38 protein-coding genes and 4 pseudogenes (1 of these 42 running past the window's edge) are annotated in these 57,671 nt (G+C 72.4%); 24 read left to right on the top strand and 18 right to left on the bottom strand.

The annotated features are described in order from the left end of the window. Positions 1-135: 135 nt before the first annotated feature. Positions 136-636 (top strand): annotated as a pseudogene (locus ACIQAK_RS17670) (ATP-binding cassette domain-containing protein); the annotation flags it as partial. Here ACIQAK_RS17670 and ACIQAK_RS17665 read toward each other — a convergent pair. The 7 genes from ACIQAK_RS17665 to ACIQAK_RS17635 form a co-directional block, all read right to left on the bottom strand. Then, positions 597-1,109 (bottom strand): NUDIX domain-containing protein, encoded by a 513-nt coding sequence (locus ACIQAK_RS17665; protein WP_366389454.1) that lies wholly within the window; start codon positions 1,107-1,109, stop codon positions 597-599. The pseudogene ACIQAK_RS17670 and the gene ACIQAK_RS17665 sit on opposite strands and share 40 nt — an antisense overlap. Before the next feature lie 110 nt (positions 1,110-1,219). Further along, positions 1,220-1,630 carry a PTS fructose transporter subunit IIA gene (locus tag ACIQAK_RS17660; protein WP_366389455.1) on the bottom strand — a complete coding sequence of 137 codons (411 nt, stop codon included), beginning with the start codon at positions 1,628-1,630 and terminating at the stop codon, positions 1,220-1,222. Next, positions 1,627-2,283, bottom strand: a complete 657-nt coding sequence (gene dhaL / locus ACIQAK_RS17655; RefSeq protein WP_366389456.1) for a dihydroxyacetone kinase subunit DhaL — start codon at positions 2,281-2,283, stop codon at positions 1,627-1,629. Before dhaL ends, ACIQAK_RS17660 begins: the two co-directional genes overlap by 4 nt. Before the next feature lie 61 nt (positions 2,284-2,344). Further along, positions 2,345-3,337, bottom strand: a complete 993-nt coding sequence (gene dhaK / locus ACIQAK_RS17650) for a dihydroxyacetone kinase subunit DhaK (RefSeq protein ID WP_366389457.1) — start codon at positions 3,335-3,337, stop codon at positions 2,345-2,347. Positions 3,338-3,449: 112 nt separating this feature from the next. Continuing rightward, positions 3,450-5,159: a nickel transporter gene (locus ACIQAK_RS17645; protein ID WP_366389458.1), complete on the bottom strand. Its 1,710-nt coding sequence runs from the start codon at positions 5,157-5,159 to the stop codon at positions 3,450-3,452. After that, positions 5,156-6,514 (bottom strand): tetratricopeptide repeat protein, encoded by a 1,359-nt coding sequence (locus ACIQAK_RS17640; protein ID WP_366389459.1) that lies wholly within the window; start codon positions 6,512-6,514, stop codon positions 5,156-5,158. The genes ACIQAK_RS17645 and ACIQAK_RS17640 overlap by 4 nt, the downstream gene beginning before the upstream one ends. Before the next feature lie 118 nt (positions 6,515-6,632). Beyond that, positions 6,633-8,243, bottom strand: coding sequence for a DUF4331 domain-containing protein (locus tag ACIQAK_RS17635; protein ID WP_366389460.1), 1,611 nt, complete (start codon positions 8,241-8,243; stop codon positions 6,633-6,635). Between the two features lie 588 nt (positions 8,244-8,831). Between ACIQAK_RS17635 and ACIQAK_RS17630 the strand changes: the two genes are divergently transcribed. Together ACIQAK_RS17630 and ACIQAK_RS17625 are read left to right on the top strand one after the other, a co-directional pair. Further along, positions 8,832-9,656: a hypothetical protein gene (locus ACIQAK_RS17630; RefSeq protein WP_366389461.1), complete on the top strand. Its 825-nt coding sequence runs from the start codon at positions 8,832-8,834 to the stop codon at positions 9,654-9,656. Positions 9,657-9,714: 58 nt separating this feature from the next. Beyond that, positions 9,715-10,404: a class F sortase gene (locus tag ACIQAK_RS17625; RefSeq protein ID WP_366389462.1), complete on the top strand. Its 690-nt coding sequence runs from the start codon at positions 9,715-9,717 to the stop codon at positions 10,402-10,404. A 149-nt stretch (positions 10,405-10,553) separates the two neighbouring features. Here ACIQAK_RS17625 and ACIQAK_RS17620 read toward each other — a convergent pair whose 3' ends face one another. Then, positions 10,554-12,113 carry a glycerol-3-phosphate dehydrogenase/oxidase gene (locus ACIQAK_RS17620; RefSeq protein WP_366389463.1) on the bottom strand — a complete coding sequence of 520 codons (1,560 nt, stop codon included), beginning with the start codon at positions 12,111-12,113 and terminating at the stop codon, positions 10,554-10,556. Continuing rightward, complete coding sequence (locus ACIQAK_RS17615; RefSeq protein WP_366389464.1) at positions 12,110-12,748, bottom strand: TetR/AcrR family transcriptional regulator; 639 nt, start codon at positions 12,746-12,748, stop codon at positions 12,110-12,112. Before ACIQAK_RS17615 ends, ACIQAK_RS17620 begins: the two co-directional genes overlap by 4 nt. A gap of 74 nt (positions 12,749-12,822) precedes the next feature. Between ACIQAK_RS17615 and ACIQAK_RS17610 the strand changes: the two genes are divergently transcribed. The 4 genes and pseudogenes from ACIQAK_RS17610 to ACIQAK_RS17595 all read left to right on the top strand — a co-directional run bounded on the left by ACIQAK_RS17610 (position 12,823) and on the right by ACIQAK_RS17595 (position 16,316). Further along, complete coding sequence (locus ACIQAK_RS17610; RefSeq protein ID WP_366389465.1) at positions 12,823-14,418, top strand: FAD-binding oxidoreductase; 1,596 nt, start codon at positions 12,823-12,825, stop codon at positions 14,416-14,418. Between the two features lie 107 nt (positions 14,419-14,525). After that, positions 14,526-15,416 (top strand): diacylglycerol kinase family protein, encoded by an 891-nt coding sequence (locus ACIQAK_RS17605; RefSeq protein ID WP_366389466.1) that lies wholly within the window; start codon positions 14,526-14,528, stop codon positions 15,414-15,416. Between the two features lie 164 nt (positions 15,417-15,580). Then, positions 15,581-15,739: pseudogene (locus tag ACIQAK_RS17600) on the top strand (GntR family transcriptional regulator); the annotation flags it as partial. 244 nt (positions 15,740-15,983) lie between these two features. After that, positions 15,984-16,316 carry a hypothetical protein gene (locus ACIQAK_RS17595; RefSeq protein WP_366389638.1) on the top strand — a complete coding sequence of 111 codons (333 nt, stop codon included), beginning with the start codon at positions 15,984-15,986 and terminating at the stop codon, positions 16,314-16,316. Between the two features lie 43 nt (positions 16,317-16,359). On the opposite strand, the gene ACIQAK_RS17590 is transcribed toward ACIQAK_RS17595, so the two are convergent. Both ACIQAK_RS17590 and ACIQAK_RS17585 read right to left on the bottom strand, forming a co-directional pair. Next, positions 16,360-16,842 (bottom strand): molybdopterin-dependent oxidoreductase, encoded by a 483-nt coding sequence (locus ACIQAK_RS17590; RefSeq protein ID WP_366389467.1) that lies wholly within the window; start codon positions 16,840-16,842, stop codon positions 16,360-16,362. 174 nt (positions 16,843-17,016) lie between these two features. Continuing rightward, a complete protein-coding gene (locus ACIQAK_RS17585; RefSeq protein ID WP_401848370.1) occupies positions 17,017-17,343 on the bottom strand; it encodes a molybdopterin-binding protein in 327 nt (108 codons plus the stop codon). A 123-nt stretch (positions 17,344-17,466) separates the two neighbouring features. On the opposite strand from ACIQAK_RS17585, the gene ACIQAK_RS17580 reads away from it, so the two are divergent. From ACIQAK_RS17580 to ACIQAK_RS17545, 8 genes are all read left to right on the top strand, one after another. Next, the gene (locus ACIQAK_RS17580) at positions 17,467-18,840 is read left to right on the top strand and encodes a SidA/IucD/PvdA family monooxygenase (protein WP_366389468.1); all 1,374 of its coding nucleotides are present in this window, start codon (positions 17,467-17,469) and stop codon (positions 18,838-18,840) included. 114 nt (positions 18,841-18,954) lie between these two features. Further along, complete coding sequence (locus ACIQAK_RS17575; RefSeq protein WP_366389469.1) at positions 18,955-20,013, top strand: iron ABC transporter permease; 1,059 nt, start codon at positions 18,955-18,957, stop codon at positions 20,011-20,013. Then, entirely contained in the window at positions 20,010-21,092 is a 1,083-nt protein-coding gene (locus ACIQAK_RS17570; RefSeq protein WP_366389470.1) for an iron chelate uptake ABC transporter family permease subunit, read from the top strand. Before ACIQAK_RS17575 ends, ACIQAK_RS17570 begins: the two co-directional genes overlap by 4 nt. Before the next feature lie 55 nt (positions 21,093-21,147). Further along, positions 21,148-22,011, top strand: coding sequence for an ABC transporter ATP-binding protein (locus tag ACIQAK_RS17565; RefSeq protein ID WP_366389471.1), 864 nt, complete (start codon positions 21,148-21,150; stop codon positions 22,009-22,011). Positions 22,012-22,162: 151 nt separating this feature from the next. Then, entirely contained in the window at positions 22,163-23,212 is a 1,050-nt protein-coding gene (locus ACIQAK_RS17560) for an iron-siderophore ABC transporter substrate-binding protein (RefSeq protein ID WP_366389472.1), read from the top strand. A 46-nt stretch (positions 23,213-23,258) separates the two neighbouring features. Further along, entirely contained in the window at positions 23,259-25,046 is a 1,788-nt protein-coding gene (locus ACIQAK_RS17555; protein WP_366389473.1) for an ABC transporter ATP-binding protein, read from the top strand. Between the two features lie 56 nt (positions 25,047-25,102). Next, positions 25,103-36,049: an amino acid adenylation domain-containing protein gene (locus ACIQAK_RS17550; protein WP_366389474.1), complete on the top strand. Its 10,947-nt coding sequence runs from the start codon at positions 25,103-25,105 to the stop codon at positions 36,047-36,049. Positions 36,050-36,057: 8 nt separating this feature from the next. Continuing rightward, a complete protein-coding gene (locus ACIQAK_RS17545) occupies positions 36,058-37,758 on the top strand; it encodes an ABC transporter ATP-binding protein (RefSeq protein WP_366389475.1) in 1,701 nt (566 codons plus the stop codon). Between the two features lie 42 nt (positions 37,759-37,800). On the opposite strand, the gene ACIQAK_RS17540 is transcribed toward ACIQAK_RS17545, so the two are convergent. Then, the gene (locus ACIQAK_RS17540; protein ID WP_366389476.1) at positions 37,801-38,910 is read right to left on the bottom strand and encodes an alpha/beta hydrolase-fold protein; all 1,110 of its coding nucleotides are present in this window, start codon (positions 38,908-38,910) and stop codon (positions 37,801-37,803) included. 314 nt (positions 38,911-39,224) lie between these two features. Between ACIQAK_RS17540 and ACIQAK_RS17535 the strand changes: the two genes are divergently transcribed. The 7 genes from ACIQAK_RS17535 (at position 39,225) to ACIQAK_RS17505 (ending at position 46,811) form a co-directional block, all read left to right on the top strand. Continuing rightward, positions 39,225-39,902, top strand: coding sequence for a pyridoxamine 5'-phosphate oxidase family protein (locus ACIQAK_RS17535; RefSeq protein ID WP_366389477.1), 678 nt, complete (start codon positions 39,225-39,227; stop codon positions 39,900-39,902). Positions 39,903-40,036: 134 nt separating this feature from the next. Then, entirely contained in the window at positions 40,037-41,374 is a 1,338-nt protein-coding gene (locus ACIQAK_RS17530; protein WP_366389478.1) for a radical SAM protein, read from the top strand. Between the two features lie 272 nt (positions 41,375-41,646). Then, positions 41,647-42,408, top strand: coding sequence for a DeoR/GlpR family DNA-binding transcription regulator (locus ACIQAK_RS17525; RefSeq protein ID WP_366389479.1), 762 nt, complete (start codon positions 41,647-41,649; stop codon positions 42,406-42,408). A 197-nt stretch (positions 42,409-42,605) separates the two neighbouring features. Continuing rightward, positions 42,606-43,976: a sugar ABC transporter substrate-binding protein gene (locus ACIQAK_RS17520; protein WP_366389480.1), complete on the top strand. Its 1,371-nt coding sequence runs from the start codon at positions 42,606-42,608 to the stop codon at positions 43,974-43,976. Then, positions 43,973-44,938, top strand: a complete 966-nt coding sequence (locus ACIQAK_RS17515; protein WP_366389481.1) for a sugar ABC transporter permease — start codon at positions 43,973-43,975, stop codon at positions 44,936-44,938. The genes ACIQAK_RS17520 and ACIQAK_RS17515 overlap by 4 nt, the downstream gene beginning before the upstream one ends. After that, positions 44,935-45,825 (top strand): carbohydrate ABC transporter permease, encoded by an 891-nt coding sequence (locus ACIQAK_RS17510; RefSeq protein WP_366389482.1) that lies wholly within the window; start codon positions 44,935-44,937, stop codon positions 45,823-45,825. Before ACIQAK_RS17515 ends, ACIQAK_RS17510 begins: the two co-directional genes overlap by 4 nt. Beyond that, positions 45,822-46,811, top strand: coding sequence for a zinc-dependent alcohol dehydrogenase family protein (locus tag ACIQAK_RS17505; protein WP_366389483.1), 990 nt, complete (start codon positions 45,822-45,824; stop codon positions 46,809-46,811). Before ACIQAK_RS17510 ends, ACIQAK_RS17505 begins: the two co-directional genes overlap by 4 nt. Positions 46,812-46,953: 142 nt before the next feature. Here the strand turns inward: ACIQAK_RS17505 and ACIQAK_RS17500 are convergent, their stop codons facing one another. Both ACIQAK_RS17500 and ACIQAK_RS17495 read right to left on the bottom strand, forming a co-directional pair. Then, complete coding sequence (locus tag ACIQAK_RS17500; RefSeq protein ID WP_366389484.1) at positions 46,954-49,146, bottom strand: discoidin domain-containing protein; 2,193 nt, start codon at positions 49,144-49,146, stop codon at positions 46,954-46,956. Between the two features lie 449 nt (positions 49,147-49,595). Further along, a complete protein-coding gene (locus ACIQAK_RS17495; protein WP_366389485.1) occupies positions 49,596-50,540 on the bottom strand; it encodes a DUF3048 domain-containing protein in 945 nt (314 codons plus the stop codon). 277 nt (positions 50,541-50,817) lie between these two features. On the opposite strand from ACIQAK_RS17495, the gene ACIQAK_RS17490 reads away from it, so the two are divergent. Then, positions 50,818-51,273: a hypothetical protein gene (locus tag ACIQAK_RS17490; protein WP_366389486.1), complete on the top strand. Its 456-nt coding sequence runs from the start codon at positions 50,818-50,820 to the stop codon at positions 51,271-51,273. Further along, positions 51,270-53,453, top strand: coding sequence for a tetratricopeptide repeat protein (locus tag ACIQAK_RS17485; protein ID WP_366389487.1), 2,184 nt, complete (start codon positions 51,270-51,272; stop codon positions 53,451-53,453). The genes ACIQAK_RS17490 and ACIQAK_RS17485 overlap by 4 nt, the downstream gene beginning before the upstream one ends. A gap of 19 nt (positions 53,454-53,472) precedes the next feature. Here ACIQAK_RS17485 and ACIQAK_RS17480 read toward each other — a convergent pair whose 3' ends face one another. The 4 genes and pseudogenes from ACIQAK_RS17480 to ACIQAK_RS17465 all read right to left on the bottom strand — a co-directional run. Continuing rightward, positions 53,473-55,194, bottom strand: a complete 1,722-nt coding sequence (locus ACIQAK_RS17480) for a hypothetical protein (protein ID WP_366389628.1) — start codon at positions 55,192-55,194, stop codon at positions 53,473-53,475. A gap of 203 nt (positions 55,195-55,397) precedes the next feature. Then, entirely contained in the window at positions 55,398-56,261 is an 864-nt protein-coding gene (locus ACIQAK_RS17475) for an ECF transporter S component (RefSeq protein ID WP_366389488.1), read from the bottom strand. Continuing rightward, positions 56,258-57,250, bottom strand: a pseudogene (locus ACIQAK_RS17470) (ATP-binding cassette domain-containing protein); the annotation flags it as partial. The pseudogene ACIQAK_RS17470 and the gene ACIQAK_RS17475, both read right to left, overlap by 4 nt. Next, positions 57,233-57,671: pseudogene (locus ACIQAK_RS17465) on the bottom strand (hypothetical protein) (its annotated part continues 467 nt past the right edge of the window); the annotation flags it as partial. The pseudogenes ACIQAK_RS17470 and ACIQAK_RS17465, both read right to left, overlap by 18 nt.

Here is a 57,671-nt window from a genome sequence, read left to right as displayed (position 1 = left end):
CCCGACGTCACCGGTTGACGCTCACCGGCCGACCGCCGAGCACCGCCCGCGACCTCACCGGGCGGGGCCCCGCCGTATCCGGCCCCGATGTGCCGCTGTCCCTCCGCCGTCCGGTATCCACGCCCCGCCCCGCGCGTGCGGGTCCTCGCCGGGGACCTGGCCCCCGACAGCGGGACGGTCCGCCGCCGGGCCCGGGTCGGCTACCTCCCGCAGGAGCTGCCCGCCCGGCCGACCCGGCGCACGCTCCTCGCCACCTTCGCCGCGAGCCGCCCCGGCTTCCCCGACGAGTACGCCGACGAGCTGCTGGGGCTGGGCCTGTTCCGCCCAGGGGGCCTCGGCGTGCCCGTCGCGGCCCTCTCCATCGGCCAGCAGCGCAGGCTCGCCCTGGCCCGCCTGGTGACGCGACCGGCCGATCTGCTGGTGCTGGACGAGCCGACGAACCACCTCGCGCTGAGCCTGGTCGAGGAGGTGGAAACGGCCCTCGCGCAGTACCCGGGGGCCGTCGTGGTCGTGTCGCACGACCGCAGCTTCCGCGCTCGCTTCACCGGCGACGTACTGGAGTTGCGGGGCGGCCGCCCGGCGATGACGGCACCCGCCTACGCGTCCGGGGAGGCGGCGGCCTCCCCGAGCACCTGAGCGCGCAGCCGCTTCACGAACACGCGCTGGCCCGCGATCAGCCGCTCGGCGGCCAGCTCCGGCGTGCACCAGGCGAACCGGTCCATCTCCGGGAACTCCTGCTGCACACCGGAGCCGCGCGGCCACTCCATCGTGAACGTCCCCGGCACCACGGACGCCACATCGAGATCCGCCTCCACCGCCCACACGGTCACCGTCTTGCCGCTGCGCTGGCGAGCCTCGCCGAGCGACAGCCAGTCCCCGTCCGGCACCGGCAGCCCCAGCTCCTCCTCGAACTCCCGCCGCGCGGCCGCCGCCGGGTCCTCGTCGGGGCCGTACTCACCCTTCGGCACCGACCAGGCGGCCGCCTCCCGCCCGGTCCAGAACGGCCCACCCATGTGCCCGATCAGCACCTCGACATCGCGCTCACCTCCGTTGCCGGTGCCCGTGACCCGGAAGAGAAGAAGCCCCGCACTGCGCTTGCCTGACGACATGTCGCCAAGTCTGCAAACTCCGTGTGCGGCACGCCAACCGACGGGCCGCACACGCGGCAGGGGACGGAGTCCCATGGGACTCCGTCCCCTGCCGCGTGTGGCGCGGCTCCCTACGTCTTGCGGTAGCCGTACGCCTCCGAGGCCGCCGCCTCCACCGCGCCGATGTCCCCGCCGGACGACGCGGTCACCACGGCGGCGACCGCGCCCTCGACGAACGGCGCGTCGACCAGCCGCGTGTTCTCCGGCAGTTCGTCGCCCTCGGCCAGCATCGCCTTCACCGTGAGGACCGCGCTGCCCAGATCCACGAGGACCGCGACCCCGGCACCCCGGTCCACCGACGCGGCGGCCTGCCCGATCAGCTCCGCGCTGGTGCCGAGCCCGCCGTTCGGCAGCCCGCCCGCCGCCGCGACGGGGGCCGTCACGCCCCCGGCGGCGAGGCCCCGGGCCAGCTCGGCCACCGATTCCGCCACCGGCCCGCTGTGCGAGACCAGCACGATGCCCACCTGCGGTGCGTCGCTCATACCGCCGCACCTCCGTCCCCGTTGCCGGCCCCCTCCACGTCGCCGTCCCCGCCCTCGTCCCCGGCGGTCCGTGCCAGTGCCTCGACCAGCAGGGCCGCCGATGTCGCGCCCGGGTCCTGGTGCCCGATGCTGCGCTCGCCGAGATAGCTGGCCCGCCCCTTGCGCGCCCGCAGCGGCACCGTGGCCTCGGCGCCCGCGCGGGCCGCGTCCGCGGCTCCCCGGAACGACGGGGCCAGCGCTTCGGCGGCCGGCAGCAGCGCGTCCAGCATCGTCTTGTCCCCGGCCTGCGCCCCACCGAGCTGCCCCACGGCGGCGACACCCTCGGCGAACGCCTGGGCGAACTGTTCCTGCGTGACCTCGGCGTCCTCACCGAGCGCCTTGCCCGTACGGCGCAGCAGCGTCCCGTACAACGGCCCGGACGCCCCGCCGACGGTGGAGATCAACTGTCGCCCCGCCAGCGTCAGCACCGCACCCGGGGTGGCGGGCGCGTCCTTCTCCAGCACGGCCGCCACCGCCGCGAAGCCGCGCTGGAGGTTGCTGCCGTGGTCGGCGTCCCCGATCGCCGAGTCCAGCTCGGTCAGTCGGTCCGCCGCACGGTCCACGGCGTCCGCGGTGGCCGCCATCCAGCGGCGGAAGAAGTCGGCGTCGAGCACATGATCTCCTGTTCCCCGGGCCTGTCCGGCACGGTTCGTACGAGTACGGTCGGCGCGGGGCTCACCGGCCCCAGCGGAGCGCGGGCGTCTCCACGGGCGCGTCCCACAGCCGCAGCAGCTCCTCGTCGGCCTGGCACAGCGTCACCGAGCAGCCTGCCATGTCGAGCGAGGTCACGTAGTTCCCCACGAGCGTACGAGCCACCGGCACACCCCGATCGGAGAGCACCCGGTGGACCTCGGCGTTGAACCCGTACAGCTCCAGCAGCGGCGTCGCCCCCATCCCGTTCACCAGCGCCAGCACGGGGCCGGTCGGCCGGAGGTCCTCCAGCACCGCGTTCACGGCGAAGTCGGCGATCTCCCCGGACGTCATCATCGGCCGTCGCTCCCGCCCCGGCTCACCGTGGATACCGATACCCAACTCCAGCTCCCCGGCCGGAAGATCGAAGGTCGGACTGCCCTTGGCGGGCGTGGTGACCGCGCTGAGAGCCACCCCGAAACTCCGCGAGGCCCCGTTCACCTGCCGGGCCACCGCGACCACCCGGTCCAGGGGCGCGCCCTCGTCCGCCGCCGCCCCGGCGATCTTCTCGACGAAGAGCGTCGCACCCGTGCCGCGGCGCCCGGCCGTGAAGGTGCTGTCGCTCACGGCCACGTCGTCGTCCACGACCACCTGCGCGACCTGGATGCCCTCGTCCTCGGCCAGTTCGGCGGCCATCTCGAAGTTCAGCACGTCACCGGTGTAGTTCTTGACGACGAACAGCACCCCCGCCCCGCTGTCCACCGCCGCGGCCGCCCGGACCATCTGGTCGGGCACCGGGAAGGTGAACACCTCCCCGGCACAGGCGGCCGACAACATGCCGGGCCCGACGAACCCGGCATGCAGCGGCTCATGCCCCGACCCACCCCCCGAGACGAGCCCCACCTTCCCGGCCACCGGGGCATCCCGCCGCACGACGACCCGGTTCTCCACATCGACGGTGAGTTCCGGGTGCGCGGCCGCCATACCCCGCAGGGCGTCGGCGACCACGGTCTCCGGGACGTTGATGAGCATCTTCATGGCGGTCTCCTAGCCTGGCGCTGAGTTTCCTGACCGATCGTCATCCATACCTGGTGCGGCTTCGGGCACGTTCATGAGCTGCCGATCGTCCCTCACCGGGCCTGTAGACGCATCATGCGTGGCCGACGGCTGCCCGCAGGGTCAGGCCGAGGCCCACGGCGATGACGAGGAGTGAGGTGACGACGGGGCCGGTCCGTGCCAGCTTGCGCAGCAGGGTGTTGTGGCGGAGGGTCCGGGCGCGGTCATGGCGCTCGATCCGCTCGCGCAGGCGGACCAGGAGGAGACCGGCGAGGGTGAGGGTGGCGGCCATGCCGAGGCCGTAGCCGATGACGAGGAGGACGCCGAACGCGGTACGCCCCAGGGCGACGGCGCCCAGGAGTACGACGAGGGCGGAGGGGCTGGGGACGAGGCCACCGGCGATGCCCATACCGATGAGGCCGGACCTGCTCGTACGCCGGACACTTCCGGTGGCCGCCGGCGTGTCCGACGGGTGGTGTTCGTGGTCGGGCCGGGTGAGCGTCGCTACGTCGGGAGCCGTCCGGAGTTCTCCGGCCGGTGCGCTGTGGGGTACGTGGTCGCGGCCAGGGGGGTGACGATGGTCGTGGCTGTGGTCGATGTCGTCGTGACCGTGGAGATGGCCGGAGGACGGTCCGTGGTGACGGGCGTGCTGGTGGCCGCCGTCATTGTGGTCGTGGCTGTGGTGGCAGTGGTGGCCGTGGTGGTGATGGTGGTTCGGGCCGTGGTGATGGCGGTTGTGCTGCGGCTTGCCCCGGACTGCTCCGAGCAGGAGCCAGAGGCCGATGGCGGTGACGAGGAGCCCGCTGGCGGCTCCCAGCCACATCAGGACGGTTTCGCCGGCCAGATGGGTGGAGACGGGCAGAGCGAGTCCGAGGATGAGGACGCCGGCGGTGTGCGTGAGGGTGACGGTGGCACCGACGGTGAGGGCGTCCCGTTTGGTGCCGCGGCGGCCCGCGAGGTAGGCGGCCATGATGGTCTTGCCATGACCGGGCATCGCCGCGTGGGACGCCCCGAGGACGAGCGCCAGGAACAGCGCCAGCAACCCGACGGGCAGGGTGATCTCACGGGCCCCCACGAGCGAGTCGAAGACCCCGGTCACCTTCGCGAGTACCCCGTTGATGACACCTGCGCCGGGGAAGTCCGCCACTGCCGGAAGGGCCGCACCACCCTGCCCGGGCTCGCTGCGCAAGGTCGCCGAACGCTGGTCGAGCGGGGAGGCGAGGGGGTTCTGCGGGTACCGGCGCAGTTCGCGGGTGCTGGATGCGGCCGGTACGTCGGCCCGGGTGATCCTGACGTCCCGGCCGGTGGCGGTCATCTCGTGCCAGCCGATGCGCGTGGTGTCGTAATCGGTCGAGGCTTGGATGTCGGCGGGCCCGGTGAGGTCGGCCGGGGTGGTCAGGTCGCAGGTGAGGCGGCTGGTCTTCAGGCCCGCCTCCCCGTTCTCGTACACCAGGGTGGCCGAGGACTGCTTCCAGTCCACTCGCGCACCGCCCACGCTCAGGTGGAGCTGCCTGCTGAGTTCGGAACAGGCCTCCTTCGCATGGGCGCGCGACTCGCCGGCGCTGACCCTGCCGTCGTGGTCGGAGTCGACGGTGGGGCGTTCCTGGAGAGCGGAGATCTCCGCACGGTCGACCACGACCTGGGCGTCGATCCGCTCGGGCCGGAGGCCGAGGCCCGTGTGGTAGTTGACGCTGAAGTTGCCCAGGGGATGGGCCGTGGCCGTGGGGGCTGAGGTCACGCTCGTGACGGCGGCCAGGGTGGCGGCGGCCAGGGCGGTGAGGGCTCGGCGCAGGGTGTGGTTCATGGCGTGGTGTCGATTCGCTGGAGCAGGGTGCGGGCGGCGTCGGCGTGCAGGGGGTGGAAGCCCGGCTCGCGCAGCGCTTCGGTCAGGTCGCGGCGGGCCGCTTCCGGATCGCCGAGGGCGTGGTGGATGGCGGCCCGGTGATAGCGGAAGAGCGCGCTGCGGGTGCCCTGGGCCAGGGCCTTGTCGGCCTGGACGAGGGCTTCGGCGTCCCGGCCGGCCCGGTGCAGGGCCCACGCGTACGCGTCGTGGACGGCGACGAAGGGGCGGGTGCGCAGGGTCTGTTCGGCCATCGTCACCGCGCTTCGTGCGTTGCCGTGATCGGCCTCGAAGAGGATCGCGTCCGTGTCCGCCGGAGTCCCGGCGGCCCGCCGGATACGGTCCTGGGCGCGCAGCAGCGCGTACTGCTCCTCGGCCTGTTCGCGGTGGCCCAGGAACTGTTCGAGTTCGCCCAGCCCCAGGAGGTGGTGCGGCAGAGGGGCGACGGCGATGGCCGCCCGGTAGTCGGCGCGGGCCCTGGCGGTGTCGCCCAGTGCCAGGTGGGCGCGGGCCCGGGTCTCCAGGAGCGCCGAATCGCCCGGGACGGCCCTGAGCCCGGTCCGCGCCTCGGCCAGAGCTGCCCGGGGGCCGGCGTCCTGGAGGTCCAGGGTCGCCAGGACGTTGTGGGCGAACGCCGAATCGGCCGGGGTGGCCGCAGCGGCCAGGGACCGCCGCATCAGGGCGCGGGCCCGGGCGGTGTCCCCCTTCAGCTCGAAGGCGTAGGAGGCGCGGGCGAGGGAGGCTGCGTCCGGGCGCAGGTCCGTCATCCTCTGGACGGCGTCGTCGGCCTCGTCGTAGCGGCCGAGCTGGGTGTACGCGTCGGCGAGGACTCCGTAGGCGGAGGAGCTGTGGGGACTGCTGGTCGTGGCTCTGCGGGCCCAGCGCAACGCGGCGGGGAAGTCGTGGCGTCCTGCGGCGAGGGCGCCCATGGCGATCTCGGCGTCCGTGTTGTCCGCGCTCTGCACCGTGAGAGAGGTCCGCAGCGCCTTCTCGGCCCGCTCGTAGGTGGCCGGGTCGGCCGTGGTACGGGCCTGCTGGACGTAGGCCATACCCAGGGCGGCCCAACCGCCCGGATCCCTGGGCAGGCGGGTCACCCGGGCCTGGAGCGCCTCGATCGACCCACGCGCTGGAGAACCGGCCGGACGGCCATCGCCCGACGGGAGGGAAGCGGTGGACTGACCGGGTGCGAGCATGACCGATCCGGCGGCGAACATCGTTGCGCCCAGGACCAGGGTGACCACGATGTTCCGCAGCCGCCCGCTGCCGCGTGCGGGGGGTGACGGCGGCGGGTCCGGGGGTTCGGTGCGGTCCGGGTGCACGAGGGATCCTTCCGACTTGCTCGGTGCTGCTGGTGCTGCTGGTGCCGCGGTGGCCGGGCCGGGCCAGCCGGTCCGGCCCGGCCACCGGGTGCGAAGTCCGCCGCGAAGTGCGGCCGGTTCAGCTGTCCTTGCCGCGACGACGGAGGCGGAAGCCGCCGACGCCGAGAAGCAGCGCGCCGACGCCGGCCACCGCTGCGGCCTGCGTAGTCTTCGTGACGGGGCCGGCCGCCGCGTTCTCCACCGAGGTCTGCTCGGCGTCGCGGCCTGCCGCACCGGGGCCGCGGTTCACGTTCTTGGTGTGCGGCAGCGCGACGTACGGGAACGAGGTGCCGAACGGGACCTCGTTGGTGTCGACCTTGTCGCCCTCCGCGAGCGCGGGGACGAGAACACCGGTCTGGGCGGCGCCCTCGACGGCCTGGAGCGAGATGTCGACGACGTCGTCGGCCAGGCGGCGACCGTTCGGGAAGCCTGCCAGGTCGCCCGCGAGGACGCCGAGGCGCTGGGGCTTGGCGGTGGGCGCTACCGCCATGTTCAGGCGCAGTTCCTCAGCCGGGACGATCTGCCTGAGCGGCGCGTCCTTGTTGAGGCGGTGTGCGTTCAGGTCGGCCTTGATCGGTCCGCAGACCTTGCAGATGCCGGTCAGGTAGATCTCGGCGAGGTCGTTGCGGGGCGCCTTGGGGGCGGGGATGCCGTAGACCTGCTGGATGAGCTTGGGCAGGATCGGGTCGTACACCTTGTCGACGACGGGCTGGACGGTGCGGTCCTGGCTGGGGTTGAGGGTGTTGAAGGCGTCCTTGAACTTCAGTGGGACGACGACCTCGTTGACCAGCGGGTTCCCGAGGCGGGAAACCTGCTTCCACTGCTTCGAGCCGTCCTGGCCGCTCTTGTCGCGGGAGTCGGTGACGGTGACGCCCGCGCGCTCGGTGGTCGACCACACGCCGATGACCGGGTTGCGGGAGGGATTGCCCCTGAGGGCGAGCTGCTTCTCGGGGACCTGGATGGCGATGGTGTTGACGTTGTAGCCGGCCAGGGTGTCCTGTCCCCGCTCACTCAGGTCGCCGCCGTAGAGGAGGTCGAAGACGCGCAGATCGGCGAAGAACGGGTCCTCGGCCTGCCCCGCGTACGTCTTCCCGCCGCCGGGCAGACCGAAGGTCGCCTGCTTGCGCAGCGTCGCGTAGTCGGGCATCGACGCCCTACCGGTGCGGGAAGGGGCGGCCGGCACGCCCGAGAGGAGGGTCCGGCTCTTTCCTCCGGAGGTGACCACCAGGTCGTAGACCTGGCGGAAGTTCAGGTCCGGGTCGTTCAGCGAGGTGACCTGGCCGGTGTTGTAGAGGAACTGATTCGCGTCATCGCGGTAGCTGCTGCGGAAGCGCCAGCTGTAGGTGAGGTCGGCGACGCCGTCACCGTCGTTGTCGACCTTGATGTTGTAGCGCAGGTCGTCGCCGAACGCGTAGAAGTTCGGGCCGCCGTTGGGCTCCTCCATCGGGATCCAGTTCGCCACCAGGGTGACGGTGTCGGCCTTGTCGGGGCTGGTGAACGCGTACGTGTCGGTGTTGTCCGCACGCGGGTCGCCGGCGATCAGGGGTGCCTCGCGGTGGCTGGAGGCCACGCCGAGGCCCGGGGCGAGGGTCATCGCTCCGAGTCCTGCGGCCAGGGTGGTGGCACCGAGCACGAGCAGGGACTGGTCCAGGACGCTGCGCGAGCGGGGCCTGGCCTGGGAGACCTTCACGGTGTTCCTCCTGTGCTGAATTCCCCGCCCGGCATGTGCGAGAGCGCGCCGGAGCGAGGGGGACTGATGGGGATGGCGTCCGGCACCGCGGCGGGGAGTCGCGCACGGAGCGGGCCGGCAGCAAGGGAGCGATCGGCGGGGCGGCTCGAAACGCGGGCCCGCCTTCCCGAAGACTGCGCAGCCGTAGACAAGCACGCCCAAAACCCCTCCCGTGCGCATCCCGGCCGGATCCTGGGGCCGGCCACACGGTCCACGGAGGGTGAATGGGCCGGTGGGGCGGCGAAGCAGCCCGGTGGACACCCCGCGGAAATGCACGACGACACGGTCGCCGGCCGTTGGGCCAAAAGGGGCATAGCCCCTTATTGCAAGCCCATTGCAATAAGGGGGTGGCGGGGAATTCACTCGTCCGGAGCACCGAGGTGGTGTCGGCATGCCTGGCGCTGCGGTGTCCGTCCTGTATGAGAGACGCGTGGAGAACTTTGTCGTGCCCCGACCAATCAATCCCGTGAGCGGCTTCGAATAGACGACATCAGCGATCGAATGTTGTTCCGGTTCCGTGCCGGAACTTCCGACAGGAGATGCGTCTTCGTGATAGCTCGCCGTACAACCCGCCTCGCCGCCCTGCTCGTCCTGCCCGCCGCACTCACCCTCGGGGTGTCCGTGCCCGCCCTGGCTCACGAGGGACACCCCGCCGGCACCACCAAGGCGGCCGACGGCGACACCTACCAGATCGACCTGGAGCAGCTGAACGACTCCGGTGCCAGTGGTGCCGCGCTCGTCAGCCTGGAAGGCGACAAGCTGACCGTGAAGATCGAGGCCCAGGGGCTGGTGCCCGGGCAGCCGCACGCCCAGCACATCCACGGCTCCACCGACGGCCACGACTTCCGCTGCCCGGACAAGAGCGCGGACAAGGACGGCGACGGCATCGTCACCACCGCCGAAGGCCTGCCGATGTACGGGAACATCAACATCTCCCTGACCACCAAGGGCGACACGTCCAAGGACAGCGGCCTCGCGGTGGACCGGATGCCGGTCGCGGACAAGAACGGCAAGCTCAGCTACTCCCGCACGATCACCGTCTCGCAGGACGTGGCGGACCACCTCAAGGACCTGCACGTCGTGCAGCACGGCATCGACCGGAACGACGACGGGAAGTACGACTTCGGCGCGGGCAAGAGCGAACTCGACCCGAAGCTGCCCCAGGAAGCCACCGCACCGGCCAACTGCGGCATGGTCAAGGGCGCGGCGGTCGGCTCCATGCCGGCGGGTGGCGTCGAGACCGGAGGCACCACCACCGAGGGCGTGGAGTCACCGGGCCTGCTCGCCGCCGGGGGCGCGGCCGTCCTGGCGGCCGGTGGACTGTTCGCCGTACGCCGCCGGACCCGGACCTCCGCCGTCCGGCACGACGGCTGAGGACCGGCTCGACACCTGATCGACGACCCATCACAGCCGGACAGGGAAAGGTGCAGCGATGGACAGGACACCCGAAGAGGACGCGCGCCGCAGGTCACCCCGGCGGCGTCAGGTTCTCTTCGCCGCCATCGCCGCCCTGCTCCTTGCCGGCGGGCTGCTGCTGGCGCTGGGAACCGGCCGGCAGCAGCCCGCCCCGCCTCCCGCGGCCGACAAGGGCGCCCCGCCCGTCGGGGCGCCCGCCGCCCCACGGCCACCGGCACCCTCCGCCGAGCCGCGGGCAGCCGCGTTGCCCCCTTCCCGGCCGGTCGGCATCACGATCCCGTCCCTGGAGGTCACCTCGGACCTCGAGCAGCTCGGGCTCGGGAAGAACCGTGCCATGGAGACGCCGAAGGACCCGGACAAGGCCGGCTGGTACCGCCCCGGCGCCACCCCCGGCGCGGTCGGCCCCTCCGTGATCGCGGGGCATGTCACCTGGGACCGGTCACCGGCCGTGTTCTTCAGGCTCGCCGAACTCGAACCCGGTGACCGCATCGAGGTCAGGCGGGAGGACGGCACCACCGCGGTGTTCACCGTCGACCGGACCGCCGTGTACCCCAAGGACGACTTCCCCACGGTCGAGGTCTACCGCAACCTCGACCACGCCGGACTCCGCCTGATCACCTGCGGTGGCGACTTGTCCCCGCAGGACAGCCGCTACGCGGACAACGTCGTCGTCTACGCCAGCCTGACCGGACACCGGTCCCGATGACCCGGCTCGCATGTCGGCCGCCGCGTCAGGACCGTGGAAACGCTCTCGGCGCGGTGCCCCTCGTGGTCGCCGGCGATCCCGAAGTCCGGGCCTGAGAACCAGATCGGGCCGCCGGACCTCACCGCCGCGTCAGGGCTGTCGTGGCGGCGTCACACCGTCTGCGTCAGGACCTCGTCCGCGGCTGCCACCGCCGCGGTCCGGTCCTCGGCGACGAGGCCGATGCGGGTGCGGCGGTCGAGGAGGTCGGCGGCGTCCAGCGCGCCCTCGTGGCGGACCGCCCACAGGAGTTCGGCGCGCGTGACGGGATGACCGGGGACGACGGGACGGGCCAGCTCCGGGTCCCTGAGCCCGAGTTCGTGCACGGCGGTGGCTTCGGTGCCGTAGCGGTGTACGAGGCGCGCCGGGACGTCGAGACGGGTGAGGGTCTGCGGCGAGGCGGCGCCCACCAGGGGCACCGAGGCGGTGCGGCAGGGGCCGGCGGTCAGGGCGCGGGCGGTCACGGCGGCGTCGAGGGCGTCCTGCGCCATCCGCCGATAGGTCGTCAGCTTGCCGCCGACGACGGTCACGATGCCGTCGGACGAGGTGAGGATCGCGTGCTTGCGGGAGATGTCGGCGGTACGCCCGCCGTCGCCGCGCGTGTCCAGGAGCGGGCGCAGTCCGGCGAAGGCGCCGACGACGTCCTCGCGGCGGAGGGTGACGTCGAGGGCAGAGCCGAGGACGTCGAGGAGGAAGCCGATGTCGGTCTCGGGGACGTCCGGCACGTCGGGCACCTCGCCGTCGACGGGTTCGTCGGTGAGTCCGACGTACACCCGGCCGTCGCCCTGGGGAAGTACCAGGACGAAGCGGTTGGTCTCGCCCGGGATCGGGATGTGCAGGCCCGCGGAGAGCCGGCCGAGGTCCTGGTCGCGCAGGACGAGGTGGGTACCGCGGGAGGGCCGCAGCCGGATGTCGTCGACCAGGCCCCCCGCCCACACCCCGGCCGCGTTGACGACCACGCGGGCGCGGATGCGCAGCTCCTCGCCGCTCGTCTCGTCGCGGACCCGCGCGCCGTCACCGGTGAGTTCGAGCGCACGGGTGCGGGTGAGGATCCGCGCGCCGTGCGCCGCCGCGGTGCGGGCGATCGCGGTGACCAGGCGCGCGTCGTCGGTGAGCTGACCGTCCCAGGACAGCAGTCCACCGCGCAGGCCGGTGGGGCGCAGGGCCGGGGCGAGGTGGCGCGTCTCGACCGCGGACAGCGTGCGCGGGGCGGGCAGCGTACGACGTGACGTACGGACCGAGGCGCGCAGCATGTCACCGGCGAGGAAGCCGGCCCGGACCAGTGCGGCCTGACCGCGGCTGACCAGCGGGGTGAGCGGCAGGACGAAGGGCTGGGCGCGGACCAGGTGGGGCGCGGTCCGCCCCATCAGCACGCCGCGTTCGAAGGCGCTCTCGTGGGCGACGTCGAACTGCCCGGTGGCGAGATAGCGCAGTCCGCCGTGGATCAGCTTCGAGCTCCAGCGAGACGTGCCGAACGCGAGGTCGTGCGCGTCGATCGCGGCGACGCGGAGTCCGCGCGTGGCCGCGTCGAGCGCGGCGCCGGCCCCGGTCGCGCCGAGGCCGACGACCAGGACGTCGACCTCGGTGCCGTCGGCGACTGCGGCGAGTTCGCGGCGCCGCCGGTCGGCGTTCAGTGAGGAACCGGGCAGGGAGGGGCTGGTCGTGGGGGTCATGGGGTGAGGGTCCTCTCCAGCAGGGTGCGCAGTTCGTCCAGGAAGGCGGCCTGGCTCAGTTCGGGATCCATCTCGTCGGTCATGGTGCGCAGCGAGAGGGTGAAGGACTGCACGACGAGCAGCAGGGACCGGGCCTGGAGGTCCACCGGCGCACGGCGCACGGAGCCGTCGTCGTGGCCCGCCGCGATCGCGGTGACGAGCAGCCCGAGGAAGGCGTCCTGACTCGCTCCCCTGCGGTCGAGGATGTAGGGCAGCAGCAGCTCGGGGTCCACGTCGAGGATCTTGCGGAAGAGCGGATGGGCCCGGAACGCGGTGGCGCCCGCGACGAGCCCGTCCACGATCCGCGGCCGGACGGGCCGGTCGCCCGGGTCGGTCGAGATGGCTCCGGCGGCGACGGCGGTCCACTCACGGGTCATCAGGTCGCCGACGAGGCTGCGGACGTCGGGCCACCGCCGGTACAGCGTCATCCGGGACACCCCCGCGCGCCGGGCGACGTCGGTCAGGGTCGTGCGGCGTACGCCGACGGCCAGCACGCAGTCGCGTGCCGCGTCCAGGACGGTGTCGGCGTCCGAACGGCCGCGTTCGGACCGGCCCGGTTCCGTCGGGCCCGAGTGGTTGTGACGAATGGGCGTCATCTGTCACAGTGTAATGCCAGTGGCGGGGGAGCGGCAGTACCCGTCCGCGACCGGAGCGAGAGGAACGCCTCGAAGTGGAAATGTTGTGGAGCGGCTGGGGCGACCCGGCCAAGGCGGCCCCCCTGCCGGACACGGTGACGGGCCTGCTGCGTGATCTGCTGGGCGTCACCCCCCGGCCGGGCGGACCGCCGGCCCTGGCCGCCATCGAGGTCCCCGCCTCACCCCTGACCGAAGAGGCGCGCACCGCGCTCGCCGGGTCGCTCGCCGCCGAGGACGCGCTGCGCGACGACGCCGACAGCCGTATCCGGCACACCCGGGGCAAGTCCACCCCCGACCTGCTCCGCATCCGCGCGGGCGAGGTCGACGACGTCCCGGCCGCCGTCGTACTCCCGGGCAGCCACGACGAGGTGGTCGCCGTGCTGCGCGCCTGCGCCGCACACGGCTTGTCGGCCGTTCCCTTCGGGGGCGGCACCTCCGTCGTCGGTGGTCTGGCGCCCGAGACGAAGCGGCCGTTCGTCGCCCTCGACCTGCGCCGCCTCGACCGGCTCGTGGCGGTGGACGGGATCTCCCGTACCGCCACCCTGGAGCCCGGCCTGCGCGGCCCGCGGGCCGAAGCGCTCCTGAACGAACAGGGCTGGACCCTCGGGCACTTCCCGCAGTCCTTCGAATGGGCGTCCGTGGGCGGCTTCGCCGCCGCCCGCTCCAGCGGCCAGGCCTCGGCCGGATACGGCCGCTTCGACGAGATGGTCCTCGCGCTCACCGTCGCCACCCCCGAGGGCACGCTGGAGACCGGGCGGGTGCCCCGCTCGGCCGCCGGCCCCGACCTGCGTCAGCTGATCCTCGGGTCCGAGGGCGTCCTCGGCGTCATCACGGCGGTGACCGTGCGCGTCCGCCCCCTGCCCCGCAGGCGCGTCTACGAGGGGTGGCGCTTCACCTCCTTCGAGGCGGGTACCGCCGCCCTCCGAAGGCTCGCGCAGGACGGGCCGCGCCCCACCGTGCTGCGGCTGTCCGACGAGACGGAGACCTTCGTCGGGCTCGCCCAGCCGGACGCGATCGGTGCCACCGACGCCCCGCGGAACGCGGGTTGCCTGGCGATCGCCGGATACGAGGGCACCGAGGACGAGACCGGGATGCGCCGTGCCGCCGCCCGCGAGATCCTGCTCGACGCCGGCGGTGAGTACGTCGGTGAGGAGCCCGGCGAACGGTGGGAGCACGGCCGCTACAACGCGCCGTACCTGCGCGACGCGCTGCTCGACGCCGGTGCCTTCGCCGAGACCCTGGAGACCGCGGCGTTCTGGTCCGCGCTGCCCCAGCTGTACACAGCGGTGCGCGACGCGCTGACCACCACGCTGACCGAGGCCGGCACCCCACCGCTCGTCATGTGCCACATCTCCCACACCTACGAGAACGGTGCCTCGCTGTACTTCACCGTGGTCTCGGCGCAGGGCGAGGACGCGGTGGCCCACTGGGAGCCGGCCAAGCACGCCGCGAACGACGCGATCCTGGCGTCGGGCGGCACGATCACCCACCACCACGGTGTGGGCACCGACCACCGCGACTGGTATACCCGCGAGATCGGACCGCTGGGCGTCCGCATGCTCCAGGCGGTCAAGGCCGAGGTCGACCCCTCCGGTGTGCTCAGCCCCGGCGTCCTCATTCCCGTCCGCTGAGTCCGGTCGGCCGCCGGTCCGCGGGCTCCGCCCCGCGGACCGGGACCCGGCCGCTCGCCGATCCGCCCGTCCGCCGCTCGCTTCTCCCGCCTCCGGAGGCCTGACCCATGCGACAGTTCACCGCCGTCGTCAACCCCACGGCAGGGGGCTCCAGCGGCACGGCGGCCCTGCTCCCGCTGGCCCGGATCGTACGGGAAGCGGGTGCACGGCTCGACACCGTGTACAGCCGAAGCCTGGACCACGCCCGGGAGCTCGCCCGCCGGGCGGGCGAGCGGGGGCACGTCGTGCTCGCGGTCGGCGGTGACGGGATGGCCGGCTGCGTCGGCGGCGCACTCAGCGGTACGGACACGGTGTTCGGCCTGGTCCCCGCCGGCCGGGGCAACGACTTCGCCCGAGCGCTCGGCCTGCCCACCGACGCGTCGGAGCTCGCGCGGGTGCTGCTCGAAGCCGAGCCGCGCCCGGTGGACACGATCGAGGTGGAATCCGCCGTGCACGAGCGGATCTCCGTACTCGGCAGCGTGTACGCCGGCGTCGACGCGGTGGCCAACCGGCACGCGAACGACTCGCGGCTGCTGCGGGGCGCGGCGTCGTACTACGCGGGTGGTCTACGGGCCGTCCTGGCGTGGAAGTCCGCGGCCTACCGCATCACCGTCGACGGCGTGACGCACGAGCGCACCGGCTACACGGTCGTGGCGGCCAACTCCGGCTTCTACGGCTTCGGCAGGAACGTCGCCCCCGGCGCCCGGCTCGACGACGGACTCCTGGACGTGGTCATCATCGGCGACGCCTCCAAACGCCTCTTCTTCACGACGATGAACGAGCTCAAGACCGGGGCGCACGTGCGGCGCCCGCAGGTGGAGATCCTGCGCGGCAAGGAGATCCGCATAGAAGCGGACCGACCGCTTCCGTACGGCGCCGACGGCGAGGTCGACGCGGTCCTCCCGGTGACGGCGCGGGTGCAGCCGGGGGCCCTTCGCATCCTGGCCCGTCCTTCGTAGCAGCTCCGGGACGGGCTGTCGAAGGTGTTGCCCGCCGTGTTGCGGTGGGCCGGCCGGCTGTCCGGACCGACCCAGCTGGCCACATGGTTTAGACCAATGATAGTAATTGGTCACCCAGGCGTACAGCACGGTCACGCTGAGCGAAAAAAGGGTTCTGGTCATGGATGAGTCCCGTTCCGAGGCCTCGGCCACGTCACCGATCTGCCTGCGGATCGCCCGCCGCCCTGCGCGAAGACCTCACCCGGCAGCGCATCGCGCCGGGCGACCAACTCCCCTCGGAGCGCTCTCTGGCCCAGCTCCACCGCGTCAACCGGCAGACCGTGCGCGCCGCGCTGCAGTTTCTCCGGAACGAGGGCCTCGTCGTCACCGACCGGCGCGGCACCTTCGCCGCCGTGCCCGGGTGCCGGGCCACCCCGCCCGCCCCGAAGGGCGCCCGGCCGTCGTTCCCCGGCGGCCTGCAGGCGGCCGGGGCGCTGGAACAGGCCCTGCTGGCCTGGGAAGCGCCGCCCACTCCACTCTCACCGCGCCTGCAGCTCATCCCCGGCGAGCCGACCCTGGTCCATCGCCATGTCGTGGTCGGCCCGCAGGGAGAATCCCTGCAACGGGCGGTGTCGTGGTTCCCTGGCGGCCCTCATCCGGATTCCGCAGCTGGCCCGCTACCGGCGCGGCAGGGAGCGCGGCCGGCGGCCCGACCTGCGGCTGCTGTACTACTGGATGCACCAGGCGGGGCTGCGGCTCACCCATCGGGAGTCGGTCAGCGTCCCGGCGGACATGACCGGAAAGGCGACCCGGATACTCGTCCAGCGCGTGGTCACTGACCAGTACGGCAACGTCCTGGAGATCACGGACATCGACCTGTCGGCCTGGTCGGCCTCCTGGACCCGCGAGTTCACCACCTGACCCCGGCGCCCCTCCGTCGCAGTCGCCGGCGGGCAGTGGCCCGCTACCGCGTCCCCGGCCACGCCCCGACCCAGACCTGGGCGATGGCGCTGATGTACCTGGCCCCGCACCGGTCGGTCGGCACCACCAGCTGGCTGCCGGCCGGGTCCAGACCCTCGCCGTCCAGCCGGGTGGCCAGAAGGACGGGGGCATTACCGAAATCGGCGTCGATCTCCGCCCAGGCCAGCACGGTGTGGTGGCCGTCGCCACCCGACACCGCCAGGGCGAACCGGGACCGGTCCTTGCGCCGGTGGGTGTCGAAGAGCGGATGCGCGGCGAGGACGACCTCGCGCAACAAGGGCCCCTCGAACACATGGCGCTGCGGCCCGCTGGTGGCGCAGTCGAAGACGACCTCCGCGCGGTGCTGCCGCCATCCCTCCCGCAGGTCACGCACCGTCAGCGTGGTGGGGTGGCCGACATCGCCGCGTACGGTCAGCGATGCGAGCTGGGTGGCAGGGGTGCGGCGTGGCGCACCGAGTCGGTTCATGGGAATCCCCCAGTCGGACGGCCTGCGGGGCGGCTGCCAGGAAGATATGCCCAGGCGACGTTCCACCGAACCGTGTCTGCGAGGCCATAGGCGCCGTGGGCCTGGCTTCCGGGAACCTGTCACGGGGTTTCTCCTCCCATCTGCCCGACGGGCGGCCCGGCCGCGCCGACGTCCTCAGGTCTGGTTCCCGGGCCGGTCGACGCGCACATGGGTCGACTTGACCCGGGCCGTCGCCAGGACGCCCACCTCCAAGCCGAGTTCCTCCACCGACTCGCGGCTGATGAGTGACACCAGCCGGTGCGGACCCGACTGGATCTCCACCTGGGCCACGACGTCGTCCATCGTGACGGCGGTGACGAGGCCGGCGAACGAGTTCCGCATCGACGTCGGAGCGCCATCCCGATCACAGAGAGTGGTGCCCAGTTCACCCCGGTTTGCAACAAGACGGTTTGCACAATGAATTGACGGGATGTCAGGCCTCTGGATTCCGTTTTGCCCTATCGACAGCGCCGATCCAATGAGCTTAGGCTCACCTAAGTCGGGCTGGGCTGCTCTGTCGGCGTGCCCATCTCGCCTACCTTCCCCGGCGCCTGACAGGCGGCTTTCCCGCACGATGGGAGTGACATGTCACAGGTTCATCCTGGCGACGCACCACTGGTCCACGACCTCATGGGGATCGGCTTCGGCCCGTCCAATGTGGCCATGGCGATCGCGCTCAGAGAGCACAACACACGCGTCGGCGGGCACGAGCCGGTGACCGCTCACTTCTTCGAGCAGCAGCCGAGCTTCGGCTGGCACCGGGGCATGCTGATCGACGACGCCACCATGCAAGTGTCCTTCCTCAAGGACCTGGTGACACTCCGGAACCCGGCCAGCGAATACAGCTTCCTCTGCTATCTGCAGAGCAGGAACCGGCTGATCGACTTCATCAACCACAAGAACCTCTTCCCGCTGCGCGTGGAGTTCCACGACTACTTCGAGTGGGCCGCGGCCAAGGTCGACGACATGGTCTCCTACGGCCATGAGGTCGTCTCCGTGACGCCCTTCGTCCACGACGGCACCGTGGAGTACCTGGACGTGACCGTCCGGTCGCGGGACGGCCTCGCGGTGCACCGGGCCCGCAACCTCGTCATCAGCACCGGGCTGCGCCCTCTCCTGCCGGACGGGGTGCTGCGCGGCGAGCGCGTCTGGCACAACTCCGACCTGCTGCGCAAGGTCGACGGTCTGGAGGGCACCTCGCCCTCGCGGTTCGTCGTCGTGGGTGCCGGACAGAGCGCCGCCGAGAACGTCGCCTACCTGCACCGCCGCTTCCCCGAGGCCGAGGTCTGCGCGGTCTTCTCCCGCTACGGCTACAGCCCCGCCGACGACAGCAGCTTCGCCAACCGGATCTTCGACCCCGGGGCGGTCGACGAGTACTTCGCCGCACCCGACAGCGTCAAGAACCAGCTGATGGCCTATCACGGGAACACCAACTACTCCGTGGTGGACATCGACCTGATCGACGACCTGTACCGCCAGATGTACCGGGAGAAGGTCCTCGGCACCGAGCGGCTGCGCTTCCTCAACGTGTCCCGGGTCACCGGCGTCGAAGAGGGGCCCGACAGCGTCCGTACCACGGTGAAATCCCTCGTCACCGGCGAGGAGACCCCCCTGGACGCCGACATCGTGGTGTTCGCCACCGGCTACAGTCCCGCCGACCCGCTCGGCCTCCTCGGCGAGGTCGCCGAGCGCTGCCTGCTCGACGACGCGGGGCGCGTCCGGGTCGAGCGCGACTACCGTATCGCCACCGACCCGGCCCTGACCTGCGGAATCTACCTCCAGGGGGGTACGGAGCACACGCACGGCATCACGACGTCGCTGTTGTCCAACACCGCGATACGCGTCGGCGAGATACTGGACTCCGTGCTCGCCCGGAGCGTCAAATCCACCTCCGACGAGGCCCGCCCGGTCGCCGACGGCACCGGCAGCGCCGTCGTTCGAAGCCTTCCGCACCGATAAGGCCGGATCAGAGACCGGAGCGTGAGCGGTCCCAGAGGGCGCACCCGGCGGCGGGTGCGCCCTCTGCGGCGGACCCTGACTTCCGCTGGCTCCCTAGGGATAACGTACGTCGATATGAGCACGACTGCAGTCGAGCGCCCCCTGCCCAGGGGTGCAACAGAGGTCCGCCGCGGGCGGGTTGTGGGTCTGGGCGCGCTGATGGTGTCCCTCGTGGCCGTCGCCGCGCTGTCGTTGGCCGTGGGGGCGCGTGCGCTCAGCCCCGCCGAGGTCTGGCACGGGCTGTTCGCGGAGGCGGACCCCGATCAGCGGCTGACCGAGATCAGGCTCATCGTGGAGACGGTCCGGGTGCCCCGCACGGTCCTCGCGGTCGTGGCGGGGATCGCCCTGGGCGTCGGCGGTGCGTTGATCCAGGGGTACACACGCAACCCCATCGCCGACACGGGCCTGTTGGGGGTGAACAGCGGCGCCTCGTTCGCCGTGGTGTCGGTGATCGCCGTGTTCGGGTTCACCGACCCGTTCCAGTACGTCTGGTTCGCCTTCGTCGGCGCGGCGGTCGCCGGCGTCGTCGTCTTCGGCCTGGCGAGCATCGGCAGGGGAGCGGGCAACCCGTTGACGCTCGCCCTGGCCGGGCAGGGGATCACGGTCTTCCTCATCGCGATGACCACGGCGGTCGCGCTGACGGACCAGAAGTCGCTGAACGCGCTGCGGTTCTGGAACGCGGGCTCCGTCGCCGGCGTCGGCTTCGACGTCATCTGGCCGGTGACCGGGTTCATCGCCGTCGGGCTCGTCCTGGCACTGAGCACCCTGCCCGCCCTCAACCTGCTCAACCTGGGCGAGGACGTGGCCCGCGGTCTGGGCGTGAACATCGTGCTGAGCCGGGCCGTCGGCATCGTCGCCATCACCCTGCTGGCGGGCGCGGCCACGGCGGCATGCGGGCCCATCGCGTTCCTCGGGCTCATGGTCGCCCACGTGGCCCGCTACCTGACCGGCCCCGACTACCGCTGGCTGGTGCCGTACGCCGGTCTGCTCGGCGCCGTCGTCCTGTTGGTCTGCGACATCGTGGGGCGCCTGGTGGTGCGGCCCGGTGAGCTGGAACCCGGTGTCGTGGTCGCCCTCATCGGTGCCCCGTTCTTCGCGGCTCTGGTCTGGCGAGGAAAGTTCAGGAGCGCATGAGTAAAACGGACATGAACCCGCCCCTGGCCCCGGGTGTGCGGCTCGGTCAGGTGTCGTTCGTCTGGCGGCCCTGGCTCGTTCTCATCTCGCTGGTGCTGGCGGTGGCCGCCTTCCTGGTGTTCTGCCTCTCCATCGCCGTCGGGGACTTCCCCATCGGCCTGCCGCGGGTGATCGCCACACTGCTGGGCCAGGGCGAACAGGTCGACGAGTTCGTCGTGATGGACCTGCGGATGCCGCGCGCCCTGTCCGGTCTCATCGTGGGGATCGCGCTGGGCGTGTCCGGAGCGATCACCCAGTCCGTCGCACGCAACCCGCTCGCCAGCCCGGACATCCTCGGGATCACCAGCGGGGCCGGTGCGGTCGCGGTGTTCCTGGTGACGGTGTCGGGCGGGGCCGCGGCGGCGGTCGCCGGCTCGGTGGGCCTTTCGGCGGCGGCGCTCCTGGGCGGACTGGGGACGGGCCTGCTGGTCTACTTCCTCGCGTGGCGGCGCGGGATCGACGGCTTCCGGCTCATCCTCATCGGCATCTCGGTCAGCGCCGTGATGCAGGCGATCACGACCTGGCTGCTGGCGTCGGCCGACATCAGGGACGTGGCCCGGGCCCAGGCGTGGCTGGTCGGCTCGCTGGACGGCCGGTCGTGGGACGAGGTCCGGATGGCGTTCTGGGGCTCGCTGGTCCTGCTCGCCGTGATGGCCGCCGCCGCGTTCCAGTTCAAGCCGATGCACCTCGGTGACGACGTGGCCGCCGGACTGGGCGTGCGGTACACCCGGGTACGGGCCGTCCTCCTGCTCTGCGCGGTGCTGCTGGCCTCCGTGGCGGTCAGCGCGGCCGGTCCCGTCCCGTTCGTCGCGCTGGTGGCGCCTCAGGTGGCGATGCGTCTGGCGCGGTGCCCGACGCCGCCGATGGTCGCCTCCGGCCTGCTGGGGGCGCTGCTGCTGATCGGTTCGGACCTCGTCGCGCGGACGGCGCTGCCGATCACCCTGCCGGTCGGGGTGGTCACCGCCGCGATCGGCGGTCCGTTCCTCGTCCACCTGCTGGTGCGGGCGAACCTCCGCCGGGCCACGAACGCGGCGTCCTGAGGCGAACTCCCGCCGGAGGCAATAAGGTTAGGCGAGCCTAAATCAAGGGGTGCTTGTGGTCGCGCAGTTCATCACCGAGACCCGTTCCGCGGTCGGCGGCGCCGCCCGGCTGGCGGCGAGGGGCGTCACGGTCGGCTACGGCGGACGGGCGGTCATCGACGATCTCGACGTGGAGATCCCGCCGGGCGTGGTCACCACGATCATCGGGCCCAACGGCTGCGGGAAGTCGACGCTGTTGCGCACGCTGACGCGCCTCCTCAAGCCGGCCGAGGGGACCGTCGTGCTGGACGGCCAGGACATCGCCGGACTCAGGACCCGGGACGTGGCGAAGAAGCTCGGCCTGCTGCCCCAGGCGCCCGTGGCACCCGAAGGGCTGACCGTGGGCGACCTGGTCGCCCGGGGGCGGCATCCGCACCAGAGCTGGCTACGGCAGTGGTCGTCGGACGACGCCGATGTCGTGGAGCGCGCGCTGGCCATGACCGGAGTGGCCGATCTGGCCGACCGCCCGGTCGACTCGCTCTCCGGCGGCCAGCGTCAGCGCGTCTGGATCTCGATGACCCTGGCCCAGGGCACCGACCTGCTGCTGCTGGACGAGCCGACCACCTATCTGGACCTCGCGCACGCGATCGACGTGCTCGACCTGGTGGACGACCTGCACGAGTCGGGCTGCACCGTCGTCATGGTGCTGCACGACCTCAACCTGGCCACGCGCTACAGCGACAACCTCATCGTGATGCGGGCGGGCTCGATCCTGGCGCAGGGGCACCCGCGTGAGGTGATCACCGCCGAGCTGCTGTACGAGGCCTTCGGACTGCGGGCCAAGGTGATCGACGACCCGGTGGGCGACCGTCCGCTCATCGTCCCGATCGGACGTACCCACGTCCTGCTCGACCCGGCGCCCGAGCCTCCGGTGAAGTAAGCAGACCGCAAGGGGAGTTGGCCGAGTGATCAACTTCCTCCGAACGAGGGAAAGTCTCAAGTAAGGCTAGGCTGGCCTCACTTGAACGGGATAAGGTTTGCTCGCCCTCACCCAGGGGTGCAAAGGCCAGCGCGAAAGCAAGGGATTGCGGATGCTTCTCCATCGAACGACGCTCGTGCAGCCGTGGCGGCGGCTGGCCGCGGCACTCACCGCCGCGACCCTCGGCGTCGGCCTCCTCGCGGGATGCGGTTCCGGCACGGAGGAGAAGAAGAACGACGACGCCCCGGCCGCGGACGCCGGCGCGTTCCCGGTCACGGTGGAGCACGCGTTCGGGTCCACGAAGGTCGAGCAGGCCCCCAAGCGTGTGGTCGCCGTCGGGTACACGGACGACCAGGCCGTCCTGGCCTTCGGCATCAAGCCGGTCGGCATGGTCGACCAGTACCCGAACCCGGTGGGCCGGACCCCCGACATCAACACCCAGTGGCCCTGGGTGAAGGACAAGTGGGGTGACACCCGTCCCGAGGTCGTCATGAACAACGGTGACACGGGCCCCAACTACGAGAAGATCGCCTCCCTGCGGCCGGACCTGATCGTCGCGGTCTACTCCGAGATCGACCAGGCCGCCTACGGCAAACTCTCCAAGATCGCGCCGACCGTCGGCCGCACCAAGGCCGAGAGGGAGCCCTTCAGCGCTCCGTGGCAGGACAACGCGGTCCACATCGCCAAGGCGCTCGGCAAGGAGACCGAGGGCACCGCGATGGTGAAGGGCATCCAGGACAAGCTGGACGCGGCCAATAAGGCCAACCCCGAGTTCGCGGACCAGACCGCGGTCGCCCTCTCCTGGTACAAGAGCAAGGTGTACCCGTTCACCTCCACCGACGTGCGCGGGCAGCTGATCACCGGTTCCGGCTTCGGCTACCAGACCCAGATCGACAAGATCGCCGACGGCCAGTTCTCCACCGAGCTCTCGCCCGAGCGCATCGACCTGATCGACGTCGACCGCATCTTCGTCATCAACGACAAGGCGGACACGGAGGCGCTCAAGAAGTTCGAGCTCTTCGCCAACCTGCCCGCCGTCAAGAACGGCAAGGTCTCCTACCTCCTGGACAGTGAGGGCCCGGCGATCGGCGCCGCCATGTCCCAGGGCACGCTGCTCTCCCTGCCGTACGCGATCGACGAGCTCGTCAGGTCGGCCAAGTAGAGATGACGGCCGAACCGTCCTCCCCCCTCCGAGAACTGGCGATCGCGTGACCGTCACCGACACTCCCGCGGCCCCGACGAAGCTGCGTACGGCGACGGGGAAGGAGGCCACCGCGTGGGTGGCGGCACACTGCCGCCGCGCCCCGTGGCTGACCCTCTCCACCGTGCTCACCACCGTGGCCGGGGCGGCCCTCCAAGTGGTCCCCGTGCTGCTGCTGGGCCGGGTGGTCGACGGGGTGGCCGGCGGTGAGTCACGCTCGGTCCTCGTCACGGTCGGGGTACTGACGGGGGCCGCCGCGCTGTTCGGCGCGGCGGCCACCGCCGCGTCCACCTGTCTGATCGGGCGACTGGGGGCGGAACTGCTCGCCCAGCTGCGGGAGAGCGCCGTCCGGGCGGTGCTGGGAATGCCGAGCGCCCGCGTCGAGCAGGTCGGCCGGGGCGATGTGCTCTCCCGGGTCGGTGACGACGTCGCCGTGCTGTCCAAGGGCATCCGGCAGGCCATCCCCACGGTGTTCTCGGCGGGGGTGCTGGTGGCCATCGCCACGCTCGGCATGTTCGGCCTGGACTGGCGGCTCGGTCTCGCCGGGGCCGGTGCCCTGCCCGCGTACGCGCTGGCCCTGCGCTGGTACCTGCCCAGGTCCGCGCCGCTCTACCGCAGCCAGCGCATCGCCCAGGCCGACCGCGCGCAGGCGCTGATCAGCGGGCTCAACGGGATAGACACGGTACGGGCGTACCGCCTGGAGGGCGACGTCCGCGAGAAGGTCACCGCCGAGTCGTGGCGGGTGCGCGATCTCGGCGTCGAGGTGTTCCGGTTCTTCGGCCGGTTCGTCGGCAGGGAGAACCGTGCCGAGTTCATCGGCCTGGTCCTGATCCTCGTGGTGGGATACGCCCTGCTGGAGGCGGACGCCGCCACCCTGGGCGAGGTGTCGGCCGCCCCGCTGATGTTCCACCGGCTGTTCACCCCGCTGGGCGCCATCATGTTCACCTTCGACGAGGCGCAGAAGTCGGGCGCCAGCCTCACCCGTCTGGTCGGGGTGCTGGGGGAGCCGGCGGAGGAGCGGCTGGTGGGCGACGCGTCCGTCACCCGGGCCGAGGCCGTGCCGTACGGGGTGACGGTCACGGACCTGACCTTCAGCTACCCGGACACCGAGGAACCCGTCCTGCGGAACGTGGACCTGTCCATCCCGGCGGGCGGTTCACTGGCGCTGGTGGGGGCGACGGGCGCGGGCAAGTCGACCCTGGCCGCGCTGATCGCCGGCATCGGGGCCCCGCAGGCCGGGGCCGTACGCATCGGGTCGCGGGAGCTCGCGGGGCTCGACGAGGCCGAGGCGCGGTCCCTGGTGAGCATCCTGACGCAGGAGACGCACGTGTTCTCCGGGCCGCTGGCCGACGATCTGCGCCTCGCCGCACCCGAGGCGGGCGACGAGCAGCTGATGGAGGCGCTGCGGACCGTCGGCGCCGACGGGTGGGTGGAGCTGCTGCCCGGCGGGCTGCACGCCATGGTCGGTGAGGGCGGCGAGCGGCTGGATGTGACCAAGGTCGCCCAAGTCGCCCTGGCACGCCTGGTGTTGAGTCGTGCCCCGGTGGTCGTGCTCGACGAGTCGACCGCCGAGGCGGGCAGTGAGGGCGCCGCCGCGCTGGAGCGCGCCGTGCTCGCCGCGTGCGCGGGCCGCACCACGCTGTACGTGGCCCACCGGCTGACCCAGGCGATGGCGGCGGACCGGATCGCCGTGCTGGACGCGGGCCGGGTGGTGGAGCAGGGGACGCACGAGGAGCTGGTGGCTCTGGGGGGCATGTACGCGCGTCTGTGGCGCGCATGGCGCGAAGGTAGTTAGGTAAACCTCAGTTAGGTTGGGCTCACTTGATGCCTTGGAAGGGTGCTGAGTCTTCGATGACGGAACCGACCGCTCCTCACGTACTGCTCTCTCCCGCTCACTTCGCCGATGTACGCCGGCGCATCGGCGACTACGGCGACCCGGCCATCGCCGCGGCGTGCGCCATCGGGCTGGCGTACTGGGCGACGGGCAGCGGCCCCGACGGCATCGACCTCACCCCCAGCACCTCGTTCGCCGATGTCCTCGGCTGGGTCGACAACGGCGGTGGCGGTGTCCGGGGTTGGGACGTCGGTACGGACGGTCTCGGCATCACCCTCCCCGTCGGCGTCCCGCGGGACGAGGCGCAGCTGGCCCTGGACGACCTGGCCGACTTCCCGGACCGGCCCGTCGGCACCATCGGCCCCTCCGGTATCGCGGCGCGGATCGAGACCCTCGCCGGGTGGAACGACAACCGCGTCGACCGGGCCCGCCCCACCCTCATGGAGATGTTCCGCGAACAGGCGCGCACCCGGCCGGACGCCGATGCCGTCGTCGACGAGCACCGGACCCTGACGTACCGTGAGGCGGCGGGCAGGTCGGCCCAGTTGGCCCACCACCTGGTCGAGCGCGGCCTCGGCGCCGAACAGGTCGTCGGGATATCGCTCGGCCGTTCCGCCGAGATGGTCATCGGCCTTCTCGCCGTGCTCCAGGCCGGCTGCGCGTTCGTACCGCTCGACCCGCAGTGGCCGGCCGCCCGCAGGGCCGTCGTCATCGAGGACGCCCGCGTGGTGCTCCAGCTGGGCGGCTCGGGCGCGTCGCAGACGGCCGAGCCGGACGCCGTCGCCGTCGACCTCGACGACTGGGGGTTCGGCTCCTACCCGACGCAGGCGCCCGAGGCGGCCGTCCGCCCCAGCTCACTGGCGTACGTCATCTTCACCTCCGGTTCGACCGGTCGGCCCAAGGGCGCCATGATCCGCCACGAGGCGATCAGCGAACGCCTGCTGTGGCAGCGGGACGAGATCCTGCGGTTCGGCCACGACGACGCGTCGCTGTTCAAGGCGCCGTTGTCCTTCGACATCTCCATCAACGAGATCTTCCTGCCGCTGGTCTCCGGCGGCAGGCTGGTGATCCTGCGCCCCGGCGGCGAACGCGACCCGCACCACCTGCTCAGCGTGATCGCCGAGCAGCGCGTCACCTTCACCTACCTGGTCTCGTCCATGCTGGACGTACTCCTGGAGATCGAGGGCGGCTCCGGACGCCTCGACAGCCTGCGCCACGTCTGGTGCGGCGGCGAGGTGCTGACCCCGGAACTGTACGAGCGGTTCCGCACCCGGCTCGACATCCCCATGTACCACGGCTACGGCCCCGCCGAGACGACCATCGGCGTCTCCCACGTCATCTACCGGGGCGCCGCCGAACGCCTGTCGACCTCGATCGGCAAGGCCAACCCCAACACCCAGCTCTACGTACTGGACGACGAACTGCGCCCGGTCCCGGTCGGCGTCGGCGGCGAACTGTACGTCGGCGGACTCCTCCTGGGCCGCGGATACGTCGGCGCTCCCGGCCTCACCGCCTCCCGGTTCGTCGCCAACCCCTTCGCCGCCGACGGCTCCCGCCTGTACCGGACCGGCGACCTGGCCCGGTACGCCCCGGACGGGTCCCTGGACTTCCTCGGCCGCGCCGACAACCAGATCAAGATCCGCGGAATGCGGCTGGAGATCGAGGACGTCGAAGCCTCCCTCGCCGAGCACCCCCGGGTACGCCACACCTGCGTCGTCGCCAGGAAGAACAGCGCGGGCGGCACCTACCTGGTGGGCTACGTCATCCCCGCCACCGGCGGCGAAGAACTCACGGCCGACGAGGTCAGGGCCTGGGCCACCACCCACATGGTCGAGTACATGGTCCCCGCCCACCTCGTCGTCCTGGCGGAGTTCCCGCTCACCGCCAACGGCAAGATCGACCGCACCGCCCTGCCGGAACCCGCCCCCGCCACCGGCACCGGCACCGTCGTGGCACCCGCCACCGACAACGAGCGCCTGGTGTGCGCGGCCGTCGCGGCGGTGCTGCGCGTGGACGAGGTCGGCGTCGACCAGGACTTCTTCCAGCTCGGCGGCGACAGCATCCTGGCCATCTCGCTGCTCAGCGCCCTGCGGGAGGCGGGCCTGCATGTGACGGCACGCCAGATCTTCACCCACAGCACCGTCGGGGCACTGGCTGCGGTGGCGAGCCGCGACGAGGCCTCCACCGTGGACCACGCCGACACCGCGACCGGCACCGTCGAGGGATCACCCATCGTCCAGTGGCTCGGCGGGACGACCGACGCCATCGACGGCTTCGTGCAGTCGGTCGTCCTGAACACCCCTGCGGAGCTGACCGCCGACGCCCTGGACGCCGTCCTCGCCGCCGTACTCGACCGCCACGCCATGCTCCGCGCCCGCCTGGTGCGTGGCGAGCGGTGGAGCTTCGACATCCCGCGGGCCGGCCAGGCCGCCGTGCAGTGGCAGGAGAGCGACGGGCCGCCGGCGGAGTGTGTCGAACGCGCCACCCAGGGGCTCGACCCGGACAACGGGGTGATGCTGCGAGCCGTGTGGCGCCGCGCGGCACGGCAACTGGTCCTGGTCGCCCACCATGTGGTGATCGACGGCGTGTCCTGGCGGATCCTGATGGACGACCTGGCCACGGCCTGGCGTCAGCACACCTCGGGCGGACCGGTCGAACTGCCGCCCGCCGGTACGTCGTTCAGGCGCTGGACCCAGCTGCTCGGGCGCGCGGCCCTCCACGCGGACCGCACCTGCTTCCAGCGCGCCCTGCCCGGGGCGGACGCACCGATCGGCAGGCGCGCCCTCACCGAGGCCGACACCGTGGCCCGGGAGCGGACCCTGACCGTCTCCGTCGGACCCCAGGACACGGCCGCGCTGCTGGGGGAGATCCCCGCGCGGTTCCACGCGGGCGTCAACGACGTCCTGCTGACCGCGCTGGCCGTCACCCTCGCCCGCCGGCGCCGCGACCGCGGGCAGGACCAGACCTTCGCCCACATCGAGCTGGAAGGCCACGGCCGCGAAGGGCGGTTCGTGGCGGACACGGCCGGTTTCGAACCGGAACTGTCCCGTACGGTGGGTTGGTTCACCACCCTGTTCCCGGTGACCGTCGACCCCGGCGCGGCACCTGACCTCACCGACCCCGGCTACCTCGCCGCCGCCCTCAAGGCGGTCAAGGAAGACCTGGCCCGGGTGCCGGACAACGGCGTCTCCTACGGCGCCCTGCGCTACCTCACCGACACCCGGCTGACCGCGCCCGCACCCCAGGTGCTCTTCAACTACCTCGGCCGCTTCGACGCGGGCGCCGGCGGAGACTGGCAGCTCGCGGGCACCACCGGGCAGCTGGGCGAGAAGCGCGACCCGAGGATGCGGCTGCCGCGCGCCCTGGAGTTCAACGCGATCGCCGAACCCGACGCGAACGGGGCGTACGAACTGGTCACCACCATCTCCTGGCCCGAAGGCCTGTTCACCGACGAGGACATCGCCACCCTCGGCGCGTACTACCGCTCGGCCCTGGCCGCGCTCGCCGCGCTGGAGGAGGGCGGCCACACCCCCAGCGACTTCCCGCTGGTGCCGCTCACCCAGACCGACGTCGACGACCTGGACAGCGCGGAGCTGCGTGACATCCTGCCGCTGACGCCGCTGCAGGAGGGCCTCTACTTCCACTCGGTCTTCGACGACGACGCCACGGGCAGCTACGTCGAGCAGCAACTGCTCACGCTGGCGGGCGAGGTGGACGCCGAGCGGCTCGCGGCGGCGGCCACCCGGCTGCTCACGCTCTACCCCAACCTGGCCGCCCGCTTCACGGCCCTCGCCGACGGCCGGGTCGTCTCCGTCGTCGAGAGCGGCATACGGGCGCCCTTCACCACGCTGGACCGCCCCGCCATCACCGACGCCGAGATCCGGGACCTGGCCGAACGGGACCGCCGCGCCGGATTCGACCTCGCCACCGGGCCCCTGATGCGCTACACCCTCATCCGCGCCGGAGCCGGTCGCACCGTCCTGGTGCAGACCGTGCACCACATCATCGCCGACGGCTGGTCGGTGCCGCCGATGCTCCGCGCCCTGCTGGCCGAGTACCACGCACCAGGCTCGGTGTACCCGCTCGGCGGCTACCGCGACTACGTCAGCTGGCTCGCCGAACAGGACCAGGGCGAGAGCGACCGGGTGTGGCGCGACGAACTCGCCGACCTGCCCGGCCCCTGTCTGGTCGCCGAAGGGCACACCCCCTCCGAACGGTTCGCCGACATCGCGGCCGAACCCGCCGACGACATCGACATCGCCGCACGGTCGGCGGGCGTCCCCCTGAGTGTGGCCGTCCACAGCGCGTGGGCGGTGACGCTTGGAGGCATTCTGCGCGGCCGGGACGTCGTCTTCGGCTCCACCGTCTCCGGGCGGGACGCCGAGGTGCCCGGCATCCGGGACATGGTGGGCCTGTTCATCAACACCATTCCCGTACGCGCCCGTTGGACCGCCGAAGACACCGCGCACGACCTTCTCGCCGCGGTGAAGGAGCACCAGAGCGCGGTGCTGGCGCATCAGCACGTCTCGCTGGCGAGGATCGGCCGGCAGAGCGGTGCGGGCTCCCTCTTCGACACCCTGGTGGTGTTCGACGTCGCGTCCGACGTGTCCGCCCTGCGCGGACCGGACGACACCCTCACGATCACCGACATCGTCAACGAGGGAGCCCCGCACTACCCGTTGACGCTGGTCGTCGAGCGGGCGCCCGACGGCCGCCCGCGCTTCAACCTGATCTACGACGGGCAGTTGCTGCGCCGGCAGAGCGCCGAGGCGGTCCTGAGCGCGTTCACCCGGACCCTCGCCGAGCTGCTGAGCCGCCCGGACGCCCGGGTCGACGAGCTGGCTCCGCGGGACGGCGGAGCCCCGGAGCAGCTCGCCCCGACGACCCTGGGCGAGCTGTTCGACGCCGCCGCGCACCGCGACCCGGCGGCCACCGCCGTCACACAGTGCGCGCTGGACGGCGGCAGGCGGTCCCTGACGTACGGCGAACTCCGCCTGGCGAAGAACGAGTTGGCTGCGGTCCTCAGTGCGGCCGGAGTCCGCCCCGGGCAGCGGGTCGCCGTGGCCGTCCCGCGCTCCCTGGAGCAGGTCGTCGCCCTGGTCGCCGTCGTCACCGCCGGAGGCGCGTACGTACCGCTCGACCTCGCCTATCCGGACGAACGGCTGGAGTACATCCTCGCCGACGCCGCCCCGCAGGTCGTCCTCGTGGACCGGGAACAGCGCGACCGCTTCACCCGGCTGCTGGACCGGGCCGGGGTGGACGCCCGCGTGCTCGTCCAGGGCGACGGCCTTCCGCCCGCCGCCGGGGGCGACGGCCTTCCGCCCGCCGGCATCACCGTGCCCGAGGCGAGGCCGCAGGACCCGGCGTACGTCATCTACACCTCCGGCTCGACCGGCCGTCCCAAGGGCGTCGTCGTCCCGCACTCCGCGGTGGCGACGCTTCTCGCCAACACCCGGCCGGACATGGGCTTCGGCCCGGACGACGTCTGGGTCCAGTTCCACTCCTTCTCCTTCGACTTCGCCGTCTGGGAGCTGTGGGGAGCGCTGGTCCACGGTGGCGAGCTGCTGGTCCCGGAGTACGCGCTGACCCGCTCGCCCGTCGACTTCCACCGGCTGGTCCGCGAGCACGGCGTCACCGTCCTCAACCAGACCCCCTCCGCCTTCCACCAGTTCATCGAGGCCGACCTGCACGCCGACGAGCCGGTGACGGGGCTGCGCCGCATCATCTTCGGCGGCGAGGCGCTGGACCTCGGGCGGCTGCGCGGCTGGGTCGAGCGGCACGGCACCGGTGCGCCCGAACTGGTCAACATGTACGGCATCACCGAGACCACCGTCCACGTCACCCACCGGGTGCTGACCGACGAGGACTTCGTCCGCGGCGGGGACACCAGCCCGATCGGTGGCCCGATTCCCGGGCTGGCCACCTATCTGCTCGACGACCGGCTCCGGCCGGTGCCGCCGGGCCGGGTGGGCGCCATCTACGTCGCCGGCGATCAGGTGTCCCTCGGCTACCTGGGCCGCCCCGGGCTCACGGCGAGCCGGTTCGTGGCGAACCCGTTCACGGGCGACGGCTCCCGGATGTACCACACGGGCGACCTCGCCCGCCGGACGCTGGACGGCGAGCTGGAGTTCGCGGGCCGCGCCGACGACCAGGTGCAGCTGAAGGGGTTCCGGGTCGAGCTGGGGGAAGTCGAGGGAGCCATCAGGGACGTGGACGGCGTCGTCGATGTGGCCGTCACCGTGGCGGACAGCGGCGACCACCTCGTCGCGCACCTCGTGGGGCAGGCGCCCGCCGACCTCACCGCCCTGCTCTCCGCCAGGCTGCCCGTCCACATGGTGCCGGGGCGGGTGCTGCCGGTGGACGCGCTGCCGCTGACGGTCAACGGCAAGCTCGACCGCAAGGCCCTGATCGAGCGGGCCGCGCGGCAGGACGGCCCGCGGCACGGGCAGGCCACGAGCGGGCGGCCCGACGCGCTGAGCGGGGCCGACGTGCTCACCGCACTGACCGGCATCTTCGCCGAGACGCTGCCCGGGGCCGCCATCGACGCCGACACCGACTTCTTCGGCGCCGGCGGCGACAGCATCGTCGCCATCACCGTGATCAACCGGGCCCGGGCGCTCGGCCTGCCGATCGCGCCCCGCGACGTGTTCCTGCTCAAGACCCCGCGCGCGCTCGCCGGCCACCTGGCCACGCGCACCCCGCAGGCCGCGCCGGCGCCACCCGCCCGACGCGAGGACGGCCCGCTGCCGCTCACGCCGATCATTCTGCGCCAACGGGAGCTGGGCGGCTCGCTCGCCCGGTTCGCCCAGGCCAGGGCCCTGGTGGTCGCCGACGGCACCGGCCTCGCCGACGTCCGGCGCGCCGCGAACGCCGTCGTGGCCGCGCACCCGGCCCTCCGGCTGCGGCTGCGCGTCGAGCACGGCGTCTGGACCCTGCGTACCGAACCCGCCCGCGAGGCCTCCGTCGCCACCCCGGACACCGCAGACGCCACGTCCGCCGCGAACGAGGCCGCCGGGCGGCTGGACCCGGAGGCCGCAGACGTCATCGCGTTCTCCTGGCTGGCGGCCGCCCGCACCCTGGTCGTCACCGCCCACCACCTCGCCGTCGACGCGGTGTCCTGGCTGATCCTCCTCGACGACCTGACCACCGCCCTGAGCGGGTCCGCCCTCCCGCCGCCGACCACGCCCTACGCCGCCTACGCCGAAGCCCTGGCCGTACGGTCGGCCGAGTCGGCCGACGGCCTCGGACACTGGATCACCACCCTCCAGGCTCCGCCCCTGCTGCCCGCGCCCACGAACCCGCGCGAGACCACCGCCGTGCTCCCGCCCGACATCAGCGACCTGGTGACGCGCACCGCCCCCGGCGCTCTCGGCATCGCTCTCACCGAACTGCTCTGCGGCGCCCTGCGCACCGCACTGACCCGCATCCAGCCCGCGCCCACCGACCTGGCGATCGACCTGGAGCGCCACGGCCGGGTTCCGGCCGGGGAGCACCACGACTACACCCGCACCGTCGGCTGGTTCACCTCCATCGCCCCCGTACGGCTCACCCCGCACACCGACCCGGTCGCCGCGGCCCGCGAGATCGCCGGCCGCCAGCCCGACGAGGAGGGGCACGTCGCCTACGGCCTGCTCCGCCACCTCAACCCGCAGACCGCCCCCCTGCTGACCGCCCGCCCCCAGGTCCTCTTCAACTACCTCGGCCGGGGCGCCGAATCCCAGGCCCTGCACCTCACCGGCGGCGAGCAGAACAGCCCGTACGCCGTCGAGGTCAACGCCTGGACCGACGACGCCACCGGAAGCCTGCACGCCGCCTTCACCCTCGCCGAAGGCATACCCGACACGCTCACCGAACACTGGCTCACCGCCCTGGCCCGGATCGCCGACGCCTCCGCGACCGCCGAGCGCACGGCACCGGTCACCCCGCTCCAGCGCGGCCTCTTCTTCCAGGCCCAGCTGGCGGGCGCGGCCGGACACTATGTCGCGCAGAGCTACTTCACCTTCGACCGCCGCCTGGACCCCGACGCGCTGGCCGAGGCGATGGCCCAGGTGATCGCGCGCCACCCCGTCGTCGGCGCCGGCTTCACCACCGACGACGACGGAAACCCGGTGCAGCTCCTCCACGCGGGCCGCCGGGTCGGCGTCCGCACGGTCGAGCTGACCACGGACACCGAGGTCGAGGACCTGTGCACCCGGGACCGCGAACGCGGCTTCGACCCGGGGGAGCCACCGCTGATCCGGCTGACCGTGGTGCGGCTGCCGGAGAGCCGCGACGGGCTGCTGCTCAGCTACCACCTGCTGCTCTGGGACGGCTGGTCCCGCGAGATCGTGCTGCGCGACCTGTTCGACGCGTACGAGGCGGTCGTCGCGGGCGAGCCGTGGGACGCGACCCCGGCCGTGCCGGGCTTCGAGGAGTACGCCCGGGCGCTCGCCGCCGAGGACCCCGCCGTGGCGGAACGGTTCTGGGCGGACCACCTGGCCGGCCTGCCGGGGCCGACGTTGCTCGCCGGACCGGCCCCGGCCCTCAGCGAGGAGCTGCCGCAGCCGCTCGTGCACACGCTCTCCGCCGAGCTGACGGACCTGCTGCGGGACGCCGCCCGCGTCCACGGCGTCACCCTGAACTCGGTGCTGACCGGCGCGTTCGGCCTCCTCCTCGGCGCCCGCACCGGGCGCGGCGACGCCGTGTTCGGCGTGACCGTGTCGGGCCGCGAGGGCGAGGGGCACGGCGACATCGTCGGCGTACTCCTCAACACCGTGCCCATGTGGACGCGGGCCCGGCCCGAGGAGACGGTCGGCGCGTACCTGTCGGCGGTACAGGCGGCGCGCGTGGCGGCGATGGACCACGAGCACCTGGGGCTCGGCGAGATCCAGCGGGCCAGCGGGCACGACACCCTGTTCGACAACCTCTTCGTGCTCCAGAACTTCCTGGATCTGGACGCCTTCGCCGCGATGAACGCCCGCCACGGCATCACCTCGGTCCAGGCGGACGACTCCACGCACTACCCGTACACCTGGGTCGTCACACCCGGCGACCGGCTCACCGTCAAACTGGAACACCGCCACGGTGACGGAGATTCGGCCCGGCGTCTCCTCGACGACTACCTGCGGGTGCTGGAGGACGTGGCGCGTTCGACCGGGCTGACGGGGGCGCTCCCGGGCCTCGGACCGGACCCCGAACCCGCCGGGCGTACCGACGTCGGCACGGACACCGTCGTCGACCGCTTCGACCTCGCGGCCGACCGCGATCCGCAGCGCGTCGCCCTCGTCGCCGACGGCGCGACCATGACCTTCGCCCAGCTCCGCGACCGCAGCCGGGCCGTGGCGGGCGTGCTCGCCGCGCGGGGGATCGGCCCGGAGAAGACCGTCGGCCTGGCGATCCCGCGCTCGCCCGACTGGATCGCCGCGCTGTTCGCGGTGCTGCGGGTCGGTGCCGCGTACGTACCGCTGGAGCTGGACCACCCGGACGAGCGGATCGCCACCATCGTCGAGGACGCGAAGCCCGAGGTGATCCTCACCGTGAGCGGCGTGTCGCCCCGGCTGAGCGGCGAGCTGATCGAGCTGGACCGGCCCCTGCCGGAGGCCGAGCCGTACGTGACGTTCGCCCCCGACGATCCGGACCGGCTGAGGCACCCCGCGTACACGATCTACACCTCCGGATCGACCGGGAAGCCCAAGGGCGTGGTGACCGAGTACGCCGGGCTCACCAACATGCTGATCAACCATCGGCGCCGGATCTTCGAGCCGGTCCTCGCCGAGCACGGCCACCGGACCTTCAAGATCGCCCACACGGTCTCCTTCGCCTTCGACATGTCGTGGGAGGAGCTGCTCTGGCTCGCCGACGGCCACGAAGTCCACATCTGCGACGAGGAGTTGCGCCGGGACGCGCCCCGGCTGGTCGAGTACTGCCGTGAGCACGCGATCGACGTCATCAACGTGACCCCGACCTACGCCCAGCAGCTGATCGCCGAAGGGCTGCTCGACGACCCGCAACAGCGGCCCCCACTGGTGCTGTTGGGCGGTGAGGCCGTCACGCCGGCGCTCTGGCAGCGGCTCGCCGAGACCGAGGGCACGGTCGGCTACAACCTGTACGGGCCCACCGAGTACACCATCAACACCCTCGGCGTCGGCACCTTCGAATGCCTGGACCCGGTGGTGGGCGTGGCGATCGACAACACCGAGGTGTACGTCCTCGACCCCTGGCTGCGGCCCCTGCCCGACGGCGCCCCCGGCGAGCTGTACGTGGCGGGCATCGGCATCGCCCGCGGCTACCTGGGCCAGAGCGCCCAGACCGCGCACCGCTTCGTCGCCTGCCCGTTCGGCGCGCCCGGCGAGCGCATGTACCGCACCGGGGACCTGGTGGTCCGCCGGCCCGACGGAAACCTCAGCTATCTGGGCCGCACCGACCAGCAGGTCAAGATCCGCGGCCACCGGGTCGAACTGGGTGAGGTGGAGGCCGTGTTCGCCGCCCACCCGGCGGTCCGGTTCGTCGCCGCGGTCGCCCAGCCCGACCCCCAGGTCGACGGGGCCCACCGGCTGGCCGCCTATCTCGTACTGGAGGGGGCGGAGTTGGCGCAGGTCGCCGGGGACGTGAGCGCCGGCCTGCCGGACTTCCTGCGCCCGACACACTTCGCCCAGGTCGACAGCATCCCCCTGACCGTGAACGGGAAGGCCGACACCAAGGCGCTGCCCGAGGCCAGGCCGCTCGGCGCGCTGACCACCGCGGGGAAGCGCGGCCCGGCGACCGAGACCGAGAGTGCGGTCTGCGAGTTCTTCGCCGAGGCACTGGACCTGGACGACGACGAGGTCAGCGCGGTGAGCGACTTCGTCTCCCTCGGAGGACACTCCATGCTGGCGGTGCGGCTGATCGGGCTGCTCCGCCGCGAGTACGGTCCTGTGATCACCATCCGGGATCTCTTCACCCTGCGAACCCCGGAAGCGATCGCCCGCCACCTTGACGAGAACTGACGAGCAGCATGAAAACTGACACGCAGCGGCCCCGCCCGGGGGCCGCCATCCTGCGGACCGCGCTGCGCCGCAACATCGGCGCCATGATCGCGGGCACCGTCCTCATGGGCCTGTACCAGGCGGCGGAGACCGCGTTCCCCATCGCGCTCGGACTGATCGTCGAGCACACGATGCAGGACCGCAGCCTCGGCTCGCTCGGGGTGTCGATCGGCGCGCTGGCCGTGATCATCACCACGGTGTCCCTGTCATGGCGGTTCGGCATGCGGGTGCTCCAGAAGGCCAACACGACCGAAGCGCACCGCTGGCGGGTGCAGGTGGCCGGCTGCGGCCTCCAGCCGGTGGCCAGGGACGTGGGCGCCCTGAAGTCCGGCGAGATCCTGACCATCGCCACCGAGGACGCCGACCAGACCGCCGACATCATCGAGGTGGTGCCGCTGCTGGTCAGCTCCCTGGTCGCGGTGGTCGTCGCCGCGGTCGCGCTGAGCCTGGCCGACATGAGGCTCGGCCTGCTGGTGGTCGTGGGGACCGTCGGCATCCTGTCGATCCTCGCGGTGATGTCCAAGCGGATCGGCGCCAGCACCCAGGAGCAGCAGGCCAGGGTGGCGCGGGCCGGGGCCAAGGTCGCCGACCTCATCATCGGCCTGCGCCCGCTGCACGGCTTCGGCGGCAACCACGCGGCGTTCGGCTCCTACCGCAGGGTCAGCACGGACGCGAAGCGGCAGGCGATCACCGTCGCCCGGGTGAACGGCGCATACGCGGGCACCGCGCTGGCCCTCAACGCGGTCCTCGCCGCCACCGTCTCGCTGACGGCGGGCTGGCTGGCGTTCGAGGGCCGGATCTCCATCGGGGAACTGGTCATGGCCGTGGGCCTGGCGCAGTTCATCATGGAACCGCTCAAGATGTTCTCGGAAATGCCCAAGTACGTGATGATCGCCCGCGCCTCCGCCGAGCGCATGGCCCTGGTGCTCTCCGCCCCGCCGGTGACGACACCCGGGCCCGAGCGCCCGGCACCGGGCGGAGACCTCCAGGTCGACGGCGTACGCCACGGGACCCTGCGAGGGCTGAAGTTCACCGTGCCGGCGGGGGAGTTCGTGGCGATCGCCCCCTACCAGCCGCGCGCGGCGGCCGACCTCGCCTCGGTGCTCGCATTGAACGTCGCACCCCCCGCGTACGAGGGGGTGGTCCGGCTCGGCGGGCGGGAGCTCGCGGACCTGTCGGTCGAGGCGGTCCGTGAGCACATGCTGGTGAACCCCTACGACGCGGAGATCTTCGGCGGGACCCTCCGTACGAACATCGACCCCTCAGGCCGCAGCGGGTCGGTCCCGGAGGCCGTCGAGGCGTCGATGCTGACCGATGTCGTCGCCCTCCACCGCGACGGGCTCGACTACGCCGTCCGCGACCGCGGCGCGAACCTGTCCGGCGGGCAGCGCCAGCGGCTCTCCCTGGCCCGGGCGCTGGCCGCCGACACCGACGTCCTGGTCCTGCACAACCCGACCACGGCTGTCGACGCGGTCACCGAACAGCTGATCGCCCGCAACATCGCGAAGCTGCGCCGGGGCCGCACCACGCTCGTGATCACCAGCAGCCCGGCGCTCCTGGACGCGGCGGACCGAGTGCTCGTCCTGGACGAGGGGGTCATCACCGCCGAGGACACCCACCGCAACCTGCTCGCGGGCGACGAGGCGTACTGCCTGGCCGTGGCCCGCTGAACCACCGGCAGGGGCGGACAAGGACCCGCTCCTGCCGGCCGCTCAGCCCAGCGCCCAGGCGACATCCCTGAGCAGCGCCTGCCGCCAGCCCGCCCGGTCGTGGTCCGATGCGGACCGGGAGATCCGCGTGGTAGCACCGGCGCGCTCGGTGAGCGACTCGGTCAGCTCGCAGTGGGGCAGCATCCGCGTCTCGTGTTGCCCGACGTCGAACGCGCACCGCAGCCGGGACAGGTCGGCCCCCCGGCGCAGGCGCTCGGCGAGGGCACCGCCCACCGGGCCGCCCAGCGGGTCCGGCAGCTCCTCGGCGCCGGGCGCCCACCAGAAGGACCCCGACTGGCAGGCGATACGGGAGACCAGCTCCGGGAACTCCAGCGCCGCGTACAGCGCGCTCAGCCCGCCCAGACTCTGCCCGGCGACCACCAGCCGGTCCAGGTCGGCCGCAACGCCGGATCGGACCACCAGCGGCAGCAGTTCGTCCCGGACCGCCTCCCACAGTTGCGGGCGGCAGGTGAACTCGGCCTCCCGGTTTTTGGCCGGAACGAACACCAGGGTGACGGGTTCCATCTCGCCGGCGGCCACGGCGGACTCGAACGCGGTCATCGCCGGGTGGAGGTGCAGCCAGTCGTCCCCGTCGAGCAGCAGGACCACCGGCCCGCCGCCCCCGACCGGATGGACGCGCACGGTCCGCCGCCCGCCGAGCCGTTCGCTGTTCCAGCGCAGCCGGGTGGCGGGGAGGGGCAGGATGTCGTCGGGTCCGAGCGCCGGCCAGTGCGGCTGGGGCGGGGCGTCCGGGGTCGCCGCGATGGAGCGGTCGGCGCCCGCCCCGACCGGGTTGAGGGGGTCGGCGCGGGGGGTGCCGTCCGCGACGAGCTGGTAGGTGACCCGCAGCCGCTGGGGCATCGGCACCTCGGCGTACCAGCAGTCCGTCCGGGCCCACCGCCGCAGGGGCACGGGCCGCGACCAGCTCTCGAAGGCGAGGGAGGCCGGGGAGCCGCGCCACAGGAACAGCGTCAGCCAGCCGCCGTCGGCGGGCACCGGCAGGGGGGTCCGCGCCCCCGCCCAGAAGGCGTCGGTGCCGGGCTTGCCGGGGAGACCGAACGCGGTGAAGGGGCTCTCCGCGTCGGCCGTGGGACCGGGACCGGGGCCGGTCATGACCGGCCGGAGAGGCCATGGCCGGAAGGCCGGAGGAGCAGGCGCATGAACTTCTCCTTGTGCGAGGGGAGGGGCTCGCTCTGCATCAGGCGAGCCTAACCTAACCGTCCGTCCCGCCGGGTGTGCTCCGTCGGGGGAACTCCCTGCCGCCGTAGGAGGAGCACGTACTCCGCCGCCCGCCGCCCGAAGAGGAGCACGTACTCCGCCGCCCGCCGCCCGAGGAGGTGTACGCGCCCCGGTTCCGCGCTGCGCTCCGTCCGGGCTCTCGCTAGCGTGGGCGTGCAGCCCCGCCCGACGAGCAGAAGGACCTCACGATGGCCCGTTCCCCGCATGCGGCGGGAGGTGACATCGGCCGACGCGTCGCGGCCCGTCGCCTCCAGCTCGGCCTGTCCCGGCCGGACGTGGCCCTGCGGGCGGGTGCCGCTCCCGGCTACATCCAGTACGTGGAGGAGCAGTCCGCCACCCCCGGCATCGGCTTCCTGGTCCGGCTAGCCGACGCCCTGGAGACCACGGTCCACGAGCTGACCGGCGGAACCGTCGACCTGCCGGGCGGGCTCGGACGGGCGGCTCGCGGGGCCCGGACGGTCGAACTCGACGACGCCGCGTGCTGGACCCTTCTCGGCGACCACGGCGTGGGGCGGGTGGCGCTGACCGGCGGGGACGGGCCGGTCGTCCTGCCGGTGAACTACCAGGTGCTCGACGGCCGGGTCATGTTCAGCACGGGCGACCGCTCCCCGCTCGCCGCAGCCGCCGACGCGGAGATCGCCTTCGAGACCGACCACATCGACGACGCCTTCAGCAAGGGCTGGAGCGTGCTGCTCGTGGGAACCGTCCGCGTCGTGGCGGACGAGGAAGACGCGCGCCGGCTCAGGGAGACGGCGTACTCGACCCCCTGGGCGGGGGAGGGGCGTGAACGCGTCATGATCCTCACGCCCCGCCGCACCACCGGACGCAGGATCGTCGTCGACGACGCCCCGGGCGGGGCGGGCTGAACCCCCGGCATCCGCTTCCCGCTGGTCAGTGCGGGTGCCGAAAGACGTTGGCGTAGGCTTGCGGACCTGACGGGACAGACCTGCCCACCCATGCGCGCGCAGGTGCGGTGGGGTGACTACGGAGGTTCGCGTACATGCCGAGCAGCAGTCGTACGGCACTGGTCGAGGACCTGATGGAACGTTTCCCCGAGGTGCCCCGGGAAGCCGTCATCAAGGAGGACCTGCTGCGCGGCGGCATGGCCTTCGACGAGTCCGCGCTCAGCGGTTCGGTCGGCGGCGCCACCGGCGACGTCAAGCCGAAGTCGTACTTCATCTTCTCCTTCGACCACCGCACCCTGCCCGAGCTTGGTGCCGCCGCGCTCAACCGGCCGCCCGAGGAGGTCGTGCTCACCGGCGGCCCCTACGGGCTGCGCCGCACGGTCGTGTCGGTGCGGGTCAACCCCGACTCCCCGTATGTCGTGCGGGGCGGCGAGGACGGGACGCTCGGCCTCTACCTGGACGGGGCGCGGATCGCGGACGTCGGGCTGCCGCCGATGCCGGAGTACTACCGCCACCAGCTGTCCAACGGCAAGTCGGTGATGGAGGTCGCCCCGACCATCCAGTGGGGCTACCTCATCTACCTGACGGTCTTCCGGGTGTGCCAGTACTTCGGCGCCAAGGAGGAGTGCCAGTTCTGCGACATCAACCACAACTGGCGCCAGCACAAGGCGGCCGGCCGCCCGTACACCGGGGTCAAGCCGGTGGAGGAGGTGCTGGAGGCCCTGGAGATCATCGACCGGTACGACACCGCGGGCGTCTCCCGCGCCTACACCCTCACCGGCGGCTCGATCACCTCCCAGGTCGCCGGGCGCGACGAGGCCGACTTCTACGGGCACTACGCGAAGGCCATCGAGGAGCGCTTCCCCGGCCGCTGGACCGGCAAGGTGGTGGCCCAGGCGCTGCCCCGCGAGGACGTCCAGCGCTTCCACGACTACGGCATCCGGATCTACCACCCCAACTTCGAGGTGTGGGACCGCCGGCTGTTCCAGCTGCACTGCCCCGGCAAGGAGCGGTACGTCGGCCGCGACGAGTGGCACCGCCGGATCCTGGAGTCGGCCGAGGTGTTCGGGCCGCGCAACGTCATCCCCAACTTCGTCGCGGGCATCGAGATGGCCGAGCCCTTCGGGTTCACGAAGGTGAGCGAGGCCATCGACTCGACCACCGAGGGGCTGCGGTTCTTCATGTCGAACGGGGTCGTGCCGCGCTTCACCACCTGGTGCCCCGAGCCCACCACCCCGCTCGGCAAGGCCAACCCGCTGGGCGCACCCCTGGAGTACCACATCCGCCTCCTTCAGGCGTACCGGGCGACGCTGGAGGAGTTCGGCCTCAACTCCCCGCCCGGCTACGGCCCGGCGGGACCCGGCCGCGCCGTGTTCTCGGTCAGTTCCTTCATGGACAGCCTCGAAGGCCTGGAGGAGGAGCCCGCCGTCTGAAGATCCCCGGGGGAACGGGCACCGTTCCCCCGGGGATCGGGCGTGATTCGGGCCCCCGACCCCGCCGAGCGGGCACCGGGAGCGCCCGGAAAGCCCGCCGGTACGGGAGTGACCAGCGGCGGTCCACCGGGGAAACGGGCAGGAACGGGCAGCGGGAATCTCCCGAAGAGCCTGGTCGAGTGGCCGAACCTGCTTGTAGAAACGTCACAGGGGCCCGAACGGACCGGGCCGCGACCTGAACAGTGCCGCCGCGAGAGCCAGGGATGTGTGTCGTGGACACCGACGAACGCCGCAGAGGAATTCTCGACACCGCCCGGCGGGACGGATCGGTCGAGGTGAACGCCCTCGCGGCCCTGTTCCAGGTGGCCAAGGAGACCGTCCGCCGCGATCTGCACGTACTGGAGGAGCACGGCCTCGTCCGCCGGACCCACGGCGGTGCCTACCCCGTCGAGTCGGCGGGCTTCGAGACCACGCTCGCCGTCCGCACCACCCGTAACGTCCCGCAGAAGTCCCGGATCGCGGCCGCCGCGGCCGATCTGCTCGGGGATGCCGAGACCGTCTTCGTCGACGAGGGGTTCACCCCCCAGCTCGTCGCCGAGGCGTTCCCCCGGGACCGGCCGCTGACCGTGGTCACGGCGTCCCTGGCCGTCGCCACCGTCCTCGCCGACGCCGAGAAGATCTCCGTCCTGCTGCTCGGCGGCCGGGTGCGCGGCTCCACGATGGCCACCGTCGACCACTGGGCCTCCACGATGCTGGCCGGCTTCGTCATCGACCTGGCGTACGTCGGTGCCAACGGCATCTCCCGCGAGTACGGCCTCACCACCCCCGACCCGGCCGTCGGTGAGGTCAAGGCCCAGGCCATGCGCAGCTCCCGGCGCCGCGTCTTCGCCGGGATCCACTCCAAGTTCGGCGCGGTGAGCTTCTGCCGGTTCGCCGGTGTCGGTGACTTCGAGGCGATCGTCACCGACGCCGGACTCTCCTCGGCGGAGGCCCAGCGCTACTCCCTCATGGGCCCCCAGGTCATCCGCGTCTGACCCGCCCCCGGTCCCGTACCGGACGCTCCCCCCGTACACCCCCGTACGCCCCTGGTACACCGCGCCCCGCCCCCGTCGGGGCGCGGTCCGCCCTGCCCTCGCAACGCCCCGTACCACCACGTACCACCATCCCGCACGCCCTCGTACCACCCCGCACGACCCGATCACCGAGCCGCTACGACTGATCAGGAGTCCCCATGCGTCACCACCCCCGCCGACGCCACGGCCCACGCCGTCTGCCGCGCGCCGGCGCCGCGGCAGCGGCACTCACCCTCCTCGCCACCGGCTGCGCCGGAGCGGGCGGGACCTCCTTCGGGGGAGGTGACGCCCTCAACGTCCTGATGGTGAACAACCCGCAGATGGTCGAACTGCAGAAGCTGACCGAGCGGTACTTCACCAAGGAGACCGGCATCACCGTCCACTTCACGGTGCTGCCCGAGAACGACGTCCGCGACAAGATCAGCCAGGACTACTCCAACCAGGCCGGCCAGTACGACATCGCCACCATCTCCAACTTCGAGCTGCCGTTCTTCGCGGAGAACGGCTGGCTGCGCCCGCTGGACGACTACGTCGACGCCGACCCCGACTTCGACCAGCAGGACATCCTCCCGCCGCTGCGCGAATCGCTGACCCACACGGACGGCAAGCTCTACGCCCAGCCCTTCTACGGCGAATCCTCCTTCCTGATGTACCGCAAGGACGTCTTCGAGAAGGAAGGGCTCACCATGCCCGCCCGGCCGACCTGGCAGGAGGTCGCCGAACTCGCCGCGAAGACCGACGGGTCGCAGCGCGGGATGAAGGGCATCTGCCTGCGCGGGCTGCCCGGCTGGGGCGAGGTGATCGCCCCGCTCACCACCGTCGTCAACACCATGGGCGGCACCTGGTTCACCGAGGACTGGCAACCGCAGCTCACCTCACCGGAGTTCAGGAAGGCCACCCAGTTCTACGTCGACCTGGTGCGCGAACACGGGGAGCTCGGCGCCCCGCAGTCCGGGTACGCCGAGTGCCTGAACAACATGACCCAGGGCAAGACCGCGATGTGGTACGACGCCACCGCCGGAGCCGGATCGCTGGAGGCCGAGAACTCTCCCGTCCAGGGCAAGATCGGCTACGTACCGGCCCCCGTCGAGCAGACCGAGAGCTCCGGCTGGCTCTACACCTGGGCCTGGGGCATGCAGAACGCCACCAAGAAGGCCGACGACGCCTGGAAGTTCATCTCCTGGGCCTCCGGCAAGGAGTACGAGGAACTCGTCGGCGCCACCAGCGGCTGGTCCGACGTCCCGGCCGGCAAACGCGCTTCGACCTACGCCCACCCCGACTACCGCAAGGAGGCGGCGGCGTTCGCCGACGTCACCGAGCGGGCCATCTCCGAGGCCGACCCCGACAACCCCGGCACCCAGCCGCGCCCCACGGCGGGCATCCAGTTCGTCGGCGTACCGGAGTTCACCGACCTCGGCACCAAGGTGGCGCAGGAGATCAGCGCCGCCATCGCGGGCCGCCAGTCGGTGGACGCCGCGCTCGCCACCTCCCAGAAGCTGGCCGAGAAGGTCGCGGAGGAGTACCGATGACCACCACCACCGCCGTGCGGCCGCCCGCATCCCGCCCGGCCCCGCCCGGCAAGCGCCCCACGGGCAGCGGAGCCCGGGCCTGGGCGACCCGCGCGCCTCTCCTGCCTGCCCTCGTCTTCCTGATCGCGGTCACCCAACTGCCCTTCGTGGCCACGCTGGTGATCTCCTTCTTCGACTGGAACTCGCTCAAGCCGGACCAGCGCCACTTCACCGGATTCGCCAACTACAGCTCCGTCGTCACCGATCCCGCGCTGCGCGAATCGGTCCTGAACACCGTCCTGCTCACCGCCACCGTGGTGATCGCCTGCGTCGTCCTCGGCCTCGCCTTCGCCCTGCTCCTGGACCGCACCTTCTTCGGCCGGGGCCTCGTGCGCACTTTGCTGATCACCCCGTTCCTGATCGTGCCGGTCTCCGCCGCGCTGCTGTGGAAACACGCCCTCTACAACCCCGAGTACGGACTCCTCAACGGCGTGCTGACCTGGTTCGGGAACCTGGTCGGCACGGGAAGCGTCGCCCAGCCCGAGTGGACCTCCGAGATGCCGCTGATGGCCGTCGCCGCCGCGCTCGTCTGGCAGTGGACGCCGTTCATGATGCTGATCCTGCTGGCCGGACTGCAGAGCCGCCCCGCCGAGATGATGGAGGCCGCCCGCCTCGACGGCGCCGGGCCCTGGCAGATGTTCCGCTTCCTGACCCTGCCCCACCTGCGCCGCTACCTCGAACTCGGCGTCCTGCTCGGCTCGGTGTACATCGTGCAGAACTTCGACGCCGTGTTCACCATCACCGCCGGCGGCCTCGGCACCGCCAACCTCCCGTACACCGTCTACGAGACCTTCTACCGGGCCCATGAGTACGGACTGGCGTCCGCCGTGGGCGTGATCGTGGTGATCGGCACCATGGTCATCGCCACCTTCGCGCTCCGGGTGGTCTCCTCCCTCTTCCGTGAGGAGGCGAGCCGCGCATGAGCGCCTCGACCGCACCCCCGCCCCGCACCCCCGCCGCCGCGCGGAGCCCCCGCCCGAGGGGCCGGGACCGCAGGCGCTCCACCGCTCTGGGCCTGACCGCCTGGGCCGTCGGCATCGTCTTCTGCCTGCCCGCCCTGTGGATGGTGCTCACCTCCTTCCACTCGGAGGCCGACGCGGCGACCAACCCGCCCTCGCTCGCCGCCGCGCTCACACTCGACGGCTACCGGACGTTCTTCGGCGGCGGGGGAGGACCCACCCCCTGGCCCCCGCTGGTCAACTCCCTCACCGCGTCGCTGTTCTCCACCCTGCTGGTGCTCCTGCTGGCGCTGCCCGCCGCGTACGCGCTCTCCATCCGGCGGGTGCGGAAGTGGACCGACGTCATGTTCTTCTTCCTCTCCACCAAGATGCTGCCGGTCGTCGCCGGCCTGCTGCCGGTCTACCTGTTCGCGAAGAACACCGGCCTCCTGGACAACGTCTGGCTGCTGGTCCTCCTCTACACCTCGATGAACCTGCCGATCGCGGTGTGGATGATGCAGTCCTTCCTCGCCGACGTCCCGGTCTCCATCATCGAAGCGGCCCAGGTCGACGGGGCGGGACTGCCCACCGTGCTGGGCCGGGTCGTCGCCCCGGTCGCCGCCCCCGGCATCGCCGCCACGGCCCTGATCTGCTTCATCTTCAGCTGGAACGAGCTGTTGTTCGCCCGGGTGCTGACCGGCGTCGTCGCCGGCACCGCACCCGTCCACCTGACCACGTTCGTCACCAGCCAGGGCCTCTTCCTCGCCCAGCTGTGCGCCGCGTCGGTGGTCGTGTCCCTGCCGGTGCTCATCGCCGGCTACGCCGCCCAGGACAAACTCGTCCAGGGCCTCTCCCTGGGAGCAGTCAAATGAGGGCAGCCATCGTCGAGGCCCCCGGCAAGGTGTCGGTCACCACGGTCGACGACCCCGCGCCCGGCCGGCGTGACGTCGTGGTGAAGGTGGCGTCCTGCGGGCTCTGCGGCACTGATCTGCACATCCTCCAGGGGGAGTTCGCCCCCACCCTGCCGATCGTCCCCGGCCACGAGTTCGCCGGCGAGATCGTCGCCACCGGTGCGGACGTCGCCGAGCTGGCCGTCGGCGACAAGGTGGCCGTCGACCCCTCGCTGCACTGCCACGAGTGCCGCTACTGCCGCTCGGGCCGCGGCAACCTCTGCGACAACTGGGCCGCGATCGGCGTCACCGTCCCCGGCGGAGCGGCCGAGTTCGCCCTCGCCCCGGTCGCCAACTGCGTCAAACTCCCCGAGCACGTCGATGTAAGGGACGCGGCCCTGATCGAACCGCTCTCCTGCGCGGTACGCGGGTACGACGTCCTCAAGGGCAACCTGGGCGCCGAGGTACTGATCTACGGCTCCGGGACGATGGGCCTGATGATGCTGGAGCTGGCCAAGCGCACGGGCGCCGCGTCGGTGGAGGTGCTGGACGTCAACCCCCGGCGTCTGGACACGGCGAAGCTCCTCGGCTGCACGGGAGCGGCCGCCCGGGCCGAGGAGCTCGACCGCCCCGGCGGCTGGGACGTGGTCATCGACGCCACCGGCAACGCGGCGGCCATCCAGGACGGCCTCGGCCGGGTCGCCAAGGGGGGCACCTTCCTCCAGTTCGGGGTGGCCGACTACGCCACCACCGCGGTCATCGAGCCGTACCGGATCTACAACCAGGAGATCACCGTCACCGGCTCGATGGCGGTGCTGCACAGCTACGAGCGGGCCGCCGCGCTCTTCGCGAGCGGGGTGCTGGACCCGGCGGTCTTCATCAGCGACCGGCTGCCGCTGGAGCGGTACCCGCAGGCGATCGACCAGTTCAGGGGCGGGGTCGGGCGCAAGATCGTGGTGCAGCCCTAGCGTGCCGCCCGGCGCCCGCACCGACGTGGGAGTGCCCCCCGGCGGACCGTCATGTCCACCGGGGGGCGCCCCTGTCGTCACGAGGTGACCTGGTCCGGGCCGCCGGACACCGGACCGGGCCACCGTCCGGGCACCGGCTCGATCAGGGGAAGTTCGTGACGGTCGAAGGCACCGTCGACGTTCCCGAGGTCGGGGAGCCGATGTTGTTGATCACGTGCTGGTACTGCCCGTTGCCGCCGAGCGAGACCACCAGCAGGTTGTGGAACTTCACGCCCGGCTTCACCGGTGCCTTGAAGCCGTGCTCCTGGACGATCGTCGGATCGACGTTGTAGTAGCAGTAGCTGCCCATGCCCCAGCCCTCGTGCTGCTGGACCGAGTCGTCGACCCGGTAGGCCACGTAGCCCTTGGTGCTGCCGTTCTGGATGGCGGCCTGGTTGGGGGCGTCGTAGGCCTTCTCGTTCTGGAAGAAGATCGTGCGCCCGCGTTCGCCGTACCACTCCACGTCGTACTTGTTGAAGTGCTCGACGAACAGGCCGGTGGCCAGCACGTCGTCGCCGTTGACGCGGACTCCGTAGTCGGCGCGGTTGGTCTCCCAGCCCCAGCCCTCGCCGTGGTCGGCGCGCCAGACCCAGGTGTGGTCGATGATCGTGTCGTCGCTGTTGACGACGATGCTGGTGGTCGCCTTGCCGGGACCCGCGCCGCCGATCCGTACGAACACGTCCTGGAGGGAGGTGGGGTTGGCCGCGTGGTCGGCCGAGGCGTTCTGCGGGCCGACCTCCAGCAGGGTGGGCGAGTTGACGGGGCCGGCGTCGATGAGGAAGCCGGCCAGCTTCACCCCGTCGACGTCGGCGACCTTCATCGCGGTCACCCCGTTGTCCGGGATGATCGTGGCGAGGCCCAGTCCCAGGACCACGGTGTCGGCGCGGTTGACGTTGATGGTCTGGTCGAGGTGGTAGACACCGGGCGTGAACAGCAGGTTGAGGCCCTGGGCGAGCGCCGCGTTGATCGTCGCCGCGGTGGCGCCCTGCTTGACGACGTAGAAGCGGTTCAGCGGGATGGACTCACCCTGCTGGTTCCCGCCGTCCCAGGAGACGCCGCGCGCGTTGACGCGCTTCGCGGGGACGAACACCTTGTACTCGTTGCCGTCCAGGTAGAGGAACGGCTTCTCGCGCGAGACGGGGGTGGTGTCCAGCGTGGTGTACGGCGGGTTCGGGTAGCTGGCCGCGGGCGCGCCCTGGACACCGGAGAAGGTCATGTTCCAGACGGCGTTGGTCCAGCCGCCCACCGAACTGTCGCGGGTGTACCACTGCTGCTGGGAGTACGGGCCCACGGTGCCGTCGATCTTGCTGTCGGCGATGTAGCCGCCGCTGGCCCAGCCGTAGCCGTCGGGCGCGAGGTTGAGCCCGCCCTTGACGTGCATCCGGCGGAAGGGCGCGGCCTGGGAGACCGCCCAGCGGTTGGTGCCGGAGACCGGGTTGAGGGTCAGGTTCTCCGCCGAGCGCCAGAAGTTCTGCGTGGCGTTCCCGTTGAACCACCCCGCGTCCACGGTCACATCACCGTTGAACGTGGTGGAGTTCGGGTTGAGGCCGAGACCGGCGATCTGGGTGTAGAACCCGATCTGCGCGTTGATGTTGTCGTACGTACCCGGCTTGAAGAGCAGCGCGTGGCGGCCGGAGCCGAACTGCGCGGACTCCTGCCGCCGGAAGATCTCGTCGACCTTGCCCTGGATGTTCGGCGTGGCGGGGTCGAAGACGTGGACGTTCGGTCCGAGGTCGCCGCCGCCGGGAATCTGCGGGCCGCCGCCCCCGTCCCGGGTGCCGAAGACCTTGAACTCCCAGAGGGAGTAGCCGTATCCGGTGGCGCGCTGGGTGCCGGTCAGGCGTACGTAGCGGGCCTCGCCCGAGACGGAGAGCGTCTCGTTGCCGCCCTGGCCGGTGGTGGTGCTGTAGGCGTCTCTCCAGGAGGTGCCGTCGGTGGAGAGCTCGATGCGGTAGCTCTTCGCGTACGCGGCCTCCCAGGCGATCTCGATCCGGCTGAGGGCGGCCGGGGAGCCGAGGTCGATCCGTATCGACTGCGGGTCGGAGAAGGCGCTGGACCAGCGCGTCCCCCCGTTCCCGTCGACGGCGTTGCCGGGGGCCGTACCGCCGTTCTCCTCGCTTGAGGCGGTCACCGGGCTGCCCTGGGAGAGCAGGACGGGGGCGGCCTGCGCCGGGGCGGCCTGGGCCACTCCCAGCAGGGCCGCGACCAGGGCGGCCACCAGTGCGAAGCCGAGACCGCGCCATCGGCGGATTGCGGCCAGGGGCGGCGGCGAGGGTCTGACGAGGGCAACAGGCATGTCCTGAACTCCTGAGGTGTCAATGCGCGGGGGTCGGGAGATGGGGGCGGGCGCAGGCTCCCCCGAGTGAGAGAGCGCTCTCTCGGTAGCCGAATGATTCTCCCGCGTTTCGGCCACGTCAAGAGTTGTGCACAGGATCGGTGCGACCGGCCTCCGAGGGCGGTCGATGTTTCATCTCCTGAAAGGGGAAGGGGAGTTGGCGGAGATCCGGATGACGGGGCGGATGGCGGCCGACCGGTCGGCCAGCCGGCCGGCGGCGAGCCCGGGGCCCCTGACGGCTGGTCCGCTCCCGCCACGCTCCGCGTCGCGGGGGAGCGCTCTCTCAACTCGATCCCCGCTGTGGAGCGAGGAGTTTCCATGAACGCCTGTGGCACACCCAGGGGCGACCGGCCCGGTCCGTGCCGCCCCGCGCCCCCCCCTGGGCCCGGACCGCGCCGCGCCCAGGGGTCTCAGCGGGGCTCGTACACGATCCAGAGCGGCCCGTTCGCCAGGTCGATCCGCTTGCCGTCCGGCGTGCTGAACTCCGTGTCCGCAGCCGCTGAGGGCCGCGCCCACCGGGCCTCGTACGCCTTGCCGTCACGCAGGACGAGCGCGTTCCCCGAGCCCACGGTCTCGGTGAACGGGGTGTTGTTCCCGGCCCGGTCGCCGAAGGCCGACGGGCGTACGGCCACGTCCTGCACGATCACCGTGGCCGCCCCGAGCGGCTCGCCCTCGCTCGTACGGGCGGGGGAACCGTCCAGGGCGACCAGCCACCGTGCGCGCTCGGCGGACCAGGTGAAGGTGGTGCGCGCGGACGGGAAGCGGACCGTACGGCTGTTCTCGGCCCTGCCGCCCGGCGGCGCCGGTCCGAACCTCAGCCCCAGCGCCTCGACGGCACCGACCCCGCCGGCGGCGTAAGGAATCCGCTCCGGCCGCAGATAGAGATTGTGCGGAGCCGGCCGCTCCGGCCCCCGGAAGTACGCCCCGGGGGCGGCCGTCGGCGGTACGGCGTCGAGGGGCGCCCGCTCGATGGCCGGGAGGAGCGCGCTCCGGGCCCCCGAGAAGGCGAGCACCGGCCGGTCGAACTGGCGCAGCAGCTCCAGATCGCTCTCCCGAGCGCTGCGGACCGGCCCGACGACCGGCGGCACGTCGGAGGCGTAGACCGCGAGGAGCCGGCTGAGACCGGCCTCCACCTGCTCGACGTAGACGATGTCCGCCCGCTCCAGACCGGTCTGCGGACGGGCCGGCGCCACATTGTCGATCTTCACGGCGAGCACCTTCACGTCCGCCCCGCCGCCGGACGGAGCGGTCCCGGGCTCCGAACCGTCCCCGCTCGTGCATCCGGCCGCGAGGAGGATGAGCAGGAGCGCGGCGAGCAGCGCGGCGGCCGGTGTCCTGACTCGGGCCACGGACATGGCGACCGCCCTTCCAGGGCACCGGCCGGCCGTCCCGGCGGAGCGCTGCCGCGTCGCTGCCCTCTCTCCATCATCACGCACGGGGCCCGCTCACGGTTGCCGTCCACGCCCGCCCACGCCGCGGCGGGCGGTCGGCCCTCGGCCCTCGGCCGGCATGGCTGGAACTGCACTGCGCCGCGCGCTCGATTCCGCTTCCGATGGGACCGTTCGCTCTCTACGGTTGCACCAGTGGCGGGTGACGAGCCCGTACGGTGACGGGTGAGGCAGAGGGGGTCCGGTGGAAGCCGAGTTGACGGCACTGGCGGCATCAGGCGCGACGGCCTTCGTGGGGCTGATGGTGACCGAGGCGTGGAACCAGGCGCGCGGGCGGGTGGCTGGGTTCCTGGCCCGGGGCGAGGACAGCGACGCCGTGGACGCCGAGCTGGAGGAGTCCCGCGCGGAACTGATCGCGGCGCGTCGCAACGGCGACGAGGACGGCGCCGCGGACATCGCCGCCGAGTGGCGCGTGAGGCTCCGCCGCGCCCTGCGCGACAACCCGGAGGCCGCGGGCGAGCTGCGGGACCTCCTCGACGAACTGGCCCCCCACCAGCACGCCGCCCCCACGGTCTCCGTCACCAACAGTACCAACGGCGGTACCTACTACAGCCAGGTGATCCAGGGGAACGACATCTCCGGGCTCACCTTCAACGGCGGGGGCACGGTGGCGCCCCGGCAGGAACCGGGCACCGCGTGAGCGCCCCGGGCTCCGGCAACGGGTCCCGGCACACCGCCGCGCGGAACGACTTCTCCGGCACGAGCCACGGCCCGGTCGTGCAGGCCGCCACGATCCACGGCGGGATCACCTACCACGTCCAGCAGGCCCCGCCGCCCGGCGCCCGGGTCACACCGGACGAGATCCCGCCCCTGACCGTGCGGTTCGTCAACCGGACCGAGGACCTCGCCACGCTCGACGGCTGGCTGGCCCCCGGGACGGAAGACGGGGACGACGGCGCGAGCGTCGGTTTCGCCGCGCTGCACGGGCCGCCCGGCGTCGGCAAGACCGCGCTGGTGTCCCGCTGGGCGGAGCGGGGGCGGGACCGGTTCCCGGACGGCCAGATCTACGTGGACTTCGCCACCCTGCGGGGCGAAGCGCCGGGTGCGGACGTCTCCGAGGCCGCCCGGCGCTGCCTGCGGTCCCTCGGCGTCGACGAGGCCTACATCCCGGCCACGTTCGCGGAACGGACCCGGCTGCTGCGGAGCCGGTCCGCGGACCGGCGGCTGCTGGTCTTCCTGGACAACGTCTCCACCCCCGGACAGGCCGCCGCGCTGATCCCGAAGGGGAAGGGCAGCTGCCTGGTGGTGGCCGGTGGCGGCGGGCTCGGGGAGCTCGCCCTGGACGGGGCCCGGTTGATGCCCGTGGAGCCGCTCGACCGGGACAGCGCACGGGAGGTGCTCGCCGACCGGTGCGGGGCGGCGAGGATCGCGGCGGACCCGGAGGCGGCGGACCGTCTGGTGGAGCTCTGCGCGGGGCTGCCGGTGGCGCTGCACGTGGTCGCCGCCCGGCTGGCGACCCGGCCACGCCTCACCCCGGCGGCGCTCGCGGCGGAGCTGGCCGCGGAGCCGCGCCGACTGGCAGGAATGTCCCTCGGGAAGGAACGGTCCGTGGCCGCCGCATTCGATCTCGCCTACCGCGAACTCGCCCCGGAACCGGCCCGGCTGTACCGCCTGATGGGCTGGTACCCGGGAGCCACCTTCGACGCCGGAGTCGCGGCGGTGGCCTCGGGCCTGGACCCGCGACCCGCCGCCGAGGCGCTGGAGGCGCTGACCCGGGCCGGCCTGCTGGAGGAGACGGCGGACGGACGCTTCCGCTTCCACGACCTCGTACGGCTGCACGCCGCCGAACGGGCGACCGAGGAAGAGGTGCCGGCCGAGCGCCCCGCCCTGGTACGACGGGTGACGCTGCACTACCTCGCCCTGACCGCACTGGCCGACCGGGCCGTCCGGCTGGACCGGCTGCGGATCGCCGACCTCGCCGACTGGCTCTCCGAGGTCCGGGACCCCTTCGCCGTACCGGGCGCGCCCCGGCCCGTGGACTGGCTGGAGGCCGAGCACCGCAACATCCTCGGCGTGCTGCGGGCCGCCGCACGCGAGGAGACGCTGCACACGCAGGTGTGGCAGCTCGCGGAGGCGTTCACGGTCCTGTTCCTCCACCACCGGCACCTCGGGGACTGGCGGGAATCGCTCGAACTCGGCGCGGCCGCCGCCGCGGAGGCGCTGGTGCCCGCGGCCGAGGCGCGGCTGCGCAGCCTCCTGTCGCGCCCCCTGATGGACCTCGGCGAGTACGAGGCCGCCCGGCGCCAGCTGGACACCGCCCAGGCCTGCGCGGAGGTCTCGGGCGACCTGGTCGTCCGCGCCTCCGTACAGGAGTTCTCCGGACGGTACTGGGACCGCACCGACCCGGTCCGGGCCATGGCGGCCTACCGCGGCGCCCTTGAGTTGAACACGGCCGCGCACGAGGGCCGGGGCGCCGCCATCGCGGCGTACTTCCTCGGCTGCGCCCAGGACGCGGCCGGGGACTCCCGCGATGCCCTGGACACCTTGCGCGGAGCCCACGACGAGCTCATCGCCCGCGAGGACCGGCGGATGGCGGCCCGGGCCCAGGTGGCCATCGGGATCGCCCACGACCGTCTCGGCGAGACCGACGAGGCGGTACGGGCCCTGAGCGAAGCGGCCGAGGTCCTGCGCGCGCGGAAGGCGACCCACTACGAGGCCCAGGCGCTCGTCGCGCTGGCCGACATCCAGGAGCGCTCGCAGGGCGACCCCCAGGAGGTACGTGCCCGCCTGGAGCGCGCCCTGGAGATCTACGAGGCCGGGGGCAGCCCGCGCGCGCAGGAGCTGCTGCGGCGGCTGGCGGAAGGCGAGGCGACGGGATGACGCACGGAGCCGCGCCCGTTCAGCGGGGCGGGGCGTCCGGCGCCTGCGGGCGCAGCCGGAGCGCCACATCCTCGTCCCGCGCGCCGATCCGCAGGGCGACCAGAGCGTCGTCCAGCGGGGCGGCCGCGCGCAGCAGGGCGTAGACGGCCGCCGCGGGCAGACCGGGGTCCGTCGCGGGCCCGGTCATGGCGGCCTCCACGATCCGGCCGTCCCGCAGTCCCACCAGAGCGCCGCCCCCGGCCAGCGCGGTCGCCGCGAGGCGGCAGCCCGGCAGGCGGTCCAGGGTCTCGCCGATCCACCGGGCGCCCTGCGCCGCGGAGGGGGCGGGAGCGCCGCGCAGGAGCACCGAGGCGCTCTCCACCACCCGCCGGTCCGGCTCCCGCTCGTCGCAGGCGAGATGGCGACAACGTCCGGCCGCCTCGTCCTCGTCCACCTCGGCCTCCTGCCACGCGACCGCCGCGGGACGCCTGCGTACGGTGACGGCGGTCGGCCCGTCTCCCGGCAAGGCGGTCGTGGTGACCGACCAGGAGGTGGCCCGCGCGCCCGTCTCCCCGGGCTCGGCCAGGACCCATCGCGGCGGGGGAGCGGGCACCGGTTCGGGCAGGCCGAGCAGGTCGTACAGCGCGGTACGCAGTCGTGGCAGGGCGCGCCCCGGCTGGTCGAAGGCGCCCTCGGCGACCGCGCTGAAGCGCTCCGGCCGCTGGGTGGTGAGGGCGGACACGATCTGTCCGTGCACGTCGCCGCGCGCGTCGAGACGGGGCGCCGCCCGCCCGAGCGAGGCCACCGCCGTGCCGGCGACGGCCTCGCTCCCGAAGGCTCCCAGCAGGATCGGTTTGCCGAGCGCCGCACCGTACAGCGTCACCGACCCGTGGTCGCCCACGACCACCTCCGCCGCGACCAGCGCCGGGCGCCACGCGTGGATGTGCGGAACCAGCATCAGCCCCGCGTCCAGCGCGGGCGCCAGGAGATTGCGGATCTGCCAGGAACCGTGCCCCGACCAGACATTGGGATGGACGATCGCCGCCACCCGGAACTCGTCGTACGGCAGGGCGGCGAGCACCCGGGCCGCCAGCCCGGGGTCCTGCCCGATCAGCGACGTCGGCCCCCAGGTGGAGCTGAGCACCACCAGACGGTGCGCTTCGGGCACGCCGAGCGCCCGGCGGTAGGCGGCTGCCCGGTCCGCGCTGCCCAGCAGTTCGTCGTAGCAGGGGTCGCCGACGAGCAGCGTGCGCCCGGCCGCCTTCGGATGCGAGGAGAGCAGCTGCGCCTCCTGCCCCGGATGCGAGATCGCCAGCCAGGCCCTGCCGGATTCCAGCAGGCTGTCGGGCACGACCCCCGACAGCCGGTCCCCCGGCGCCCGGGAGTCAGGCACCTGCTTCTGGAAGCCGATGCCGTGGGGCAGCACCAGCACGGGGCAGTGGCCCGCGGGCACGTCGACGTTCTCGCTTGCGGTGAGGATCAGATCGGGTTCCGCGTGGCCCACCTGCTCCCACGGGATGACCCGGCAGCCCGCGTCGTGCAGCAGGTCCAGCACCCCGTCGTTGAACGCGGAGGTGGGGTCGTGGGCGAAGACGACGGTGATCCGGCCGTCGCCGCGGAGGAGGGCGGGCAGGCATTCGAGGACCCGTACGGTGGAGGTCACCGTACGGGCCGCTACGACCAGGGTCTTCTCACCGCGAAAGGTGCTCCATCGCCCGGCGTCGGTCCCGACGGGAACGCGGAAAGGCTGGCTAGCGTGCATGGCCACCCCGAGAGGCTACGGGCACACCGCCCACGCGCGGCTCGCGGCTCGCGGCTCGCGGCTCGCGGCTCGCGGCTCGCGGCTCGCGGCTCGCGGCTATTGTCGGCTTATCGCATCTCAAGCGGCGCTGCAACCGTTCCGGGTCGGGCGGGCAAGTGGCGGTCATATTGTACGAGCACCGCCGCTGACGGGACTGCCGCAGGTCAACAGTTCCTCCCCACCCTCGCGCCCCCACCAGGGCCCTCGGACCTCGGAGCGGCGAAGCGCACCGGAGCCCGGAAGCGGGCCTTGCGGGCGGCCCGGCGGAAGGTGGCCAGGACGGCGGGGCCGGCCAGGGTGACGCAGACGAAGTTCGTGACCGCCCGCCCGGTGTCCCAGCCGAGCGAGGTCGCCACGTCGAAGGCGAGATAGCGCTGCCACTGCTCGGTGAAGGGCAGGCCGGGAAGGTAGGCGATGGAGCTGTCCGGGTTTACCGAGAACGGCCAGAAGGACAGGTTCAGCAGGAAGCCGAAGAGATAGCCGGAGAGCGAGCCGTAGACGGCGAGCATCATCACCTCGCGGCGGCCCGTGGCGCGGGGCAGCAGGCCGGCCAGCATGCCGACGAACGCGCAGCCGAACATCTGGTACGGCATCCACGGGCCGACCCCGCCGGTGATCAGCGCGGAGGCGAACAGGGACGTGCAGCCCAGCGTGAAGCCGAAGCCCGGACCGTAGACGCGGCCCGCCAGGACCAGCACGAAGAACACCGTCTCGATCCCCGCCGTGCCCGCGCCCAGCGGACGCAGCGCCGCGTTGACGGCGGAGAGCACTCCGAGCATCGCCAGCGCCTTGGAGTTGATGCCGCCCTCGGCGATCTCGGAGATCACCACGCACAGGACGAGGACCAGCAGGACACCGAAGATCAGCGGCGGGGCGTAGTTGGCCCCCAGCCGTCCCGGCGCGACCAGGAACGGCCAGAAGAAGGCGACCAGGCCGAGGAAGGCGGCCAGCGCGATGACGATTCCGGCGCGTGGGCCGATGCGGATGGCTCCCGCCGAGCGCCCGTCGAGATCGGCGAGTTCCTTCATCCTGCCGCCTCCTCGGCCCGCAGGACGGAAGTCACTTGATCCACCGTCAGGTACGGCAGTGGCGCGAGGATCTTCGCCACCTGCGGGGCGAAGACGGGGGAGGCGACGATCACTTCCGTGGTCGGACCGTCCGCCACGATGTCCCCCTCGGCCATCACGACCACCCGGTCCGCCGCGCGGGCCGCGAACTCGACGTCATGGGTGGAGACCACCACCGACCGGCCCCCGGCGGCCAGTTCGTCGACCATGGAGATGAGCTGGGTCTTCGCCCGGTAGTCGAGCCCCCGGGTCGGCTCGTCCAGCAGCAGGACCCGCGGCGCCGCCGTCAGCTGGATGGCGAGGACCAGCGCCAGCTTCTGGCCCTCGGAGAGGTCGCGCGGGTGCGTGGCCCCGTCGATGCCGGGCGCCAGCCGGTCCAGGATCGCGCGGGCGGAGAGGCTACCGCCGTCCCGGGGCGCCGACTCCGTGTCGGCCTGGGCGAGTTCCTGCTCGACGCTCTCCAGGTAGAGCAGATCGGTGGGGGTCTGCGGGACGAGACCGACCAGCTGCCTGGCCTCGGCCGCGCTGAGGTTCTTGGGGTCGCTGCCCTTCGCCGGGGTGCGCTAGCCCTCCGCGTGTCCCCGGTCGACCCGTACCGTACCGGACTTGCGTGGCCCCGAACCCTGGAGCGCCCACAGGAGTGACGACTTGCCCGAGCCGTTGCGGCCCATCAGCGCGGTGATCTCGCCGTCCCGCAGATCCAGGTCCACCTCGCGGACCGCCGCGACATCCCGGTACGCCACCGTGATCCCGCGCGCCGTGAGGAGGGCCGGGCCCGGCTCCTCCGGCACCGGGCGGACCGGCGGGGGCGGAGTGGTCGCCAGGGCGGTGCGCAGCGGGGCGGCGGCCCGGCGGGCGTCCCGGACGGAGAGGGGCAGCGGCGACCAGTGCGCGGCGCGGCCCAGCTCCACGATGGGCGGCGCGATCGCCGACGCGGCGAACACGGCCGCGCCGCCGATCACCGCCACGAGGGCGGCCGTCGCCGCGACGGGCAGCACCGAGCCGGAGTCGTGCCGCGCGTCCGCCGCCGGGGCGGCGTCCACCACCTTCGCCCCGCCGCCCGGTGGCGCCGCCGTCCCGCTCGGCGAGGCGGGGGCGGCGGAGGCGCTGGGTGAGGGGGACGGAGAGGCGGACGGGGACGGGGACGCGCTGGCGGAGGCCGACGGGGACGCGGTGGCCGACTTCGTCGGGACCGCCGCAGGCGGCGGGGCCTGGCCACCGCCCGGCCGCTGCGCCGTGCGTACGGGATCGGGCCGCGGCTCGGGCGCCGGATCGCCGCCCGAGGGGCGCGCGTTGTGGGCACGCAGCTGGTTCGGCGTCAGCGTCGGACGGCCCTTCGTCCCCTCGATGTTCGTCCCGCCGAAGATCCAC

It is taken from the genome of Streptomyces sp. NPDC088706, from assembly GCF_044752765.1.
GTDB lineage: Bacteria > Actinomycetota > Actinomycetes > Streptomycetales > Streptomycetaceae > Streptomyces.
This window is presented reverse-complemented; position numbering and strand designations above follow the sequence as displayed.

Bases quoted from the DNA above. Each gene is read 5' to 3' on its own strand.
- ACIQAK_RS17665 (WP_366389454.1), bottom strand. From the start codon at position 1,109: ATGTCGTCAGGCAAGCGCAGTGCGGGGCTTCTTCTCTTCCGGGTCACG.
- ACIQAK_RS17660 (WP_366389455.1), bottom strand. From the start codon at position 1,630: ATGAGCGACGCACCGCAGGTGGGCATCGTGCTGGTCTCGCACAGCGGG.
- dhaK (WP_366389457.1), bottom strand. From the start codon at position 3,337: ATGAAGATGCTCATCAACGTCCCGGAGACCGTGGTCGCCGACGCCCTG.
- ACIQAK_RS17645 (WP_366389458.1), bottom strand. From the start codon at position 5,159: ATGAACCACACCCTGCGCCGAGCCCTCACCGCCCTGGCCGCCGCCACC.
- ACIQAK_RS17625 (WP_366389462.1), top strand. From the start codon at position 9,715: ATGGACAGGACACCCGAAGAGGACGCGCGCCGCAGGTCACCCCGGCGG.
- ACIQAK_RS17620 (WP_366389463.1), bottom strand. From the start codon at position 12,113: ATGACCCCCACGACCAGCCCCTCCCTGCCCGGTTCCTCACTGAACGCC.
- ACIQAK_RS17615 (WP_366389464.1), bottom strand. From the start codon at position 12,748: ATGACGCCCATTCGTCACAACCACTCGGGCCCGACGGAACCGGGCCGG.
- ACIQAK_RS17605 (WP_366389466.1), top strand. From the start codon at position 14,526: ATGCGACAGTTCACCGCCGTCGTCAACCCCACGGCAGGGGGCTCCAGC.
- ACIQAK_RS17595 (WP_366389638.1), top strand. From the start codon at position 15,984: ATGTCGTGGTCGGCCCGCAGGGAGAATCCCTGCAACGGGCGGTGTCGT.
- ACIQAK_RS17590 (WP_366389467.1), bottom strand. From the start codon at position 16,842: ATGAACCGACTCGGTGCGCCACGCCGCACCCCTGCCACCCAGCTCGCA.
- ACIQAK_RS17580 (WP_366389468.1), top strand. From the start codon at position 17,467: ATGTCACAGGTTCATCCTGGCGACGCACCACTGGTCCACGACCTCATG.
- ACIQAK_RS17575 (WP_366389469.1), top strand. From the start codon at position 18,955: ATGAGCACGACTGCAGTCGAGCGCCCCCTGCCCAGGGGTGCAACAGAG.
- ACIQAK_RS17570 (WP_366389470.1), top strand. From the start codon at position 20,010: ATGAGTAAAACGGACATGAACCCGCCCCTGGCCCCGGGTGTGCGGCTC.
- ACIQAK_RS17560 (WP_366389472.1), top strand. From the start codon at position 22,163: ATGCTTCTCCATCGAACGACGCTCGTGCAGCCGTGGCGGCGGCTGGCC.
- ACIQAK_RS17550 (WP_366389474.1), top strand. From the start codon at position 25,103: ATGACGGAACCGACCGCTCCTCACGTACTGCTCTCTCCCGCTCACTTC.
- ACIQAK_RS17545 (WP_366389475.1), top strand. From the start codon at position 36,058: ATGAAAACTGACACGCAGCGGCCCCGCCCGGGGGCCGCCATCCTGCGG.
- ACIQAK_RS17540 (WP_366389476.1), bottom strand. From the start codon at position 38,910: ATGACCGGCCCCGGTCCCGGTCCCACGGCCGACGCGGAGAGCCCCTTC.
- ACIQAK_RS17535 (WP_366389477.1), top strand. From the start codon at position 39,225: ATGGCCCGTTCCCCGCATGCGGCGGGAGGTGACATCGGCCGACGCGTC.
- ACIQAK_RS17530 (WP_366389478.1), top strand. From the start codon at position 40,037: ATGCCGAGCAGCAGTCGTACGGCACTGGTCGAGGACCTGATGGAACGT.
- ACIQAK_RS17520 (WP_366389480.1), top strand. From the start codon at position 42,606: ATGCGTCACCACCCCCGCCGACGCCACGGCCCACGCCGTCTGCCGCGC.
- ACIQAK_RS17515 (WP_366389481.1), top strand. From the start codon at position 43,973: ATGACCACCACCACCGCCGTGCGGCCGCCCGCATCCCGCCCGGCCCCG.
- ACIQAK_RS17510 (WP_366389482.1), top strand. From the start codon at position 44,935: ATGAGCGCCTCGACCGCACCCCCGCCCCGCACCCCCGCCGCCGCGCGG.
- ACIQAK_RS17505 (WP_366389483.1), top strand. From the start codon at position 45,822: ATGAGGGCAGCCATCGTCGAGGCCCCCGGCAAGGTGTCGGTCACCACG.
- ACIQAK_RS17500 (WP_366389484.1), bottom strand. From the start codon at position 49,146: ATGCCTGTTGCCCTCGTCAGACCCTCGCCGCCGCCCCTGGCCGCAATC.
- ACIQAK_RS17495 (WP_366389485.1), bottom strand. From the start codon at position 50,540: ATGTCCGTGGCCCGAGTCAGGACACCGGCCGCCGCGCTGCTCGCCGCG.
- ACIQAK_RS17480 (WP_366389628.1), bottom strand. From the start codon at position 55,194: ATGCACGCTAGCCAGCCTTTCCGCGTTCCCGTCGGGACCGACGCCGGG.
- ACIQAK_RS17475 (WP_366389488.1), bottom strand. From the start codon at position 56,261: ATGAAGGAACTCGCCGATCTCGACGGGCGCTCGGCGGGAGCCATCCGC.